At 68.1% G+C, this 56,852-nt stretch carries 51 protein-coding genes and 5 pseudogenes (2 of these 56 running past the window's edge); 25 read left to right on the top strand and 31 right to left on the bottom strand.

Annotation, left to right across the window (positions count from 1 at the left end; translation table 11 throughout):
- Both ABT254_RS34625 and ABT254_RS34620 read right to left on the bottom strand, forming a co-directional pair.
- Window positions 1-308 carry the 5' portion of a response regulator gene (locus ABT254_RS34625; protein ID WP_351479101.1) on the bottom strand. 28 nt of this gene lie to the left of the window's left edge, so the window shows 308 of its 336 coding nt (coding positions 1-308); it begins with the start codon at window positions 306-308; its stop codon lies beyond the left edge, outside the window.
- Between the two features lie 100 nt (window positions 309-408).
- Complete coding sequence (locus tag ABT254_RS34620) at window positions 409-1,809, bottom strand: TRAP transporter substrate-binding protein (protein WP_351479098.1); 1,401 nt, start codon at window positions 1,807-1,809, stop codon at window positions 409-411.
- Between the two features lie 215 nt (window positions 1,810-2,024).
- Between ABT254_RS34620 and ABT254_RS34615 the strand changes: the two genes are divergently transcribed.
- From ABT254_RS34615 to ABT254_RS34600, 4 genes are all read left to right on the top strand, one after another.
- Entirely contained in the window at window positions 2,025-3,752 is a 1,728-nt protein-coding gene (locus tag ABT254_RS34615) for a histidine kinase (RefSeq protein ID WP_351479095.1), read from the top strand.
- 861 nt (window positions 3,753-4,613) lie between these two features.
- The gene (locus ABT254_RS34610) at window positions 4,614-5,735 is read left to right on the top strand and encodes an ArsR/SmtB family transcription factor (RefSeq protein ID WP_351479092.1); all 1,122 of its coding nucleotides are present in this window, start codon (window positions 4,614-4,616) and stop codon (window positions 5,733-5,735) included.
- A gap of 56 nt (window positions 5,736-5,791) precedes the next feature.
- A complete protein-coding gene (locus ABT254_RS34605) occupies window positions 5,792-7,051 on the top strand; it encodes an MFS transporter (RefSeq protein ID WP_351479089.1) in 1,260 nt (419 codons plus the stop codon).
- A gap of 105 nt (window positions 7,052-7,156) precedes the next feature.
- On the top strand, window positions 7,157-7,888 hold the full coding sequence (locus ABT254_RS34600) for a dienelactone hydrolase family protein (protein ID WP_351479086.1): 732 nt from the start codon (window positions 7,157-7,159) through the stop codon (window positions 7,886-7,888).
- A gap of 146 nt (window positions 7,889-8,034) precedes the next feature.
- On the opposite strand, the gene ABT254_RS34595 is transcribed toward ABT254_RS34600, so the two are convergent.
- Window positions 8,035-8,715 carry a CPCC family cysteine-rich protein gene (locus tag ABT254_RS34595; protein ID WP_351479084.1) on the bottom strand — a complete coding sequence of 227 codons (681 nt, stop codon included), beginning with the start codon at window positions 8,713-8,715 and terminating at the stop codon, window positions 8,035-8,037.
- 120 nt (window positions 8,716-8,835) lie between these two features.
- Here ABT254_RS34595 and ABT254_RS34590 point away from each other — a divergent pair, with 120 nt between their 5' ends.
- The gene (locus ABT254_RS34590; RefSeq protein ID WP_351479081.1) at window positions 8,836-9,147 is read left to right on the top strand and encodes a hypothetical protein; all 312 of its coding nucleotides are present in this window, start codon (window positions 8,836-8,838) and stop codon (window positions 9,145-9,147) included.
- Window positions 9,148-9,262: 115 nt separating this feature from the next.
- A pseudogene (locus ABT254_RS34585) lies at window positions 9,263-9,409 on the top strand (response regulator transcription factor); the annotation flags it as partial.
- 189 nt (window positions 9,410-9,598) lie between these two features.
- On the opposite strand, the gene ABT254_RS34580 reads toward ABT254_RS34585, so the two are convergent.
- From ABT254_RS34580 to ABT254_RS34570, 3 genes are all read right to left on the bottom strand, one after another.
- Complete coding sequence (locus ABT254_RS34580; protein WP_351479078.1) at window positions 9,599-10,516, bottom strand: LAETG motif-containing sortase-dependent surface protein; 918 nt, start codon at window positions 10,514-10,516, stop codon at window positions 9,599-9,601.
- Between the two features lie 192 nt (window positions 10,517-10,708).
- Complete coding sequence (locus ABT254_RS34575) at window positions 10,709-11,173, bottom strand: RICIN domain-containing protein (RefSeq protein WP_351479076.1); 465 nt, start codon at window positions 11,171-11,173, stop codon at window positions 10,709-10,711.
- A complete protein-coding gene (locus ABT254_RS34570; RefSeq protein WP_351479073.1) occupies window positions 11,174-13,519 on the bottom strand; it encodes an alpha-L-fucosidase in 2,346 nt (781 codons plus the stop codon).
- Window positions 13,520-13,961: 442 nt separating this feature from the next.
- Between ABT254_RS34570 and ABT254_RS34565 the strand changes: the two genes are divergently transcribed.
- A complete protein-coding gene (locus ABT254_RS34565) occupies window positions 13,962-15,398 on the top strand; it encodes an RICIN domain-containing protein (RefSeq protein WP_351479070.1) in 1,437 nt (478 codons plus the stop codon).
- 87 nt (window positions 15,399-15,485) lie between these two features.
- Here ABT254_RS34565 and ABT254_RS34560 read toward each other — a convergent pair whose 3' ends face one another.
- Both ABT254_RS34560 and ABT254_RS34555 read right to left on the bottom strand, forming a co-directional pair.
- A complete protein-coding gene (locus tag ABT254_RS34560) occupies window positions 15,486-17,237 on the bottom strand; it encodes a glycoside hydrolase family 6 protein (RefSeq protein WP_351479067.1) in 1,752 nt (583 codons plus the stop codon).
- A 30-nt stretch (window positions 17,238-17,267) separates the two neighbouring features.
- A pseudogene (locus ABT254_RS34555) lies at window positions 17,268-18,142 on the bottom strand (cellulose binding domain-containing protein).
- Window positions 18,143-18,466: 324 nt separating this feature from the next.
- Here ABT254_RS34555 and ABT254_RS34550 point away from each other — a divergent pair.
- The 3 genes from ABT254_RS34550 to ABT254_RS34540 all read left to right on the top strand — a co-directional run bounded on the left by ABT254_RS34550 (window position 18,467) and on the right by ABT254_RS34540 (window position 24,005).
- The gene (locus ABT254_RS34550) at window positions 18,467-21,385 is read left to right on the top strand and encodes a glycoside hydrolase family 48 protein (RefSeq protein WP_351479064.1); all 2,919 of its coding nucleotides are present in this window, start codon (window positions 18,467-18,469) and stop codon (window positions 21,383-21,385) included.
- Window positions 21,386-21,591: 206 nt separating this feature from the next.
- On the top strand, window positions 21,592-22,725 hold the full coding sequence (locus ABT254_RS34545) for a glycoside hydrolase family 12 protein (protein ID WP_351479061.1): 1,134 nt from the start codon (window positions 21,592-21,594) through the stop codon (window positions 22,723-22,725).
- 257 nt (window positions 22,726-22,982) lie between these two features.
- A complete protein-coding gene (locus tag ABT254_RS34540) occupies window positions 22,983-24,005 on the top strand; it encodes a LacI family DNA-binding transcriptional regulator (RefSeq protein WP_351479059.1) in 1,023 nt (340 codons plus the stop codon).
- Window positions 24,006-25,386: 1,381 nt separating this feature from the next.
- Here ABT254_RS34540 and ABT254_RS34535 read toward each other — a convergent pair.
- The 3 genes from ABT254_RS34535 to ABT254_RS34525 all read right to left on the bottom strand — a co-directional run bounded on the left by ABT254_RS34535 (window position 25,387) and on the right by ABT254_RS34525 (window position 27,681).
- Window positions 25,387-25,593, bottom strand: coding sequence for a DUF397 domain-containing protein (locus ABT254_RS34535; RefSeq protein ID WP_351479056.1), 207 nt, complete (start codon window positions 25,591-25,593; stop codon window positions 25,387-25,389).
- A 536-nt stretch (window positions 25,594-26,129) separates the two neighbouring features.
- The gene (locus ABT254_RS34530) at window positions 26,130-26,513 is read right to left on the bottom strand and encodes a hypothetical protein (protein WP_351479054.1); all 384 of its coding nucleotides are present in this window, start codon (window positions 26,511-26,513) and stop codon (window positions 26,130-26,132) included.
- Between the two features lie 214 nt (window positions 26,514-26,727).
- A complete protein-coding gene (locus tag ABT254_RS34525; RefSeq protein ID WP_351479052.1) occupies window positions 26,728-27,681 on the bottom strand; it encodes a helix-turn-helix domain-containing protein in 954 nt (317 codons plus the stop codon).
- Window positions 27,682-28,056: 375 nt separating this feature from the next.
- Here ABT254_RS34525 and ABT254_RS34520 point away from each other — a divergent pair, with 375 nt between their 5' ends.
- Entirely contained in the window at window positions 28,057-28,227 is a 171-nt protein-coding gene (locus ABT254_RS34520; RefSeq protein WP_351479050.1) for a hypothetical protein, read from the top strand.
- Window positions 28,228-28,480: 253 nt separating this feature from the next.
- On the opposite strand, the gene ABT254_RS34515 is transcribed toward ABT254_RS34520, so the two are convergent.
- Window positions 28,481-28,936, bottom strand: a complete 456-nt coding sequence (locus ABT254_RS34515; RefSeq protein ID WP_351479154.1) for an Lrp/AsnC family transcriptional regulator — start codon at window positions 28,934-28,936, stop codon at window positions 28,481-28,483.
- Between the two features lie 123 nt (window positions 28,937-29,059).
- Here ABT254_RS34515 and ABT254_RS34510 point away from each other — a divergent pair, with 123 nt between their 5' ends.
- The 3 genes and pseudogenes from ABT254_RS34510 (at window position 29,060) to ABT254_RS34500 (ending at window position 30,244) form a co-directional block, all read left to right on the top strand.
- On the top strand, window positions 29,060-29,608 hold the full coding sequence (locus ABT254_RS34510) for an RBBP9/YdeN family alpha/beta hydrolase (RefSeq protein WP_351479047.1): 549 nt from the start codon (window positions 29,060-29,062) through the stop codon (window positions 29,606-29,608).
- A 72-nt stretch (window positions 29,609-29,680) separates the two neighbouring features.
- A pseudogene (locus ABT254_RS34505) lies at window positions 29,681-29,877 on the top strand (leucine zipper domain-containing protein); the annotation flags it as partial.
- 73 nt (window positions 29,878-29,950) lie between these two features.
- On the top strand, window positions 29,951-30,244 hold the full coding sequence (locus tag ABT254_RS34500) for a hypothetical protein (RefSeq protein ID WP_351479044.1): 294 nt from the start codon (window positions 29,951-29,953) through the stop codon (window positions 30,242-30,244).
- Between the two features lie 523 nt (window positions 30,245-30,767).
- Here ABT254_RS34500 and ABT254_RS34495 read toward each other — a convergent pair.
- From ABT254_RS34495 to ABT254_RS34485, 3 genes and pseudogenes are all read right to left on the bottom strand, one after another.
- Window positions 30,768-31,262, bottom strand: a complete 495-nt coding sequence (locus ABT254_RS34495; RefSeq protein WP_351479041.1) for a hypothetical protein — start codon at window positions 31,260-31,262, stop codon at window positions 30,768-30,770.
- Between the two features lie 215 nt (window positions 31,263-31,477).
- Window positions 31,478-31,810: a hypothetical protein gene (locus ABT254_RS46590; protein ID WP_450751966.1), complete on the bottom strand. Its 333-nt coding sequence runs from the start codon at window positions 31,808-31,810 to the stop codon at window positions 31,478-31,480.
- 123 nt (window positions 31,811-31,933) lie between these two features.
- Window positions 31,934-32,125, bottom strand: a pseudogene (locus ABT254_RS34485) (helix-turn-helix domain-containing protein); the annotation flags it as partial.
- 150 nt (window positions 32,126-32,275) lie between these two features.
- Here ABT254_RS34485 and ABT254_RS34480 point away from each other — a divergent pair.
- Window positions 32,276-32,911 carry a hypothetical protein gene (locus ABT254_RS34480; RefSeq protein WP_351479035.1) on the top strand — a complete coding sequence of 212 codons (636 nt, stop codon included), beginning with the start codon at window positions 32,276-32,278 and terminating at the stop codon, window positions 32,909-32,911.
- 206 nt (window positions 32,912-33,117) lie between these two features.
- Here ABT254_RS34480 and ABT254_RS34475 read toward each other — a convergent pair whose 3' ends face one another.
- The 3 genes from ABT254_RS34475 to ABT254_RS34465 all read right to left on the bottom strand — a co-directional run bounded on the left by ABT254_RS34475 (window position 33,118) and on the right by ABT254_RS34465 (window position 36,021).
- On the bottom strand, window positions 33,118-33,681 hold the full coding sequence (locus ABT254_RS34475; RefSeq protein ID WP_351479032.1) for a DinB family protein: 564 nt from the start codon (window positions 33,679-33,681) through the stop codon (window positions 33,118-33,120).
- Between the two features lie 880 nt (window positions 33,682-34,561).
- A complete protein-coding gene (locus ABT254_RS34470) occupies window positions 34,562-35,080 on the bottom strand; it encodes a DUF2716 domain-containing protein (RefSeq protein ID WP_351479029.1) in 519 nt (172 codons plus the stop codon).
- Between the two features lie 119 nt (window positions 35,081-35,199).
- Window positions 35,200-36,021, bottom strand: a complete 822-nt coding sequence (locus ABT254_RS34465) for a class I SAM-dependent methyltransferase (RefSeq protein WP_351479026.1) — start codon at window positions 36,019-36,021, stop codon at window positions 35,200-35,202.
- A gap of 361 nt (window positions 36,022-36,382) precedes the next feature.
- Between ABT254_RS34465 and ABT254_RS34460 the strand changes: the two genes are divergently transcribed.
- On the top strand, window positions 36,383-36,757 hold the full coding sequence (locus ABT254_RS34460; RefSeq protein WP_351479024.1) for a hypothetical protein: 375 nt from the start codon (window positions 36,383-36,385) through the stop codon (window positions 36,755-36,757).
- A gap of 63 nt (window positions 36,758-36,820) precedes the next feature.
- Here the strand turns inward: ABT254_RS34460 and ABT254_RS34455 are convergent, their stop codons facing one another.
- The 6 genes from ABT254_RS34455 to ABT254_RS34430 all read right to left on the bottom strand — a co-directional run bounded on the left by ABT254_RS34455 (window position 36,821) and on the right by ABT254_RS34430 (window position 41,170).
- A complete protein-coding gene (locus tag ABT254_RS34455; RefSeq protein ID WP_351479021.1) occupies window positions 36,821-37,354 on the bottom strand; it encodes a P-loop NTPase family protein in 534 nt (177 codons plus the stop codon).
- Window positions 37,355-37,495: 141 nt separating this feature from the next.
- Window positions 37,496-38,038, bottom strand: a complete 543-nt coding sequence (locus ABT254_RS34450) for a hypothetical protein (RefSeq protein ID WP_351479018.1) — start codon at window positions 38,036-38,038, stop codon at window positions 37,496-37,498.
- Between the two features lie 653 nt (window positions 38,039-38,691).
- Entirely contained in the window at window positions 38,692-39,588 is an 897-nt protein-coding gene (locus ABT254_RS34445) for an aminoglycoside phosphotransferase family protein (RefSeq protein ID WP_351479015.1), read from the bottom strand.
- 451 nt (window positions 39,589-40,039) lie between these two features.
- Window positions 40,040-40,336, bottom strand: a complete 297-nt coding sequence (locus ABT254_RS34440; protein WP_351479012.1) for a hypothetical protein — start codon at window positions 40,334-40,336, stop codon at window positions 40,040-40,042.
- Between the two features lie 217 nt (window positions 40,337-40,553).
- The gene (locus tag ABT254_RS34435) at window positions 40,554-40,931 is read right to left on the bottom strand and encodes a fic family toxin-antitoxin system, toxin component (protein ID WP_351479009.1); all 378 of its coding nucleotides are present in this window, start codon (window positions 40,929-40,931) and stop codon (window positions 40,554-40,556) included.
- On the bottom strand, window positions 40,931-41,170 hold the full coding sequence (locus ABT254_RS34430; protein ID WP_344401637.1) for a hypothetical protein: 240 nt from the start codon (window positions 41,168-41,170) through the stop codon (window positions 40,931-40,933). Before ABT254_RS34430 ends, ABT254_RS34435 begins: the two co-directional genes overlap by 1 nt.
- Window positions 41,171-41,314: 144 nt before the next feature.
- On the opposite strand from ABT254_RS34430, the gene ligA reads away from it, so the two are divergent.
- Window positions 41,315-43,402 (top strand): NAD-dependent DNA ligase LigA, encoded by a 2,088-nt coding sequence (ligA, locus tag ABT254_RS34425; protein WP_351479005.1) that lies wholly within the window; start codon window positions 41,315-41,317, stop codon window positions 43,400-43,402.
- A gap of 626 nt (window positions 43,403-44,028) precedes the next feature.
- Window positions 44,029-44,790 carry an MBL fold metallo-hydrolase gene (locus ABT254_RS34420; protein ID WP_351479002.1) on the top strand — a complete coding sequence of 254 codons (762 nt, stop codon included), beginning with the start codon at window positions 44,029-44,031 and terminating at the stop codon, window positions 44,788-44,790.
- A 115-nt stretch (window positions 44,791-44,905) separates the two neighbouring features.
- Here the strand turns inward: ABT254_RS34420 and ABT254_RS34415 are convergent, their stop codons facing one another.
- Window positions 44,906-45,484: a TetR/AcrR family transcriptional regulator gene (locus ABT254_RS34415; protein WP_351478999.1), complete on the bottom strand. Its 579-nt coding sequence runs from the start codon at window positions 45,482-45,484 to the stop codon at window positions 44,906-44,908.
- Window positions 45,485-45,553: 69 nt separating this feature from the next.
- Between ABT254_RS34415 and ABT254_RS34410 the strand changes: the two genes are divergently transcribed.
- Complete coding sequence (locus ABT254_RS34410; protein WP_351478996.1) at window positions 45,554-46,147, top strand: dihydrofolate reductase family protein; 594 nt, start codon at window positions 45,554-45,556, stop codon at window positions 46,145-46,147.
- Between the two features lie 29 nt (window positions 46,148-46,176).
- Here ABT254_RS34410 and ABT254_RS46585 read toward each other — a convergent pair.
- Window positions 46,177-46,730, bottom strand: a pseudogene (locus tag ABT254_RS46585) (transposase); the annotation flags it as partial.
- 343 nt (window positions 46,731-47,073) lie between these two features.
- On the opposite strand from ABT254_RS46585, the gene ABT254_RS34400 reads away from it, so the two are divergent.
- Both ABT254_RS34400 and ABT254_RS34395 read left to right on the top strand, forming a co-directional pair.
- Window positions 47,074-47,922, top strand: coding sequence for a hypothetical protein (locus tag ABT254_RS34400; protein WP_351478993.1), 849 nt, complete (start codon window positions 47,074-47,076; stop codon window positions 47,920-47,922).
- Between the two features lie 315 nt (window positions 47,923-48,237).
- Window positions 48,238-48,843, top strand: coding sequence for an SMI1/KNR4 family protein (locus ABT254_RS34395; RefSeq protein WP_351478990.1), 606 nt, complete (start codon window positions 48,238-48,240; stop codon window positions 48,841-48,843).
- A gap of 108 nt (window positions 48,844-48,951) precedes the next feature.
- Here the strand turns inward: ABT254_RS34395 and ABT254_RS34390 are convergent, their stop codons facing one another.
- Both ABT254_RS34390 and ABT254_RS34385 read right to left on the bottom strand, forming a co-directional pair.
- Window positions 48,952-49,449 (bottom strand): GNAT family N-acetyltransferase, encoded by a 498-nt coding sequence (locus ABT254_RS34390; RefSeq protein WP_351478987.1) that lies wholly within the window; start codon window positions 49,447-49,449, stop codon window positions 48,952-48,954.
- A gap of 255 nt (window positions 49,450-49,704) precedes the next feature.
- A complete protein-coding gene (locus tag ABT254_RS34385) occupies window positions 49,705-50,490 on the bottom strand; it encodes a helix-turn-helix domain-containing protein (RefSeq protein WP_351478985.1) in 786 nt (261 codons plus the stop codon).
- 63 nt (window positions 50,491-50,553) lie between these two features.
- Between ABT254_RS34385 and ABT254_RS34380 the strand changes: the two genes are divergently transcribed.
- Window positions 50,554-51,363 carry an SDR family NAD(P)-dependent oxidoreductase gene (locus ABT254_RS34380; RefSeq protein WP_351478982.1) on the top strand — a complete coding sequence of 270 codons (810 nt, stop codon included), beginning with the start codon at window positions 50,554-50,556 and terminating at the stop codon, window positions 51,361-51,363.
- 240 nt (window positions 51,364-51,603) lie between these two features.
- Here ABT254_RS34380 and ABT254_RS34375 read toward each other — a convergent pair whose 3' ends face one another.
- The 3 genes from ABT254_RS34375 to ABT254_RS34365 form a co-directional block, all read right to left on the bottom strand.
- A complete protein-coding gene (locus ABT254_RS34375; protein WP_351478979.1) occupies window positions 51,604-52,143 on the bottom strand; it encodes a hypothetical protein in 540 nt (179 codons plus the stop codon).
- 201 nt (window positions 52,144-52,344) lie between these two features.
- Window positions 52,345-52,809 (bottom strand): NUDIX hydrolase, encoded by a 465-nt coding sequence (locus tag ABT254_RS34370; RefSeq protein WP_351478976.1) that lies wholly within the window; start codon window positions 52,807-52,809, stop codon window positions 52,345-52,347.
- Window positions 52,810-54,561, bottom strand: coding sequence for a sialidase family protein (locus tag ABT254_RS34365; RefSeq protein ID WP_351478973.1), 1,752 nt, complete (start codon window positions 54,559-54,561; stop codon window positions 52,810-52,812).
- Between the two features lie 452 nt (window positions 54,562-55,013).
- On the opposite strand from ABT254_RS34365, the gene ABT254_RS34360 reads away from it, so the two are divergent.
- The 3 genes from ABT254_RS34360 to ABT254_RS34350 all read left to right on the top strand — a co-directional run.
- Window positions 55,014-55,802: a DeoR/GlpR family DNA-binding transcription regulator gene (locus ABT254_RS34360; protein WP_351478970.1), complete on the top strand. Its 789-nt coding sequence runs from the start codon at window positions 55,014-55,016 to the stop codon at window positions 55,800-55,802.
- Window positions 55,803-56,418: 616 nt separating this feature from the next.
- Window positions 56,419-56,565 (top strand): ADP-ribosylglycohydrolase family protein, encoded by a 147-nt coding sequence (locus ABT254_RS46580; RefSeq protein ID WP_450751979.1) that lies wholly within the window; start codon window positions 56,419-56,421, stop codon window positions 56,563-56,565.
- 204 nt (window positions 56,566-56,769) lie between these two features.
- Window positions 56,770-56,852: the 5' portion of a hypothetical protein gene (locus tag ABT254_RS34350; protein ID WP_351478968.1), read on the top strand. Its footprint extends 73 nt past the window's final position; the window shows 83 of its 156 coding nt (coding positions 1-83); the start codon lies at window positions 56,770-56,772; its stop codon lies off the right edge, out of view.

Below are 56,852 nucleotides of genomic sequence, written 5' to 3'. Positions count from 1 at the left end.
CCCGACAGCCTGTCCTTCGGGATGAATCCCCGCGCGGCACTGCGGTTGAGCCGGTCTCTATACGCCGTCGCATCGCGGCTTGAGGTGAGGACGACCGCGGGCCGCTGCCGCCCGCCTCCGGTCAGGCGCGCGCAGACCTCGAAGCCGTCAAGGTCCGGGAGCACGATGTCCAGCAGCACGATCTGGGGGTCCAGTCGTTCGGCCGCGTACAGGGCCGATGTGCCGTCCGCGGCCTCTGCGACCACGTCGAAGCCTTCCGCCTCCAGCAGTGCCCTGGCGAAAGCACGGAAGCCTGCGTGATCATCCACGATCAGAAGCGTCGGGGCCACGGTCCGATGGTGACAGCGTGGAGGGCGGCCGTACATCAGGGCTGGCCCCGATGCACGGCCGGGCCGGCGTGGGGCCCTCTCAATGGGCCACCGCCGTGCTCACCCAGGGCTGCTGGGAGCCGCCGAAGGTCACGACATAGCCTGCGCAGTCCGGGCAGTCGCTCATGTCGAAGTTGTCGAAGGTGAGCTGCCCTGCGTCGAGGTGGAAGGTGGCGTTGAAGGTGACCAGTCCGTCGAGATGGATCCGGTCGCGGAACGTCTGGTAGGGCCACCGCTCGGTCTCACCGTTGGGGTCGGTCTTGGTGAGGATGCCGTTGTTGAAGGCCAGGGTCCAAGTACCATTCGGCGGGCGCTCGGTCCACGTGTCATATCCCGGCCAATGGCGCCAGTCGCTCTCGGTCATGGTGCGGGTCCACTGCCCTTGAAGAGGGCCGGCAGCGGTGGACTTGGCGGGGCACGAGACGGTATCGGGTCCGACGCCGGTCGTCTCCTTGAGGAATTGGATCTGCGCGAGCCAGTTGCCCGTCCGTTTGTTGTTGCGCAGCCTGGCGTAGACCGGCTGCACGGCCGACCTCATGGCTTTGACGTCCGAGGCGGACGCCGACGGCAGCTTCATTCCCATCCGGCAGAGGGTGGGAGCGGATTCCCGGTCCTCGGCCCGGGAGGCATCCACCGCCTTCGTGATGGTCTGCTTGAGCGCGTCGGTGAGGATCTCGCGCTGCCGGGCGGACAACCTGTTGTGGGCCGCCTTGCCCATCACGACCACCAGGGCGCGCGGCCACAGGTCGATGTTTCCGGTCACGTACTTGGCATCGCTCTCGTGGTGGCGGCCGACGACCGCACCGAGCTGCATCTGTATGCCGCCGAACGGGCTCAGGTCGACGCCGGGGGGCGCCTGGACAGGAGTGGCGCCCCAGGCCCGCAGGCTTTCGTCCATCAGGGCCGAATCCTGACTGGCGATCTTCTCATCCTTGAGGGCATCCGGATTCACCATGGGCTTGCGGGTACCTACCAGGCGCGCCAAGGGGCCCGGCAGGACGCCGATGCCGACGAGACCGGCCTTGCGTACGCCGCCGAGCATCTTGGCCGGGATGCCGGCCTCGAACACCTTCGCCTCCAGTTCGTAGCTGTCCACCAACATGGGTGCCAGCAGCGCCTGGAAGTCCGTGACGCCGACCCGGTCGAAGGCGCGGGCCCCCACCCAGGCCATGTCGGCCTTGCCCTTGCGGATATCGTCGAGCGTTGGCACCTCGGGGCGGGCCTGCCCTTCGCGCCACTCGTCCCGGAACCTGATCCTGATGGTCCCCTTGGACATCTGCTCGACACGCTTGGCCCAGGCCACCAACTGCGGCGGCTCAACGGCTCCGCCGGGATTGGCGAGGGTGAGGACGGTGGGCTGGGCGTCGGCATGCCCTCCGGCCCGGTCGGATCCCGCGGCCGAGCATCCCGACGAGACCAGCAGCCCAGCCACAACTGCCACGGCGGCAGCCCACGTTCCCCGTTTCTGTCGTTTCACAGGGGCACCTCCCATCGATGCCCACGACGTTACGATCGTGCCCGGAGCGGGACATCGGGGCCAACCCCGCGGCTGCGCACGGCAAGAATCAGGGACAGCCCTCTCCCGTCACAAGGGCCATCCCGGGAGCATCGTGTCCCGACAGGGGAGCAAGTCGCCGCCACCCGGGGGACATGCCGATGCCGATACGCCTGCTGCTCCTCGGCGTGGGAGCCGCGCTCAGTCTGCTCACCGTGCTGATCGCCCGGGCGGAGCGGGGCTTCTCGATGGCGTTCACCACGCCGCACGGCCTGATCGCCCTGCTGGGCGCCGGCTGGACTCTCCTGATCGTCGCGTTCGCTCTCGGCTCGCGACCGTCCGGCAGACGGGCAGGAATCCTGCTGTTCATCGCGGCATACGCCTGGTTCCTGCCGGAGTGGGACAACCCGGGGACGACGTCGTCGGTCGCGTTCTCCCTCGGGCTCGCCTTCAACGCGGCCTGCCCGGCGGTCGTGGGACACCTCGCCCTGGCCTACCCCGGCGGCCGCCTCGGTTCCTGGCCCGCCCGGGTGCTTGTGGTGGGCGGCTACGCGATCACCGTGGGCGTCCAAGGAGTCGGCGCGGCCGCCTACTTCCGGCCTCAGGCGCACGGTTGCCCGCAGTGCCCGCGCAACTGGTGGGCGCTCGCCGACGCCCCGGCAAGCGCGCAGAGCATCGCATCACTGGGCGTACAGGCGGGCACGGTCTGGCTGTCGACGCTCATCGCCTTCCTCGCCTGGCGCCTGCTCACCTCGAGCCCGGCCGCCCGGCGCTCCACAGGCCTGCCCACGCTGTGCACCCTCGGCTACGTCACCGCTGCGGCCGTCTCCTACGTCCGCAGCCTGGACCGGGGCTTCCTCGGCTTCGACGCGCGGGACGGCCAACTGTGGCTGATGCAGGCGGGGGCGCTGTCCCTGCTGGCGGCGGCTGCGCTCGCGGACCTGTTCCGCATTCGGCTGAGACGACGCGAGCTTACCCGCGTGGTCATCGACATAGGCGCCGCGGCCACCCCGGGCAGGCTGCGTGATGCGATCGCCGAGCGTCTCGACGACCCGGACCTCCAGATCGCCTACCCGGTCGGCGTCGACCACCGCCACATCGACGCATCGGGCAGCCCGATCGCGTGGCCCCCGCAGCCCGGCAGAGCCACCACCACGCTCCGCCTCAGCGACGCACCCCTCGCCATCCTCATCCACCGTCCCGGACTGCTGGACGACCCGGTTGCGGTCGACGAGCTTGTGTCCGGCATCCACATGGCCCTGGAACACGAACGTCTCCACGCCGAAAGCCAGGCCCAGCTGGCCGACCTGCGCGCTTCCGGCGCCCGCATCATCACCGCCGGCGACGAGGAGCGCCGCCGCCTGGAGCGCGACCTGCACGACGGCGCCCAGCAACGCCTCGTAGGGCTGGCCCTGGGCCTGCGCCTGCTGCGGATCCGCACCACGACCCCGGCGCCCCACCTGGATCACGCGGAGGCCGAACTCGAGCAGGCCATCTCCGACCTCAGAGGGGTGGCGCGCGGGCTCTACCCGGTCCTGCTCAAGGAAGCCGGCCTTGCCGTCGCCCTCGAAGCCCTGGGCCACACCCGAGACCTCCGCATCCAAGACGCCCCCAGCGCGCGCTACCCCGACGTCCTGGAATCCACAGTGTACCTGATGGTGGCGCGGATGAGCGAGAACAGGACGACAACGGTCGGTATCGACGAACGCAACCGACAACTCATCACATCCGTCACGGTGATCGGCGAAATGCCCAGTCTCGCCGACCTGACCGACCGCATCACCACGCTCGAAGGCGCATTGACCACACACACCGAGCACGGCAGCACTCAAGCCACCCTCCAGCTTCCCCTGCCCTGCCCAGGCCACTCCGCCGTCGCCAATTCCTAGAAGACCGCCCGGCCAGGGAGGGGGTTGGGCGCCTCCGGCCCGCCGCTACCCCCTGGATGGCGTGTTCACCCGAGCTCTGCAGCAGATTCAAGTTCCGGCAGAGGCGCTGGAATTGGCTGGTGCGTCGGGGAGTCGGAGCGGGATGGTGCCTGGCGGGAAATGCCCGCCGAGTCGGACGAGGTCGGTTCCGGCAGCGGTGAGAACGACGTCCATGGTGGGCGGTGCAGCGAGCCGCTCGTTGATCGCCAGAAGAATCTTGCGCCGTTGTCCCGTCTCACGAGGGGGATGCGGAGCTCGACGTCGGGCCGGTTGTCGAGTCCGGGGTGACGTTGAATCGGAGCTGGTGGCCTCGGACGTCCTTGGTGGCAAGCAGGTTGACCTCGACGGTGTAGCCGACGGCATCCTCGAAGCGCGGGCGAAGGCCGTGAACCGGAGAGCCGGAAGTGGAGGGTGGTGCTGCTGCGCGGGTCCAGCGTGAGCGGAATCGCTGCGGAGACGGACGGGGAGTCCTCGGCTTCCTCCTGCGTCCGGGTGGCGATCTCGTACCATCGGTGGCGGTAGTGGATCTGGAGACCGCCGCTGAACGTGGGGATTTTCTCGGGGCCGCAGCGCTCCTCGTCCTTCATCCACTGTGGCAGGGGCTCTCACGATCCCTCGCAGGACCTTTGCAGCGGAAGCGTCCCGAATGCCTGGTTGCCACGCCTCCCGAAGAGACTTCTCGAGTCCACCGCCAGCGCCCGCCCTTCTGGCCGGGGGCGTCGGGGTTCGGAGCAGGGGCGGACTGTTCGTACCCGGGGAAAGGCGGTCCCGTGGCGCGCCGCGGCTCCTGTCGTGGCCGCCGTGCGGCCAGGATGACGGGTCATGACGATCGTGTTCCGGGTCCCTGCCGATGGTGCGGAGCGGGTGGCGTTCGCCTACTCGCCGACTATGGAAGCCGTCTTGAGTCTCCATGTGCTGGTGGAGCCCAAGCACCACCCCGTCCAGCACGGCTGGGTGCGGGCGATGCGCAAGCTGTCCCCGGCGCTGAAGCGGGAGATCGAGGCGTTCTCCTACGCGGTGCGCTCCTACTTCCCCGAGTTCCTCTTCCCCGAGCCGACCGGCCGACTGGCGGACTTCGAAGACGAACTGGCCGCCTTGCGCGGGGCGGACCCGGGACTGGTCCGCCTGGAGTTCGCCGTCCCCCTGCTCACTCCCTGGCCGGGCGGCGGCGAGGGCAGGGATCCGCGCGTGCTGGACGAACCGGAGGTACGCGCCCTGTTGCGGGAGCGAGCCGCACGGGAAAGTGACGAAGCGATGGCCGCGATGCTCCTCGACGACCCCCGCGCACTGCTCGAACGGTTTTTGAGCATGCTGGAGCGCTACTGGCGGGAGGCGTTCGAGGAGGAATGGGCACGGCTCGAACCCGAGCTCGCCGCCGGCGTCAGCGAGGCCGGACACCAGATCGAGCAGCGGGGCCTGTACGGGATGCTCCGCGGCCTGTGGCCGGAGGTGCGCAGCGATCGGCAGGCCGAACGCTTCTGGCTCGAGCGGCCGCACGACCACGAGGTCGCCATCGGCCCGGACGACACCCTCGTGCTCGCCCCCAGCGCCTATGTGTGGCCGCACGTACGCGTCAACTGCGACGGCCCGTGGCCCCTCGGGCTCGTCTTCCCCCTCTCCTCGATCGTCCGGGAGGCCCGGCCGAGGATTCCGCCCACCCAGCTCGTCGGGACGTTGCGCGCGCTCGCCGACGACACCCGGCTGCGCGCCCTCAGGCTGCTCGCCGAACGACCGCGCAGCACTCAGGAGTTGGCCCCGCTTGTCGGCGTCAGCGAGGCCGCCCTGTCCAAGCACCTGCGGGTGCTGGCGGACGCGGGCCTGCTGGAGCGCCGCCGCGAGGGCTATTACGTTTTGTACCGGCTGGCGCCCGGACAGGTGGCGGGCCTGACCCCCAGCCTGGAAAACTTCCTGCACGGCGACGGCGAGGCGGCTGAGCCCGACTGATTAGCCATCTGCCTAATAAGTGGATCAGGCGCCGGACGGGATCCGAAAGTGGCCGCATGTCACTGCTCAAGGACCGCAACTTCCTGCTTCTCTTCGCCGGCCAAGGCATCTCCCGCTTCGGCGACGGCCTGTACACCGCCGCGACCGCCTGGCTTTCCTGGTCGCTGACGAAGGACCCCACCGCCGTCGCCGTGGTCAGCGTCTCCGCGTTCGCGCCCGCGTTCGTGGCCACCTTCGTCGTCGCCTCGTACGCCGACCGCCACGACCGCCGGAAACTGATGATCGCCACCGACCTGGCCCGGGTCGCCGTGGTGGCCGTGGCTTCGGTCCTGCTCTCCCTCGACCTGCTGAACCTGCCCCTGCTCGTGGCGACCACGGCGCTGCTGGCACTGATCGGCGCCCCGTTCGCCCCGGCCCGCAACGCGATCGTCACGCAGATCGTGCCGGACGGCCGCCTCCAGCAGGCAGGCGGACTCCTGCAAGTCGCCTTCCGGGCCGCTTTCTTCATCGGCCCCCTCGCGCTCGCACCGTTGCTGGCCTTCGGCTCGCTGCAATCGGCACTGGTGGTCAACGGGCTGACCTTCCTGGGCTCGGCGGCCACGGTGGCCGCCATCCGCGTGAGCCGCCCCGCCCCGACCAGCAATCAGACCGGACTGTGGTCCGATCTCCGCGCCGGGCTCCAGGCCGTGCGCGCCGCTCCCGACGTCCTCGTAGTCATCGTGGCCTTCGTGCTCGCCCTCGCCCTGACCAACGGTTTCCTGACCGTCGCTTTGGTCACGGTCGCGGGACAGGGCGGCCAGTACGGCCTGCTGCTCGGCGTCGCAGGGGTCGCCGAAGTGGCGGGTGCCCTGCTCCTGACCGGCCTGCGCATCCGCAGACTCGCACTGGCCGCGGTGCTGGCCTGGGCCCTGCTCGGAATCTTCCGGGCGCCCCTCGGAATGGTCACCTCCCATGCTGTGGCGGCGGTCCTCCTCACCGCCACCGGGCTGGTCTCGGCGCTCACCGACATCCCCTTGATCGCACTGGTCCAGCAGCGCATACCAAGCCACCATCTGGCCAAGGCCCTCGGCCTGTGGGAGGCCGGAGTGGCAGGAGCCCTGGCGATCTCCCCCCTTGTGGCCTCAACTGCCGTCACCCACGCCGGAGTCGAGAACGCCTTCCTTCTCTCCGGAGCCGCCGTGGTCGCCCTGGCCATCATCGCCACGCTCGCCCTCGCATACGTCGGCGCACGGCAGCCCGGCCAGGAGCCCCCCATCACAGCCGACGCCACGGCCACCATCACGGCGCCGCAAGAGACCCCGACGCCGAACCAGTGAGGACCAACATCAAGGCTGGGTCAACGCTGTGACAGATTGGGGCGGGCTCCCTCCCTCGGCTGGTCCGACGAACGCCTACAAAAGGTTTCGAAAGGCCTGAACGCCATGCGCTTCATCTCCAAGGCATCGTTGGGCGGTGTGACCGAACATCTCTTCACCCTCGACGAGATCCCTGGCGTGCTGTGGACGCCGGAAGACGCCCGCGGCACTCGCCCCCTGATCCTGATGGGACACGGCGGCGGGCAACACAAGAAGGCCCCTGGCATCCTGGCCCGTGCGCATCGCTTCGCCGCCGAGGGCGGATTCGCGGTCGCCGCGATCGATGTCCCCAACCACGGCGAACGGCCGACGGACGAGGAGTTCGACCGCATCGCGAACGAGTACCGGGCGCGGATGGCCGCCGGAGAGGACACGGCCGCACAGGACATAGCCATGTACACGCTCATAGTCGGGCAGGCTGTCGCGGAATGGCAGGCGGTCTTGACCGCCCTCCATCAACTCGACCATATCGGCGGCGGACCGGTGGGCTACTGGGGCATGTCACTGGGCTGCGCGTTCGGTATCCCGTTCGTAGCCGCAGAACCTCGAGTCCGCGCCGCGGTGCTGGGCCTGCAAGGGGCGCCCGTGCTGGCCGGGACCGCCGCGCAGATCACCGTGCCAGTGCAATTTCTGCTCCAGTGGGACGATCAGCTGATGCCCCGCGCGCAGAGCCTGGCGCTGTTCGATGCCCTCGCTTCAGCCGAGAAGACACTGCACGCCAATCCCGGCCAGCACGGAGACCTGCCGCCGTCCGAGACGGACGACTCACTGCGGTTCTTCGCCCGACATCTGGGCTGATACGTCCGCAGCCCACGCCACCGACGAGCGCCTACGCTGGATCGCCACTACGGCGAACCTGTCCTGACCCAGCGATGGGAGGCCTGCGGGTGGAGTCCGTATGCGGCCAGCCACTCAGGCAGGTTGGCTACGGGCGGGGGACGGCATCATCCGTCGCCGAGACGCCAGAAACCCGTGTTCCGACAGCGCCACCAGTAAAGGACAGTGCGATCGCTGGGCCACGTTGCCAGCTCAATCCCTCTGGGCTCGAAGCGGTCACGCTCGGGATCGATGGGGCGCCAGCTCGGGTCCATCGGTTCGTCGTCCTCGGGCGGACGGACGTGCTCCACGGACCGCTCCTCGCAAGCTCCGAAAGCCTGGTAGTTCTCTTGTGCCTCGATCAGCGAAGGCCGATTCGCTCCGCCCGAGTAGTCCGGCCAGCGAAGCTGGACAGCGTCGTCCTCCCAGAAACACACTGGACAAATCTCATACGAGCCCGGCGGCTCGTCCATGGTCAGACAGCCGCAACACACGCAGGGGTACTTCAGGATCACGCCCGACATCCTGTCCGACCCCACCGCGAAGGCCAATTGGTTTGGGTGCGGCTCTTCTGCAGTGAGCTGGTGATGCCGTGCGCCGTTGCCGTTCGTGGTCGGACGGCGGATCGTCGTGTCCCAGGACGTGGTCTTGGAGGCGGCGATGGTGTCATGGCTGGAGGCACTCGATCGGCGGGAGGTTGCCGCGCGGGAGGAGATCGCCGAACTGCGGGACCAGATTGAGGAGTTGACCAGGCGTCTCGCTGAGCGGGAAGAGGTGTTGTCCCGGCTGCAGATCACCCAGGAGACCATGACCAAGATCTTGTCCGGCGAGGAGACGGTCTCGGTTGCCGGGCCTGAGGCGGACGCCGACGAGGCTGGGATGGAGGAGCACCGGTTGCCGGCGGGATCGCGGGTGCGGCTGGTGCCGCAGTGGACACCCGAGCTGGCCATGGGGGTACTGCCGGGTGGTACCGGGACATCGTCGAGGTCATCCAGGACGCGGTGCATCCGATGCAGGCGCATCACCTTTGTGCCGCGCTGGGTTTGTCGACGGACAAGAGCAAGGCGGAAGGCTTTCGGTCGAAGCTGAAACGGCTGGTCGAGCGGGGCTGGCTGGCGGAGGAGGAACCGGGGCCGTTCACGCCGCGTGAGGGTCTGGCGGCGGGCGGGGATGCGCCGGAGCAGGCGGGGTCTTCCGCCGTGCGCCGCCGCGCCGGTGAGGGGTCGGGCTCTCGTGCCTAGCGTCGAAGGCGCATCGCCCCCGGATACAACGGTCCACGGTGGACCGTGAAGGCGGACACCATCACCACGGGCTCCGCACACCACGTTGCCGACACAGTCGACGAACCATCCGGCCAACGCCGAGATCGCCGAGCGTCTCGTCCTGACCGAGTCCACCGTCAAGAAGCACGTGGGTCGCGTACTCGCCAAGATCGGCGCCCACGACCGCATCCAGGCCGTGCTCACGGCGTACGACACCGGGCTGGTCAGAGCCAAGTCGTAGCCGGCCGAGGCCTGCTGAGAGCCATCAGCCGGGTACCGAAGCGGCCATCCATGGCTGTCGGGGGGCAGAACCAGTGGGCTGGCTCTGCCCCCCGTCGGCCGACACGCAGGGTCTCAGGAGACGGTCCGCGGGTCTTCCGCTGCGGCGGCGGTCCCGTTCAGCAGCAGGGAGCGATCTGTGGCGCTCTCGTCATGAGCGACGGGTGCGGCGCGTCGCGAACACGGCGGCGGCTCCGACGGCGATCACCAGGGCCGCACCGCCCACGATGGGGCCGACCGGTGTGCTGGAGCCGGTCTCCGCCAGGGGCGGCGTGCTGTCACTGGGCGTCGGCTTCGGGGTGGTGGGCGGCGTCGACTCCAGCGGGGGAACGTCCGGGGTCGTGGGCGGCTTCGTCGGGGGCTTGTGGGTGGTCGGCGGGGTCGACTCCCCCGTGGGGGGCGGGTTGTCCGCGGGCGTCGTGGGGGTGGCGGGAGTGCTCGCCGTCGGCTCCGACGGGGTCGGGGTGGGCGACTCCGGCGTCTTCGGGGTGCACGGCTTCTCGCCGCCGTTCCACGCCGCTATCAGGTGGTACGGCGTGACGACGCCGTCGGGCTCGTACGGCGCGGGGCCGTGCCCCTCACCCGTGCCGCCGTCGTACGTGACGTCGTCGCCGTAAAGATCGATCTGGCCATAGCAGTCGGGGGTCTTCACGCTCAGCTTCTGCCAGGTCCGCCCGGAGTCGTCCTTGCCCGCGACATCGGCGGAGGTGAGGTAGACCGTGGCCTTGTCGGCCAGCGTCTGGCGGCCGGAGGAGTACCAGTCCGGCCCCTCGGTGGTGTATTCGGCGAGGGACACGGGGTACTTACAGCCGTCCCCGACCGTCTGGCCGGCAGCGAGTCGGACCTCGACCGTTCCGGGGGCGGTCTTCCAGAGGTAGAGCCCGCCCTGCGAGGTCCAGTCGGCGCCGACGACGTTCCCGTCGGCACCGACGATGCGGTACTGCACGGTGGCGGACTGGCATCCCTCTGATTCCGTGGCGCTTGCCACGCCGGCTCCGAGCACCGGCAGCGCCACGGTGGCGGTGAAAGCGGTTACGGCGAGTGCGGGCAGAGTTCTGAGACGGTGCAAGCGCGACAAGGTGAGCCCTTACTGACATGAGGGTGTGGGAGGTGGCACAGTGCGAACGGCAGGCGCATGCCGGGAATCCCTGGCCGTATGCGCGAACAGACCGGTCGCCTCACTTCGCCCGCGTCAGCCGCGACGAAGTGAGCGGAACGTACTCGATCTCCGGAACTCCCGTCAATCTTTCGTGGGTTCACCTCATTTCACTCTGGTCCTCAAGTACAACAAGAGGCCCTGTCTCTGCCACTCACACTGGGACGATCTGCCGCTCCTGATTGCTGCCGGTGTTTGGGTGGCGTTGACAGCGGTGGTAGCCGCTCGTGGCGGGGACCAGCCTCCGCCACTGGTGTGCTCCGGTGGTGTCCGTCGACTGGTCGAGTGCCTGGCCGGGGATCCGTCGCCGTTGGGCAGGAACCGCCAATGCTGGTTGGTGCCGGTGTTCCACAGCCAGATGATGGCGGGGGCGCCGTCGGCCGTCGAGCCGTCCTTGATGTCGAGCAGGATGCCCCGGTCGCGGCGGTCAGGAGCCGTCTTCGGTCGGGGGCAGGTCGTGAATCCCCATGGCGCTGATCCTTTGTGGGTCGAGGGAGGGATGGAAGCGATGGAGGTGGTGCGGGCGTGGTGCGGGGCCGCCCGTGTGGCCCGGCACCACGGCCCGTCCACTCAGAGGGCGACGAGCTGCCAGTCCTGGTTGGAGCCGTCGGTGGTTGGCCACTGGATCACGTAGGCGGCGTCGAGGGTCGAGGCGTCCTTGACGTCGGCGCACCAGCCGGTGCGGACGTTGACGAGCCGGTAGTAGCCGCTGGTCTTGGAGGGGACCAGGTTCCACCACTGGTTGTCGCCGCCGTCGTCGGTCGACTGGTCGAGGACCGCGCCCTGGGTGGAGCCGTCGGGACTTTCGAGGACCTTGCCGCTCTTGACGCTGACCAGCCGGTAGGAGCCGTCCGCGTTCGGCAGCAGTTTCCACTGCTGGTTGGTGCTGCTGGTGCCGCCCCAGGGGTACTGGATGATGTTGGCGCCGTCGCCGGTCGAGGCGTCCTTGACGTCCATCACCTTGCCGCTGTTGCGGTTGACCAGCTTGAAGATGCCCAGGTCCGCGGCGAAGGGACGGTCGTAGACCTCCAGGTTGCGGAGGGAGGCCCACACGCCGGTCGGCAGCCCGGTGACGGTGACGCGCACGTAGCGTGCCTGCGCCCGGAACTGGGCGACCTGGACCTGGCTGGTGCTGGTCGTGGTGGTGCGGTCGGCGAGGAGGGTCCAGGTGGTGTTGTCGGCCGAACCCTCGATCTTGTACTGGTAGTTGGTGTTGTCCAGCTCCCAGGCGATGCGGGTGCCGGTGAGGGAGCGGGTGGAGCCGAGGTCGACCTTCAGCCAGTGACCGGTGCTGCCGTTGTTCGCGCACCAGCGGGTGGAGGTGGACCCGTCGACGGCCTTGGCCGCTGTGTTGCCCTTGGAGGTCTCCTCGCTGTCGGCGGTGGCGGTCTTGCCGACGGCGATGTCGGCCGGCTGCACGGACCGGTCCAAGGTGACGCCTACGACACTGTCCTGGGGGTGGGTGGTGCGGTCGATGCCTGTGATGGTGACCCGGCCGTCGCCGGCGACCGAGTACGACAGGTTGGCGCCGGAACGTACGTCGAAGACGCGGGTGACCTGGGCGTCGCCGATCGGCGGAGTGGTGAAGGAGGTGCCGCTGTAGCCGGGCAGGAGGTGGATGTAGAAGGTGCTGTCCTTGTAGGTGAAGCCGTACTGGCCGTCGACCGGGTTCCACGGGCCACCGCGGGTTCCGTAGACGGACTGGCCGCAGGCGGTCATGAACGTGCCGATCTGGCGCAGCAGGTTCGCCTGGCCGGAGGAGACGGTGCCGTGCCGGTCAGGGCCGACGTTGACCATCGCGGTCATGTTGCGCACCCAGCAGTTGACCAGGATGTTCATCGCGGTGCCGTAACTCATCACCTTGTTGTCGGAGTTGTAGCCCCAGGAGCTGCCGACGGTGAAGACCTTCTCGACCAGGTTGCCGGTGCGTATCGCCCCGGTGGGTACCCCGGAGCCCTCGTCGTTGATGTAGTCGCCCATCCAGCCGGACCGCAGGTTCGCGACGATGTCGGGCTGGTGCTTGCGGACCATGCCCATCAGCCCCAGAGGCTTGCCACTGGTGTCGGTCTCGCCGTAGGCGGCGTCCACCGGCCACTGGTTGGCGGTGTCGCGGTACTGGCCGGGCTCCCAGAAGAACGCCGCGTCGGCGTCACTGCCCTTCTCCGCCAGCCAGCCGCCGTCCCACCACAGGTCGTCGATGACGCCGTACTGGGTGACCAGCTCCTTGACCGACTCGTACACCTCGGTCTTCATGATCCGCGCGTTCTCCTTGTGCGCGGGGTCGGTGGTGTAGTTCCAGGGGTTGGCCGCGCAGTTGGTGCCGGTGACGTCGTAGTAGCCGGGATAGCGCCAGTTGATCGGTGAGTAGTACAGGCCCACCTTCAGTCCGGCCGCCCGCACCGCCGCCACGTAGTCCTTGACGAAGTCACGGTTCAGCGGGGCCTGCCCGGAGCTCCAGGCGTTGGGGTGGTTCAGCGGCCACAGGGCGAAACCGTCGTGGTGACGGGTCGTCAGTGTCACGTACTTCGCGCCGAAGTCCTTGGCCAGCTGGGCCCACGCGGTGGGGTCGTAGGCGTCCGCGGTGAACTGCTCACTGGTGGCGTCGGTGACATATTTGCGGTAGTCGGAAGGGGTGATGGGGGCGTTGTGCATCCACCACTCACCCTTGGCCGGGCCCGAGTACACACCCCAGTGGATGAACATGCCCAGCTTGGCGTCCTGCAGCCACTGGATCTTGGAGTCGGGCTGCTGCTCGAGGCCCATGTCGGTCTTGGGGATGCGCAGGGGCGGGAGCGGCAGGGGATCGGCCGTGGCGGCGTACGCGGGCGTCGCCACCGCGACGGACCCGACCGCGGCGGCCGCCGTCATGGCCGCCATGCCGGCGAGCACCGATCTGCGTGAGATGGATTCCGGCACCGTGATTCCTCCTGTTTGGTTGTCAAAACGAGTGCGGGTTGGACGACCTTGACCAGGCAGCAGCGTGGGTCGGCAGGTGGGGTCCGCGAGCCCTTGAGCGTCCCGGTATCCGTCCCGATCCGCCCACATACATTGGATGGATTAACGACCAGACGCACCACTACTGTCTAGTGGCGTGACGCAGTTTCCCGCAAAAACCTTGGCGCCCAGCTCGACCGCCCTACTAGACATGGGATGTATTCCAACAGGCTGCCCATGTGGAGGTTCGAGCCGGATCGGCCCGAAACGTTGACGAGGCCCCCGCCGAGCCCTACCGTGCTTCAGCAGAAACGCACAGCTTCTGACATTTATCCAAGTCTCCGGGTGGACGAGCCGCCACCTCCGAGGAGCCGAACCCGGCGCCGGCCCCGCCTTCTCGCCGGCATTCGACGAAGGAATCCCCATGCTCCGTCGTGCTTGCTTGCTGCTGTCCGCCGTACTCGTGTGCGCGTCCGGGCTGCTGGCCACCGGCGCGGCCGCGCAGGCCGCTTCCATCACCGTGACCAACGCGACCCAGTTCACCGACACCGCCGGAGCCGTGGTCCACGCCCACGGCGGTGGCGTCATCAAGGTCGGCTCGTACTACTACTGGTTCGGCGAGAACCGCAACTCGGACAACTCCTTCAAGTACGTGTCGGTCTACCGGTCGACGGACCTGAAGACCTGGGAGTTCCGCAACAACGTCCTCACGCGGAGCAGCGCCGCCGAGCTGGCCTCCGCGAACATCGAGCGGCCCAAGGTCATCTACAACAGCGCCACCGGCAAGTACGTCATGTGGATGCACAAGGAATTGGCCACCGACTACACCCAGGCCCGCGTCGCCGTCGCGGTCTCGGACACGATCGACGGCAACTACACCTACCTGGGCAGCTTCCGTCCACTCGGCATCACCTCACGGGACATGACCCTGTACAAGGACGACGACGGCACGGCCTACCTGGTCTCCTCCGCCAACGAGAACGCCGACCTCGACATCTTCAGGCTCACCGACGACTACACCGGGGTCACCAGCGTGGTCGCCAACCCGTGGCCCGGCACCTACCGCGAGGCACCGGCACTGTTCAAGCGGGGCGGCGTCTACTTCATACTCACCTCCGCCAACAGCGGCTGGAAGCCCAACCAGCAGAGGTACGCCACCGCCACCAGCCTCGCCGGCCCCTGGACCGCCATGACGGACGTAGGCAACGACACCGCCTACGGCTCCCAGACCGCCTACGTCCTCCCCATCCAGGGCACCTCAGGCACCTCCTACCTGTTCATGGGCGACCGCTGGGGCAACTCGACGGGCGGCACGGTCAACGACTCGCAGTACGTCTGGCTGCCGCTGGCCTTCCCCACCAGGACGACCATGGACCTGCCGTGGTACCCGCAGATCGCCATCGACACGGCGGCCGGAACGGTCACCGGCGTTGGCGGCGGCCCCTACTACAACCTCGTCGCCCGGCAGAGCGGCAGGTGCGTCGACGTCGCGGACAACTCCGCCGCTGACAGCGCCATCGTCGTGCAGTACGACTGCAACGGCGGCCTCAACCAGCAGTGGCGGCTCAGCGACGCAGGCGGCGGCTACGTCCAGGTCATCGCCGAACACAGCGGCAAGTGCCTGGACGTCGCCAACGCCTCCACCGCGGACGGCGCCTACGTCAACCAGTACCACTGCACCACCGGCACCAACCAGCAGTGGCTCTTCCAGGATCAGGGCAACGGCTACTACCACCTCGTCGCCCGGCACAGCGGCAAATGCCTGGACGTGAAGGACGCCTCCACCGCCAACGGCGCCCGCCTCATCCAATGGCCCTGCGGCACCGGCACCAACCAGCACTTCCAGAAGCGCGGCGCCTGACCACCAGTGCTTACTCCGGAACGCGCGAATCGCCGGGGCCACGGCCTGAAGTGGCCGGGACCCCGGCGGGGTCACCGCGTCAGCGGATCACGACAGCGGCGGGTAGGCGTTCTGCATCAGCTGCTGGAACTGGGCCGAGAACCAGTGTCCGGCGAGCGGTGCGTTGGGCAGGGCGCCCGTGGGGTTGTTGCCGTTGCGGGCGTTGCCACCGTACGTCGGGTCGCACATCCGGTCGAAGCCCTTGCCCTCGTCGTTGGGGACGGCGGAGCTGGCCCCGTCCGACTCACCCGGCGGCTTGACCCAGACGTAGGCGTCGATCCCGGCGGCGGGAGCCGCGGTGGGCCGCTGGCCGAGGCCTGCGCCGCTCTGGTTGCACCAGTTGCCGGCGTGGATGCGCCGGTCGATGCGGCCGCCGTTGACGTAGTCGTCGACGGAGGTCTGCGGGCCGGGGCCGGTGGGACGGGCGGAGCCGCCCCAGCCGTTGCGGGAGGTGTCGATCAGCATGCCGATGCCGGAGTTGAAACCGGCCGCGACGAGCTTGTCGCGCATCGCCTGGGCGAAGGACTGCTCGTCCACGTACTGGTTCCAGTCCACCCACTTCGACTGCCGCACCGTCTGACCGTTCACCGTGTCGGTGACCTTGAAGTTCGGCTCCTTGACCGGGCTGTAGTTGGCGGTGTTGACGATGAATCCGGCGACGTCGTTGACGCTCGCGCCGTTGCTGGTGGCGACCTTGGCGAACTCCTGGACGGCGGGGCCGAGGTTGGAGTCCCAGCCGAGCCAGCCGTGGTGACCGGCGTCGATGTAGTTGTAGACGTTGGGGATGGCGCCGAGCTTGTCCAGAGCGTAGGAGACGCCCTTCTCGTAGTTGCCGGTGCTCTTCATGGTCACGCAGGCGTCGGTGGTGGTGTTGGTACCGCCGGCGTTGGTGACCAGGTTGGGCAGCGAGTCGGGCTCGATGACCGCGGCGATCCGCAGCCCCGCGTACTTCGAGTCGGAGAGGATCGACGCGATGGGGTCGATGTACTGGGACTTGTACTTGTCGAGGTCGTTCGGGCCGAGTTCGCCGTTGGAGGCGAGGGCGGCGCAGTCACGGCCGGGCAGATCGTAGATGACCAGCTGGACGACCAGGTCGCCGGAGCCCTTCTGCTTCAGCGCCTCGTCGAGGTGGGCGCGCAGGCTCATGCCGCCGCCCACGCCGTTGATGGCGGCGATCCTGTCGAGCCAGACGGCGGTGGGCTGGTCGGCGACCCGGCTGCCGCCCGGTTCGGCGGCGGCCTTCGCGGACCACTCGGGGTTCACGTAGACCTTGGCGCCGGTGTAGGGGTTGTCGACGCGGTTACCGGTGTCTCCACCACCACCGCCGCCTCCAGTGCCTCCGCCGGTGCCGCCTCCGCTACCTCCGTCCGTGCCGCCCCCGCTGTCGGCGTTGCAGGTGACGCCGTCGAGCGTGAACGTGGCGGGCACGCTGTTGGTGCCGCTGTAGGACCCGTTGAAGCCGAAGCTGACCGAGCCGCCACTCGCAAGGGTGCCGTTGTAGCTCTCGTTGGCGGCGGTGACGTCGGCACCGTTCTGGCTGATCTTCGCGTTCCAGCCGTTGGTGACCTTCTGGTTTCCGGCGTACGACCACTTCAGCGACCAACCCGACTTGGCGGCGGCATTGTTGGTGATGGTCACGGCGGCGGTGAAACCGGTGTCCCACTGGCTCTGGATCTTGTAGTCGACGGTGCAGGGGATGGCCGAGGTGGCAGCGCCGGCCTGGCCGACGACGAGGCCCGTCCCCGACAATCCGGCGACCAGCGCCAGGGCTGCGAGCAGCGATGTCCTGGTGTGACTCATGAGTGCGGGTTTCCTTCTTCCTGTGGGGAGTTACGGATGGAGGGCGCGCAGGTGATCACGCAACCCGACGCCGTACGCGGTGGGTGTGCCGTCGTAGGCGGAGATCAGTGAGGGCCCGGAGGAGCAGTCCCAGGTGTTCCAGGTCCAGCCGAGGTAGGACAGGTTGTGGTCGTCGAACCACTTCATGAGGCGAAGGACGGCATGGGCTTCTGACAGCCCGCGTGCATGTCCGAGCAGCCGGCCGAGTTACCGGTGTGACCGGACGTCCAGTGCAGGTCGAGGATCGGAGTCAGGCCGTGCGCCTCTGCGCGAGCAACCACGTCCTTGACGGCGTTGATGTAGTTGGCGCCGCCGTCCTCGGGCTTGATGGTGGAAAGTCCCAGCCAGCATTCCTCGTTGAGCGGGATGCGGATCGCGTCCGCCTTCCAGTCGGCGATCGCATTGATCGCCGCGTCACCCATTGGCCCGTCCCACATGCCGCGGCCCTGTATGCACATGAACTCGCCGCCGGAGCGGTTCACGCCGAGCAGCCGACGCGTTGTGCCGTCGGCGCCCACGAGCTTGCTGCCCAACACGTGCAGCGCGGGCGCGGTGCCGGCGGCATTGCTGCCCGACCAGGAGCCGACGAAGCCTGCACTGACACTCACCCCGGAGTCGAGGGAGCCGTTCCAGCTCTCGTTGCCGGCGGTCACGGTCGTGCCGGACTTGGACCACTTGGCGTTCCAGCCCTGGGTGACCTTCTGACCGCCTGCGAAGTTGAAGGTGAGCACCCAACTGCTCAGCGCAGCCGGGCCATTGGTGCTCTTCACGGCGCACTGGAAGCCGTTGTCCCACTGGCTGGCGACCGAGTACTCCACCAAGCAGGCGGGCTGTGCTCCCTGCGCCGTCACCACCGGAAGCGTCATGGCCCCGACAAGGGCGAACGCGCCGGCGACGGCTAAAAGTAATGAACGCGGGGGGTGTCGCATGAGCGACTCCTTGCAGCTTGGCGCGCTGTTACGGACGCGTCGACTGAATGGAACCGCTCCCACTGGTGCGGACGAAGGTAACGCCAACAGCCCGGGTTTCATAGGGTCCTGCGAAATATTTCGGTCCGACGTGCCGCTTTGAACTTTCAACTCCTCAACGGCTTGACCGAGCCCCCATCCGTCTCCACCATGGGAGCGCTCCCACTGGTTTCAAGTCTTGACCTCTCCCCACGAGCCGCGTGATCAAGGAGGAACCAGCACATGGATCCCGGACGTAAACGCAGAGCCGTACGGCGCATGTGGACCGCCGTGGCGGCGGCGTTCGCCCTGCCCCTGTCGATGCTTGCCACCAGCGCAACTCCCGCGCAGGCAGCGGCCGTTCAGTGCAGCGTCGACTACAAGACCAACGACTGGGGCTCCGGCTTCACCGCCGACCTGACCATCACCAACCGCGGTACCGCCGCGATCGACGGCTGGACCCTGACGTACAGCTACTCGGGCAACCAGAAGCTGAGCAACGGCTGGAACGGCACCTGGTCGCAGTCCGGCCAGTCGATCACCGTGAAGGACGCCGGCTACAACGGCACGATCGCCGCGGGCGCCGCCGTTTCCACGGGAGCGCAGTTCAGCTACAGCGGCACCAACACCGCTCCCACCGGTTTCGCGATCAACGGCACCACCTGCGCGGGTGCCCACCAACCGCCGGTCACCGTGCTGACCAGCCCCGCCGCGGGCGCGGTCTACACCCAGGGTGACCCGGTCCCGCTCGCGGCGACCGCGGCGGCGGCCGACAACGCGACGATCAGCAAGGTCGAGTTCTACGACGACACCAAGCTGCTGGGCACGGACACCACGGCGCCGTACTCACTCTCAGCCTCCAGCTTGACCGTGGGCAGTCATTCCCTGGTGGCGAAGGCGTACGACAGCCTGGGCGCGTCCGCGGAGTCCACGCCGGTCGGCATCACGGTCGCCTCGGGTCCCGCCGTGGTGGCCTCGACGACCCAGCTGGCCGTGCAACAGGGCAAGACGGGTACGTACGAGGTGAAGCTGTCGACCCAGCCGTCCTCGAACGTCACCGTCAACACGGCACGGGTGAGCGGTAATTCGGGGCTGTCGGTTACCGGCGGCGCCTCGCTCACCATCACCCCTTCGAACTGGAACACTCCGCAGAAGGTGACCATCACCGCCGACAGCTCCGGCACCGGCGCGGCGACCTTCGAGTCGACGGCCGCCGGGTTGTCCAAGGCGACGGTCACCGTGACGCAGATCGGCGGTACGAAGGCGTACGACGCCCGCTTCCTGGACCTGTACGGCAAGATCACCAACCCGGCGAACGGCTACTTCTCCCCCGAGGGCGTTCCCTACCACTCGGTCGAGACGCTGATCGTCGAGGCGCCGGACCACGGCCACGAGACCACCTCGGAGGCCTACAGCTACCTGCTGTGGCTGCAGGCGATGTACGGCAAGGTCACCGGTGACTGGTCCAAGTTCAACGGCGCGTGGGCACTCATGGAGAAGTACATGATCCCCACCCACGCCGACCAGCCGACCAACTCGTTCTACAACGCCTCCAAGCCCGCCACCTACGCGCCGGAGGCGGACACGCCGAACGAGTATCCGACGAAGCTGGACCAGTCCGTGCCGGTGGGTTCGGACCCGCTTGCCGGTGAACTGAAGTCGACGTACAACACCGACGACGTCTACGGCATGCACTGGCTGGAGGACGTCGACAACGTCTACGGCTACGGCAACACGCCGGGCGGGACCTGCGAGGGCGGTCCGACGGCGAAGGGCCCGTCGTACATCAACACCTTCCAGCGCGGGCCGCAGGAGTCGGTGTGGGAGACGGTGCCGCAGCCGACCTGCGACGCCTTCAAGTACGGCGGCACGAACGGGTATCTGGACCTGTTCACCGGCGACTCGTCCTATGCCAAGCAGTGGAAGTTCACCGACGCCCCGGACGCCGACGCGCGCGCGGTGCAGGCCGCGTACTGGGCCGACGTGTGGGCCAAGCAGCAGGGCAAGGGCGCGGACGTCTCCGCGACCGTCGGCAAGGCCGCGAAGATGGGCGACTACCTGCGCTACGCCATGTACGACAAGTACTTCAAGAAGATCGGCAACTGCGTCGGTCCGTCCACCTGCCCGGCCGGCACCGGCAGGGACGCCTCGCACTACTTGCTGTCCTGGTACTACGCCTGGGGCGGCTCGAACGACACGAGCGGCGGCTGGGCCTGGCGCATCGGCTCCAGCTACGCTCACAGCGGCTACCAGAACCCACTGGCCGCCTATGCGCTCGGCTCCTACACCGACCTGAAGCCGAAGTCGGCGACCGGGGCCGCGGACTGGAACAAGTCGCTGGACCGGCAACTGGAGTTCTACCGGTGGCTCCAGTCGTCCGAGGGCGCCATCGCGGGCGGCGCAACCAACAGCTGGGCGGGCCGCTACGCCACCCCGCCGGCCGGGACGTCGACCTTCTACGGCATGTACTACGACGAGCAGCCCGTCTACCACGACCCGCCGTCCAACCAGTGGTTCGGCTTCCAGGCGTGGTCGATGGAGCGGGTCGCCGAGCTCTACCAGCAGACGGGGAACGCACAGGCCAAGGCGGTCCTCGACAAGTGGGTGAAGTGGGCGCTGTCCAAGACCACGATCAACCCGGACGGCACGTACCAGATCCCGTCGACCCTCCACTGGTCCGGTCAGCCGGACACGTGGAACGCCGCGAACCCCGGCTCCAACAGCGGGCTGCACGTCACCGTCGCCGATTACACGAACGACGTCGGTGTGGCCGCCGCGTACGCCAAGGTCCTGACGTACTACGGCGCCAAGTCCGGTGACACGACAGCCAAGTCGACGGCGAAGGCGCTGCTGGACGGCATGTGGAACAACTACCAGGACAGCCTGGGCATCGCCGTCCCCGAGACCCGCACCGACTACAGCCGGTTCAACGACAGCGTGTACGTGCCGAGCGGCTGGAGCGGCAAGATGCCGAACGGCGACGCGATCAACTCCTCGTCCACGTTCGCATCGCTGCGGTCCTTCTACAAGAACGACCCCGCCTGGTCGAAGATCCAGGCCTACCTCGCGGGCGGAGCCGCGCCCGTGTTCACCTACCACCGGTTCTGGGCCCAGGCGGACATCGCCCTGGCCATGGGCTCGTACGCGGAGCTCCTTGAATGACCCCCCGCTGAAGCCCGCGTGCGCGACCCCGTCCCAGGATGACGAGGTCACCTGGCCGGGCGGTCCTCGGCCCCCCCAGGACCGCCCGGCCCCTTGTCAGAAACATGATCATCTATCCGCTCCTGCGAGCGCATCGATTGGGAGCGCTCCCAAATTCGTTTGGGGCGCTCCGGTTACTCCCCTCACACCCGCGCGGAGGAATCCCCATGCAACTCTCGAAACACCACGGCAGGGCGGGAGCCCTTCTGGGGGCACTGCTCGCATCACTGCTGGCGCTGACGGCGCTCCTCTCCGCCGCTCCGCCGTCGCACGCCGACACGACCATCTGTGAGCAGTTCGGTTCGACCACGATTCAGGGCCGCTACGTCGTCCAGAACAACCGCTGGGGCACCAACGCCACCCAGTGCATCACCGTCACGGATTCCGGCTTCAGGATCGCCCAGGCCGACGGCTCGGTGCCGACCAACGGTGCTCCGAAGTCGTACCCGTCCGTGTTCAACGGCTGTCATTACACCAACTGCTCGCCGGGCACCAACCTCCCGGCCAGGCTCAGCTCCATCTCGAGCGCGCCCACGAGCATCTCCTACAGCTATGTGAGCGGTGCGGCCTATGACGCCTCCTACGACATCTGGCTGGATCCGACTCCGCGCACCGATGGTGTGAACCGCACCGAGATCATGGTCTGGTTCAACCGTGTGGGTGGCGTGCAGCCGGTCGGCTCGCCGATCGGCACCACCAGTGTGGCCGGACGTTCGTGGGAGGTGTGGTCCGGCAACAACGGCACGAACGACGTCCTGTCGTTCGTCGCCCCCTCGGCGATCGGCAGCGGCAGCTTCGATGTCATGGACTTCGCCCGGCAGGCCATCTCCCGCGGACTGGCGCAGGACAACTGGTACCTGACGAGCGTTCAGGCCGGCTTCGAGCCATGGCAGAACGGCGCTGGACTGGCGGTGACGTCTTTCTCCTCGACCGTGAACCTCGGTGGCGGCTCCGGCGGTTCGGGCGGGGGCACGGGTGGTTCTTCCGCCTGCAAGGTGGCCTACGGCACGAACGTGTGGCAGGGCGGCTTCACCGCCGACGTCACCGTGGCCAACTCGGGTTCGTCCGCGGTCGACAACTGGAAGCTCGCGTTCACGCTCCCCACGGGACAGCGGATCACGAGCTCGTGGAGCGCCAACGTCTCTCCCTCGTCGGGAGCGGTGACGGCGAGCGGCATGTCGTACAACGCGTCGATCGCGGCGGGCGGCCAGGTCTCCTTCGGGTTCCAGGGCACCTACGACGGCAGCTTCGCCAAACCGGCCGCCTTCAGCCTCAACGGCACGCCCTGCACGACCGGATGAGGACTCCTGCCACGTTGCTACCAACTTCACGCGGCTGACGCGAGCCCCTGCCGTCGCGCGCCGCACGGAGCTCCACCCGGCAGCCCCCGGCCCGCCCGCCTGACATTCCGGTGTCCAGGCGGACGGGCCCTCCGTGCTGCCGCAGAACACCCGCATGGACGCTGATGAGCGTGGGCCAAATCCACGCGATCATGTGCCGTAGTCGTATGCCCCGCCTCCCGGGCCGTAAGATCGGTGATCTCGTCGGGGAGGTGGTCATGGGCAAGCGACGCCCTGGGGCGCCGACGCTGGAAGAGGTGGCCGCCCACGCCGGGGTGGGGCGGGGCACAGTCTCCCGGGTCATCAACAACGCGGCCGGTGTCAGGGATTCGACGCGCCGGGCCGTGCAGCGAGCCATCGACGAACTCGGGTACGTGCCCAATCTCGCGGCCCGGACCCTGGCCGGGCGGCGAGCCGATGCCGTCACTCTCGTTCTGGCAGAGCCCGACTGGAAAATGTTCGCGGAGCCGTTCTTCTCGGAGATCGTCCGCTCCCTCGGGGACGCACTGGCGGACACCGGGATGCAGTTGATGCTGACCCTGGTCCGCTCGGACGACGAGCGGCAGCGCTTCCTGGAGTACGCGCGCGGCGGCCGGGTCGACGGAGTGCTGCTGATGTCCGTGCATGCGGGCGATCGGCTGCCGGACATGCTCGCCGAGGCCCGGGTGCCGACCGTGATGCTGGGGCGCCGATCGGGCGACGAGAACGTCAGTTATGTGGACGCGGACAACGTCGGCGGCGCCCGTAGCGCCGTCTCCCACCTCCTGGCACGGGGCCGCACGTCGATCGCCACCATCACGGGGCCAGGTGACATGTACGTCACGCAGTGCCGCCTGCGCGGCTACGAGGACGCCCTGGCGTCGGCCGGCCTGAAGAGCGCGCCGTCCTGGATCGCTGAAAGCGACTTCACGGAGGAGAGCGGACGCCGCGCGATGGCCGAACTCCTCGCGCGTCACCCGGAGATCGACGGCGTCCTCGCCGCGTCGGACACCACGGCGGCCGGCGCCCTCCAAGCGCTGCGTGCGGCAGGGCGGCGGGTGCCGCACGACGTCGCCGTGATCGGCTTCGACGACTATCCCCTGGCTCAGCGCACCGAGCCGCCGCTGACCACTGTTCGTCAGCCCTTGGAGGAGATGGGACGGGCCATGATCCGACTGCTCATGGAAGACATGGAGGAGCCGTCGGTGGCGTACCACCACGTCATCCTCCGTACGGAGTTGGTGGTCCGCGACTCGGCTTGACTCTCATCGAGGCTTGCGGGTGATCGGAGCCGGGGACAGCCGTAGCCACGTCGGCACGCGAAAGGATGGGCCGCCCTGCCTCGTCATCGTAGGGGGACTCGATGCGGTCGTGGGAGGGGGCATGTCCTTCGACTTCCGCATCTGCAACCGGTCCAGAACCAGGTCCAGCAGACGCCGCGGTGCCCGGTCGGCGACCAGACGGTCCCGGAACTCGCTCAGTACGGAATGATCGAACCCGGGTTGGATGACCGTGTTCGACGATCTCACCCTGACCTGGAGCGACTGCTCAGGCTCCGGGTGCGCCACGCCATATGACTGCAGCGGATCGACCACAAGATCGACACCGTCGGCAGAGGAAAGCCGTATAGGAACTGGGCCGGCGGCGACACCCGCCCGCCCCGGACTGGCTCGTCGAACTGGCCATCGGCGCCGGTCACCCTGCCGCTGCCCAGCTTCTACGCAGCGCCTTTCAGGAACTCGCCGGAGACGCTCTGTCCCCGTGGGATCCGCCGCCCGATGGGTCCTCACAGCCTGCTGGTGGTGAGGGAAGGCAGCCCGATGATTCGGGCATCCGGTGATCGGCAACGAATTCGTCAGATCGGCGTCTACTCACAAGCCGCGTAGTGGTCGCTCGGCGCGCCGGCGCCGAAGCAGTGGAGATCGATCAGGGGCTCACCGTTCGAGAGGAACAGGGCCTGCTGAGGGGCGTTGACGGTGACCGTGGATGACGAAAAGCCGTCTCCACCGCTGATGACTGTGTTCGTGTCGGCGGAGGCAACTCCTGCACTACCGCAAAGAGCGCTGAGGACGACTGCCGTGATAACCGCGAACTTTCTGGACAACTCGGTTCCCTCCTGAATTCACGCACATGCACACTTGGGCCCAGGCGTGGCCGTACAGATACAGGTACACATCCCGGGTCCGGACTCCTCCACCATCGCTGGCCTGCGGTGGGCGCGCACGAGGAACACCGCCAACGAGTGAACCCGGCAAACATCGTGCCGTTCGGGGAGCAGTCCTTCGACGTCGAGGCGGCTTCCGAGCGCTACCTCAACATGGGCGCCAAGGACCTGACGCTCGCGCAGGCCGCCCTGCCGCCAGCGGCCGCCGCGACACTTCCCGCAGCGTACGGCCGAGCTACACGACATCACCCAGGCACAGGCCGACGCCGTAAAGAAAACAGTGCCAGTACGTCGGCGAGGTCTTCCTCCAGAGCCCCGTCTTCGGCAAGACCGCACAGGAGGAGCGGGCCAAGCGCTGGAACACCCGCGGCCTGACCGTCACGACCCCCCTGGACCCCAAGGCCCAGGCGGGCCGTCCAGACGTCCATCACTCAGCACGTCTACACGTCCTCGGCGCGGCGTAGCGCACGCCGTGCGGTTCAGGGGCGGGGAGCGGGGGTCTCGGTGGCCGGCGGGCGGATGAGGTGGGTGATGAAGTGCTGCCAGGGGGCCGGGGTGAAGGTGAGGATCGCGCCGGGGGTGCGGAAGGAGTCCCGGATCATCACCTGTGTGTCGGTGAGCGCCATTTCCAGGCAGTTGATGTTTTCGCTGAAGCTGCTTTTGTGCCATGCCCGCGGCTTGAGCACCAGCGTGCCTCCTGTCGCATCACCCGCCGGGGGGCGGGCACGGGCAACTTGCTTGCAGCGCGCGCCTTTCACGGGCCCGGTAGGCCCTTCCCGCCGTCCCCCGCTTGCCTGAGAGCCATCACGTGCGGCACTGGCCACAGCACGTTACGCCAGGATAACAACGGCCGCAGGGAATGCGAATACGGTGGTTTCTGCCATGATCACGCGTGCTGGCGGGTGGGGGAAGGCGGGTTGTGGACCTGGCCGGTGGCGGGATGGATGAGGTTCCTGCGGCGGGTGAAGTTGACGAGTTATGGCGTGTGCCGGCTGCGGCGGGGCGGACGGGGACATCCAGCGCGGCTAGACTGGGCGGCCTGAGCCGGGGCTTATAAGGGGACGGTCCATGACGCGTTCGACGCTCACTCAACGGCCGCGTGCGCCGCGTGTGGTGTGGTCCCTGTATGCACTGGCGGCAGGGATCCTGGCGTACGGCGCCGGCTACGCCGCCACCCGCCTGTCCGGCACCGCAGCCTGGGGTGTGGCTGTGGCCGTGGTGGTCACGGTAGCAGCGGGCTGGTGGGGGGCTGCTGTGGTGCAGCGTCTGGGGCCGTCTCCTCGTCGGGTGCGGGCGGGCTCAGTGCGGCGGGACGAGAGCGGGTCGTTGGAGCGGGCGCGGCACTGAGCGAACGGCCGCGCAGCCAGGCCCGCAGCCGGGCGGTGACCATGGCGCCCACGCCGCAGCCGGCCACGCCGAGCCATCCGGCTGGGTGTGGGATGAGCACCTCGACGAAGACCAGACACACACCACCCAGCACGGCCGGCGGGATGGTGATCACCCACAGCAGATGCACGGTGCGCGTCCGGTCATTGAGGACGTGGTGAACGATCTCGTTGCACAGGCGGACCCAGGTGTCCACGCCGGCGGGTTCACGCCGTGCCATGGTCTCACCCCCTACTCGGCCCCGGCAGCGGCCGGTGAGCGCCCCGTTGTGTCCATCCCACACCCCAGACGTGGTCAGTCGTTAAGACCGCAGCCGTGCGGTGGCTGCGGGCGGCGCCGTTCCTCGAAGACGAGCATCCTGACGACGGGATGCCGGCCCCTAAACCCGGCATGCGGCGGGCGGGGGGTGCCGCATGCGGGCCGTGAGGCAGGGGTCATGACGGGGCATCACCCGGCCCGCCGTCGGCGCCCGTGCCAGGGTTGGTGTCGGTGCCCGTGTCGGCTTCAGGGATGTGAAGGTCGGCGCTGACGTCGCCGACGTGCTCGGCGACCTGGCGCAGCCGCAGGCTCATGTGGTCGGCCAGGGCCACGTCCTCCAGCTCCCAGAAGGCCTGCAGGAACCGGCCGGTCTCTTCGGGGTCGTTGCTGGCGTAGGTCTCCGCGCGCGGATTCTCCAGATACAGCGAGTCCGGCATGCCCTCCTCGGCGAACTCGAAATGCGTGAAGGGGCCCAGCAGGCCGCGGTGGGCGCCGATGCTGAAGGGCAGAATCTGCAGCTTGATACGCGGGTGGTCGGCCAGCTCCGCCAGTCGCAGCATCTGCGCTTTCATCACTCTCGGCCCGCCCACCCGGCGGCGGATGACGGACTCGTCCAGGATCATGAACAGCTGCGGGCCCTCGTCGCCCTCGAGAATGTCCTGCCGGGCCAGCCGGGCCTCGACCTTGCGGTCCAACTCCGCCGAGGTGCCCGCCTCCCACTGCGTGTCCGTGAGCATCGCCCGCATGTACTCCTCGGTCTGGAACAGACCCGGCACCACGTAGTAATGGAACCCGCGGATGACCGACGCGGACGACTCCAGCGCCAGAAACGACAAGAACTCCTTGCCGTAGATGTCGCGGTACTCGCTGAACGGCAGCTTCCTGCTGCCCCGGGCCAGCTGCAGCAGCTGATCCGACCTGCGGCGGTCCGACACCCCGTACTCGGCCAGCAACGCCTTCAGATCGTTGACGGTGACCGCGACCTCGCCGGCCTCGATCCTGATCAGCTTCGAGGGATGCCAGTCCATCTTCGCAGCCACTTCACGCTGCGTCAGATTCGCCCGCGTGCGGGCATTGCGCAATTCTGTCCGCAACCGAAGACGCTGAATGGCAGGACTTGGCGTGCTCACGATGCGCACCTCCCATCCCACACGATGCTATATGCAAGGTAGCAGATCGTCATATCGTCCCACCAGTCCTAGCGAATCGGCGGATCCCACCACGCAGCACCAGCCCACCTGCACCGTTCCGGGCGGGCAACCGCAACCAGCAAGGGTCCACCATGCAATCTCGCACAACACGCTGACACAGAAACCGTGCGAACACAGTGCGTGACACCGTATCGGATCACACACCCGAAAATCTCCCACACCGCATCCTCGCGGCCGCCGAAGCGCTCTTCCTCGGCCTGCTGTACCTCGCCGACGCCGAACTCGCCCGCGGGGACCGGCCCGGCGCCCGTACCGCCGTACGCTCCAGTGCCCTCGCCGAGGAACTGACCGACCGTGAGTTGTCGATACCTGCGTGCGCTGCAGGGGCCGGCGACCCGGCGGGAGATCGGGGCGGTGATGTTCCTGTCGATCAACACGGTCCAGGCGTACAACAAGAGCCTGTACCGCAGGCACGCCTCCCGGCACGACGCCTCGCCGACCGGGCGTCGGTACGCGCCCTGCTGACCCCGCTCTGGGACGCCGGCCACGACGTACTGGCCTTCGAGACGACGGAGAATCCCCCGAACGGTGATTGCGCTACGGGTAGTTGAGCTCGGCGAGTTCGGTGGCGAGATTCCGGGGCGTGGCGCGCCGGGCAGCCGGGACCGGGCAGCGCAAGCGGCCGAGCCTACACACAGGAGACGATCACCCCATCCGCAGCCGTCGACGAGGGCCGGAGCCCGGCCGGCGATATGTGGCACCCCCTAGGCGTGGCGGGTCATGAGGTTGTTGACGTGCCGTCAGTCAGCGGCTTGTGGGGGTAGGCGCGGAGCACGAGGGATGTGGTGACGGGGCCGTAGCGGGCAAGTGCGTCGACAACCTCTTCGAGTCGTTCTGCCTGCGGGCAGTAGACGTCGAAGATGAGGCAGTCTTCCCCGGTGACTCTGAGGGTGGAGGCGATCTCGGAGGTCCGTGAGGCGAAGTCCAGGGCGCGTGAGAGCTGGGCGTGCGTGGTGCGCAGCCGGATGACCGCGTGAATATTCAGCCCCAGGGTTGACGGGTCGACCACGGCACGGTAGCCGGTGATGACGCCGTTCTTCTCCAGACGTTGGATACGTGCGCTGGCCGCGGGCTGCGAGAGTCCGACGCGGCGCCCTACTTCCGCGCCGGTCAGCCGGCCGTCGGTCTGGAGCAGGGTGAGGATGTCCCGGTCTATCCGATCAAGTGATTCCATTGTTGTCCGCACCATTTTCTTTGAGATCACTTGCGTCACTGCCGCTGCCCTGATGCATCCAACAGAATCTGTGCCAGGCGCTCCCGTGATCGTAGAGAGCGACGAGTGAAACGGTGGTGGGCAGTGGTCGCGTACGTCATCATCCCAGGTATCGACGGCTCGGACGGGGAGCACTGGCAGACCTTGTGGGAGCGGCAGTGGGGCACCTCAGCGGTGCGGATTTCCCCTGCCTCGTGGTCCGCCCCCGATCTGGATGACTGGGTCGATGCTGTCCAGGAGGCGTACGACGACGCTTCCCAGCACGCCAGCCCCGTTGTGTTGGTGGCACACAGCCTGGGCTGCTGGGCTGCGTCCGCCTGGCTGAACAAGAACCCCTCGAGTCCGACAGGCGGCGCATTCCTCGTCGCGCCGCCCGACCCGCACGGGCCGGCGTTCCCACGCCAGGCGGCCGCCACGTTCGCCGAGGTTTCGGCGCAGCCGTTGCCGTGCCCGGCCCTGGTGATAGGCAGCACCAACGACCCGTACTGCACCCCCGAGGCAGCCGCCGGGTTCGCGGCGCGGTGGGAGGCGCGATGGCACCTGGCGGGCGCGCACGGACACATCAACTCCGCCAGCGGCCTGGGTTCGTGGGAGCACGGTCGTGAACTCCTGAACTCGCTGTCCCAGCAGTGATCAACCACAGCATGGGACGTCAGCCACCAGGTACCGCCCTGCGGTTGCTCTTCGAGCAAGGACGTCTGCCCGTTGACGCACAAGAATGCGCCGCTGTCCGTCGAAGGTCGCCGTCGGCTCGTCGAACGGCGCCGGACGCGGCCCGTCACACATGTGGCAGCCGAGATGGGCGTCTCTCGAGGGTGCGCGTCCACGTGGTCAATCGCTGCCGACACCACGGTGACCTCGGCCTGCTCGATCGTTCTTCGACACCACATTGTCAGCCGACGACCAGGGCGGGCCTAGCGCGAGGCCACCCGTCCCGCGCGGACGGTCATCGGGTGTACCGGCTACCGTTCCCCCGTGGCCGAGGAACCGATAACCATCAAGTTCACGCGAGATCAGGCTCTTGTGCTGTCGGACTGGCTTCATAAAACGATGCACCAGTCCGACGTACTGGATGTCCTGTTGAAGACGGACCGTGCGGTCTGGTCTCCGATCTACGCGATCTCCGGGGCTCTGGGAACGACCCTCGCTGAGGTCTTCATGCCGGACTACGACGAGCGCGTGAAGACAGCGCGTCAGCGCCTGCTGGTCGAGATGTACGGCTCGGATGACGAAACAGAGACAACAGAGACAGGGGACGCCGCGTCCTGACACGGGTTTGAGGCACCGATCAAGCCCGTGGAAGGTCTTGAAGTGGCTCGTGGGACTCGACATTCGAACAGTGGGAGCGGTGCTGGAGCCGCTTCTGCCGCCGATACCGAAGAGGGGACAGCCACCGAAAGACCGTCGGCGGTCTTCTACAGGATCTGACGGCGGGCCAGGACCGGCTCGGTCTGGCGGGACGTCCCCGGGCGGTGCGGGCCGTGGGAGACCGCGTACTCATTTTTCCGGCGCTGACAGATCTACGGCCTTTGGGCCCGCGTCTTGGAAGAACTCCAGGTCTGGGCCGATGCGGACGAAGTGATCGAGCGGGAGGTATCCGTCGACTCAACGGCTTGCTGGGCTCGGCTGGCCGTTCGCTACGAGGCGGCCGTCCAACCCATGTTGATACGGCAGTCACTGTGACCACATCTCAAACACTTCGCAGCAGAAGACCCTCGCTCCTCCGTGAACTGGGCTGGCGGGGCGTCCTCACCATCACGTCGGTCTCCCGTGACTGACGACTCGCCGCGGCTCAGCACTGGTCACCTACCAGGTCGTCCCAGTCACCCCGGCTCATCGGCTGGTCCCCCGCCCAGACCTCGCCGGGCTTGAGAGCGGTCAGATCGGCGCCGGAGAAGACAAGCTCCGAGGCGTACTTCATGGAGTCATCGTCATGCACCGTGAAGGACAGGTTGTAGGACCGGCTCCGCACCATCCTCTGAGGCCCGCTCCACGACACCCGCCACGAGCTCGGCGGGGCGAACAGGGGGAACGTCGTATCGCCGAACCCCTCGGGGATCCGAGACCGCCAGCCGTTGCCCGGGTAGTCGGCCAAGCCAGTATCGTCGGTCACCCACGAGCGCAACTCCACGCCGCTCGCCCGATCGTCGCCGCACGGGCGCACCCGCGCAACCGGCTGCCCGTTCCCGTCCAGCCAGACCGCAATCAACTGCTTCTGCGGCGGCGTGCACCCGGTGAGCAGCGCACTCCCCACCGCCACACACACCGCCGCCACCACCCGTCGCATGCCCGCCCCCTGTCCGGCACAGCCTGCGCCGCCCACCGCAGCAGCCACTCCGTGGTTGGCGGCCCCCGTACGCGACCAGATCCGCGCCCAGGCCCCATTCGCCCACGAACTGCCGGTAAAGTCCAGACACTTGATGGCCATGGCCACCCTGCCGCACAGGGCGCACTTGTGTATCCCCGGGCAGACGTTCATCCACTGGATCTGTTGAACTGCTGTCAGTCTCTCCACGCACTCGCCCACTGGCTGGTTCGCAGGCTATTGCGGGTGAGGGGTCGGGTCATCATGGTGACGAGTCCCCAGTTCAGGTGGGCTTCGGAGTGCTGTGGGAGACGTTTGTAGTCACGTGCGTTTCGGCGGGCGTTCATGCACCAGCCGATCGTGCGCTCGACTTCCCGGCGGCGGGGCAGGACGACGAAACCTTTGGTGCCTTTGGGCCGCAAAGCGAACAGCGCCCTCGTGATCTGCGCAATCAGCTCCTCCGTTCGACTGACGAGCTGTTCGTAACACTGCCGGCTGACGTTCCCTATCCGGTCGGCCACTTCGGTCATGATGACCACCGCCCTTGCCCGGCTCCGTCCCGGCCGCCACGACGCGACCGGTCAAAGGTGCGCCAGGCCCGGTCACCATCCACCGTGATGCGCTCGCGACACACCGGGGCAAGGTGTGAGCCAGGGGCGCTCGAAGGCACTCGAAGAATGCAGGGCGTCCGTGCCGCCCTCCCGCCAGGCGGCACACCAGGCATACGCGGACTTCTGCGATACCCGTAACGCATGCGCGACCTGCGGCGGCCGCATCCCGGCCGCGAACATCTCGGCGGCCTGGAACCGGACCCGCTCCCGCCGGACCCGCTCCACCGCGGTCAGACCACCCCCATCCGGGACACCTCATGACACCGGACTCACCCACTGCCCTCCGAAGCCGCGACACCCGAAGGGATACCTACGTACCATCCGGTGAAGGTCCGGGTCGGAACCGCCGGTTGCCGGGTGGGAAGAACGAGGAACGGTGCCCGTATGCATCCCCTTGACGCACTGATCCGGCGTTACGTCGTGCCTCTCGCCAAGGAGGCCGGCTGCTCCCGATCGGGCCGGACGTTTCGTCTGATCGCGAACAGCGGTGATCAAGCCATGTTCGATTTCTCCCCGCACGCCGTGGACCCTGACATGGTCGTCTTCGAGGCCAATTGGCACATCGCGCCGCTCCCGTACTGGGAATGGATCACTCGTCAGCACGTGGGTGCCAAGCTGACAAACAGCTCAGGAGCCATGGTGACGGGCCGCGTCCTGCCGCCGGACGAGGCTGCACACCACCCCCGCGACGGGTTCCCGTTCTTCCGAGAGCGGTGGGCGTTTCCGTACGAGGGCAGTGACGAGGTCTGCGGCCTGGCCCTGCAGAGAACCCTGCGGGAGGAGACGCTTCCGCGTATGCGGCACCTTCTCGACCGGTCCAACTTGCTGGAGGTGGTGCGCAGCACGGACGTGTCGCCGATGAAGCGGATGGATCCGTTGAGAGGTGAGATCGTCCTGCGGGTGGATGGCGATCCGGTCGAGGAGGTTGGCGCACTGATCGACCAGGAGGAGAAGACGGGCTGCTTTCCTCCCTTCGTGCAGTGGGCGCGTCGACGCCTGGCAGAACGCATCCCGAACTGAGAGAACGACCTGAGCACCTCGCTGCCTGCACCGTTGGCGCCCTCGCCCCGGGCCAGGCTGAGGCGGATGCGGAACCGACTCAACGGTTCATGGCCGGGACCAGGCTCACCCTGACCGCGCCGTAAGTCACCCCGAAGCGAAACCCTCGGAAGCTCACCACCACCGGAAAGGAAGCGAACCGCTGTGTTCGTCCTCTGGTTACCAATTCATATGCGGCGCGGCTCGGCTCCGTCCTGCCAGCGGTAGAGGTCGCGCAGCAGGGAAATTTCAGCGCCGTGATGGATCAGCTCCCTGTTGACGTGCAGGACCCTGTTCTCCATGGGAAACCGCTCGGGACCCACCGGCGGCGGATTGTCCAGGTCAGCGTCCGAGAGTTCGCGGACCCCCGCGTTCCATCTCCCGTACATCTCATCGAGCTGTTTCAACGCCTCGTCAGCGGTCCCGGCATAGGCGAATGTCTCGGAGTCGATGTTCTGGCCGCCGAAGTACCATCCGACTCGATACCCCAGGCACGAGACGATGATGTGCGCAAGCCGCCAGGCAATCGTGGTCACCGGGGCCGGCACCGGGTCCGGGGACGCGAAGTCCATCGTCCACTCCCCCGAACCCACCGACATTGGTGCGGCCGACGTGCCTCGCGGGCGGATGCTCCAGCAGCCGGACACCGGCTCCCAGAAGTACTCCTCGTCGGTAAGACCCTCCAGCCGTGGCCGCAGGTTCTTGTGCCAGTACCAGTCCAACTGCTCCGCGAGTGGCTCGCTTCTTGTCATGTCCGCACACTACATTCCGTACTGGGGCGCGGTGCCTGACCTGTCGCCCGGCTGCCTCACTGATCTACAGCCCGCTCTCAGATGTTGGCCGCCCGCCCGCAGTCGGAACGTCCAGTCCTCGTCCCCATCGGTCATGCACGGCCCCACGACCCGCGGGAATCAAGACGAAGTGGTCCCGCACAACCGGGCCCTGGCGCCCGGAGTGTGACACCCGTTCAGCCACGCTCGGCGCGACAGTGGCCACAAGGGTATGCATCGTAGGTCGCATGAACAGCACACAGAGGGTTGGTCTCATGAGGGTCGTTTCACGAGTCGCGGTCGGTGCTGCCCTGGGTCTTGCCCTTGCGGCAGGTTCGGCGACGGCCGCATCCGCCGTGACCATGGCGTCCGCGGCGAACCTGACTACAAATGCCATGGGTGCACAACCGAGCCCTGAGGGCGACCTGGCCAACTGCACTGCCCTCTGGATCCAAATCTGCCTTACCTGAGGCTCCGGAGGCGAAGCGCGCGCTTGCTGCCTGCCGCTGTCGCAGCGCCGCTCCACCCGCAGTCCGCAGTCCCCGGCCCTGCTGAGGCTTGCCACCACAAGGCGATCGAGGCGGTCCCCGCACCATCAGCGGGTGGATCATGCCCTCACTCGACACACTGTCGCCTCGTCACACCGCCGGGCTGGGGCGAGCCCGGCCTCGCCTGCGCGGACACCGCTCAGGCGTGCAACCTCGCTCACGCATCCACGGACCTGGTCCGACACCGCCGCGGCCACCAGTTCGGCGAGTGGATCCGCCAGGCCGAGCGGTGTGAGCTGCCTCGATCCGCTCCTTCGCCCGCTTCCTCCGGCAGGACTTCGACGCCGTCACCTCTGCCTCACTCTCGCTGGACATCACGTTGCAGGCAAACTGCGGCCAGCACGTCGCAGTGGCGGTCCCAGGACATCTTCGATATCGGCGGCCACCTCATTTAGCAGCTCCTGGCCGAACAGACACACCGACGACTCCCAGGGGTGCCCGAAGCTGCCAAGCCGGAAGTCCCCCGAGAGATAGATGTAGTAATCGCCGTCGGGGTAAGGACTCAGTGGCCATGGTTCCTGTCCATGTCCGCCGACGCGATGCGGAGCAAAGGAGTAGGAGATGTGCTGCCAGTCGAGCGCGAACAGCCTGGCCTCCGGCTCGACGCACGCAGTCAGCCCCTGCTCGACAAGCACGACAAAACGGTCTAGACGCACATAGCTCGGATCCTCGTCCAATGACGCCAGACTCCATGTGACGGAGTCAGCCGGCTCCTTGATCGCAGGCCACTTGGCCGGGTTCATGCTCGGCCTGAAGGCGAACTCCACGTAGAAGCGGTCCCAGACACTTCGATACTCGGCCTCCGGCAGCTCGGTGACAGGCTCGCTCGTCATCCGCACAGCCTATCGAGCCTGGCCAGCGTGCTCCCTTCGGCGCGTACCCATCACAAGATCGCTGACAGAACCTTGAAGATCCCCGCCCGTACTCGAATCGTTCCAAGGGCTCTTGACGGTCACCCTGGCCCGGGCCTGCGGGCCAATTCGTAGGCGAAGCTGACCGGGTCGGTGAGATGGCCGTCGGCTGTATAGGGGCCGAGTTCGGCGGAAAGCTCGGCATCGAACGCGGTGGCATGTCCTGCGAGCACCGAGGGTGGCAGGAACGATGTCGACCGGATATGGCCCGCGAGTTCACGGATCGTCCAGTGGTGCTCGACAGAAAACTCGTAGCGTCCCACGGGCTCGAACCCGGTGCGGGACAACACCTCGTGATCAGGGTCCTCCTGCCGTGCCTGTTCCCAGCCGGGCGGGACGCGGCTCGCCTCGCCGAGAGCGTCCTGCCACCGGCAGAGCAGGCTGGCCAGCGCATGCTGCCACTCCTTGGGACCTGCCCATGGGGATGTTGACCAGCAGAGCGCGAGGCAGCCGCCGGGCTTGAGCCAGGCGTGGGCCAGCTCGGCGACAACCGTGCGGCGCAGCCGGTGGAACGCGTTACCGATGACGATCAGCTCGAAACTGCCTGGCTCGGCGTCAAGGTCCTCAGCGCCGGCGGTGACCGTCAGGATGTGGTCCGCATGGGCGGCGATCGCCTTGGCACGGACCACCTGGGTCATATCGGGTTCGGCGTCCAAGGCCCATACGTCCGCGAACCAGTCTCGGAGCGGGAAGGCGAGTTGGCCGGTGCCGCAGGCAAGGTCGAGCAGGCGTCCGCGCCCGGAAGGGGCTGCCTGCCGTACGAGATCGTTGATCATCGAGTCGGGGTAGGGCAGCCGGAACCGGTCGTAGTAGCCGGCGGTGCCCCGATACAGGTAGGGCTCGAACCTCACCGCGTCGGTCATACGATCACCATCGCACGAAGCGGAGTCGGATCCGGCCACACTTGGTGGCCGGCAACTCCCAGTTTCCGCCCACTCACGTTCGGCACCCTCCCACGTGGTTGATGCCCAGGCGCAACGCCAGCGCTTCGAACTCGATCGAATTCATAGACGGGGCGGCGCAGCCGTCGGAGGGTTGGTACGACGACGACAGGCCCCCGACCCGTCACATGTGAAGGGTACGGAATCTGCTGAAGTGCAGGCCTTGCCGGCACGTTGGTGCGGGACACGGCCCGGCGCGCGTCGAAGAAGGACCGGTCCGGCATGCGTCGAGTACCGGTGGTGACGACCGGCGGAGGCCGGCCGTAAACGGAGGGACACCACGATGCGCAGGATCACACGCGGCGCAGCCGCGCTCGCACTCGCCACGGCCGCGATAGCAGCGGCCGGAACCGGCTCGGCGCACGCGAACGACAGGACCGTGTACGGCTGTCCGGGCGGGGCGGTGTGCATCTATCCCGAAGGGGCGGACATCCACACGAGCTCGCCTACGAACATCTTCTACAGCTACGGCGCCCACAATCTCAGCAACCAGTTCGGCAACCACTACGTGCTCAACAACCAGTACGGCAGCGCCAACGCCACCGCCCAGTTGTGCAACGGCTACAACGGCGCCGACTGCACAATCACCATTGGGCTGAACGAGTTCGCTGTCTACAACCTGACTCCGATCAACTCGGTTGTCCTGAACCGACCGTGATGCTCTGTCAGCAGATGACGCCGAAGGCGTAACACCGGTACGCCTGTCGCAACGGTGTCCTCGTCAGCGGTCCAGTGCGGGCAGATGGACCAGGCCGGTGTAGAGCATGATGCGGTCGATGGTCTCGTGCAGGGCGCTGTCGACGCCGACGATGGTCTCGATGCCCCCGGGCAGCAGATCGCGCGGACGGTACCAGTCGCGCAGTTGCATCACGTTGACATCGTCGGCGATCGGCTTGGTGGCGTGCCGGGCGAGGGTCTCGTCGAACGGCACGTCCAGGTAGAAGCCGTGGCTCGGGCCGCGGTGGTCGGCACGCAACTGCGCGAGCATGTCGCCGTAGTGGTCGGCGTAGAGAATCCCTTCGACCACCACTTGATACCCGGCGTCCAGGGCGTAGCGGGCGGTCAGGTCGATCAAGCCGATGTTCGCGGCGCCGGGCCGGTCGCGCTCGCGCAGCACGATGCGGCGGAGGTTGTCCTGGGCGACGAGGGCCAGGCCACGGCCGAACCTGTCGCGGAGGCCGGCCGCTACGGACGACTTCCCTGAGGCGCTGTTACCGCGCAGCACGACCAGCCGGGTGTTTTCAGTTCCCACCATCACGGCGGTCACGCTATCGACCACCGGTGACACCGCCTTGGGCCGTTGACTCACGCGATCATCGGCATCTCTCCACTAGCGAGTCGGTCCCTCGGGGCCGCGGTGACGTGCTCGATCACGGACGTGAATTTCAGCCCCGCGTCAAACGAGCGCGGTGACCGTGCGGTGGGCCAGTTCGCCGCGTGCGCGCTCGTCGGGGAGGGCCGGCAGGGCGAGGGACAGCCATACCTTCATGTCGTTCCCGGCGGAGACGAGGACGGCCTCCCCGGGCCCGTGGGCAATGCCGGCCGTACTGAGTGCGTTGAGTACGGCGGCGCGTCGTTCGGCCGTAGCCCTCCGGTCGACCTCACGGGCTGCCGCGTAGATCGCGTTGAACAGTTCGCCGACAGCCCGGACCGCTGTGGTGGCGTTGATGCTGTAGGGCCCCATGGTCACCGTGTCGGTTGCCGGCTCGTAGCCGAAGCCCCAGAAGTGGCGGGCCACGTCTCGGGGGATCTCCCCTGCCTTGACGCGTTCCTTCTGTGGGCCTCGGCCCCTGCCACGGGACCAGTCCTCGAAATGGGTCAGACCGTCACGCATGTCCTTCACACCGGGCAGCTGCTTCTGGAACCGCCGGCACGCCTCCACCAGGTGCTGCACAACAGCCGGGTCGATGCCCAGCTCTTCCAGCGCATCGAGCTCCAACGTCGCTGCCGTCAGCAGCTGACGCAGGGCGCTACAGAGGTGCCGAGCGTCGATCTGACGCGAGTCGCACCAACGAAACCCCTCAGCGCCGGCATGCATGCGCTGGACGGACAGAACGACGTCTTCGCGTGCCCAACGAGTTTCCGACACAGCGACTGCGTACGGGTTGTCCGCCGGTGACCAGTGGTTTGCCGGAGGCTCGGTGTTGGTGGTGTCCATTGCGACATCGTCTCCCCCGGGCTGTGGGTCATGCCGGCATTTTCGGCGCCGCCGCCGCTCTGAAGCCGACCGTTGAGAGGCGTAAGGGGGCTGGGCCATGCAGCTGGTTTCGTCCTCCCGATTCCGTGGCTGGGCGGGATGTCCGTCCACGCCTCATGCGAGCGATGTTGGCGGCGCCCAGATCCTCTTCCGGAGCCGGCCTGCCTGCCCCGCCGGCCCGAGCAGCGGTGAGGTCAGACGCTGCTCAGCTTGCGGCCGGTGGTCGTTCTCGCGTCCTTCCTGGCAGTGGTCGCCTTCTCGGCGCTCTTCGAGGCCGTCTTCTCGGCTGGCGCTTTCGCGGTGTTTTTCGCCGTGCTCTTCTTCGCCCGACACAGGTCGCGAACGTCGGTGTCGGAGGCCTCGCCGCGCGACGTTCACGACTGGTCGAAAGCACATCAAACACCCTTCAGAACACGATCAAGTGCCGCCCGACCTGCAGGTCCCCAGTGCGGCTTGCCGCCGGGAAGACCCCGGTCCCCGTTCTGCCCCATGAGCATGAGGAACAGGCACTTCATAGCTGCCAACCCCCGGGCGCGCCGGATCGCCGCCTCGTCTGCATGCGCGTACGTGTCAAAGAACCGTGAGGCCGTGCCCGCGGGTAGCAGCACCCATGCGGCGGCGAGGTCCCACGCCGGGTCGCCGGCGAACATGTCACCGAAGTCGACGATGCCCGAGAGCGTTCCGTCCGAGACGACGACGTTTGCGGGATGGAGGTCACCGTGCACCCACACCGGCGGGTCCTCCCACGCGCCGGCCGCAACAGCGTCGTCCCAGACAGCCCGGACATCGGCGGCGATGTCACCGAGGGCAACTGCCTGGAAGAAATTCTCGAAGCCGTCAGTGCAGTTCCTGGGATGGGCGCCGCGGTCCGTAGCGATCGGCGCCTCGGCGGGCGCCTCCACATGGAGCGCCCGGAGGAAGCCCGCCAGCGTGTCGGCCGCGTGGGCGCCGCGGCTGATCGAGCCGTGGTCCAGCGGTTCGCCGCGAACCCACGTCATCACGGTCCAGTGCTTGGGGAAGCGCTCGGACGGTTCGCCGAACCGCACCGGGGTCGGCACGGGGAGCGGCAGGCGCGGGGCCAGCACAGGTAGCCACCGCCGCTCCTTGAGCTGGAGCTCCGGGGTCGGGTCCATACGCTGCATGCGCACGGCGAACTCGTCCCCGAGGCGCCACATTTGGTTGCCCCAACCGCCCGCCACCTCGCGAATGGCCAGCCCTGCGAGGTCTGGATGCTGCTCCTGCAGCAGGTCCCGGACCATGTCTGCGGTGATCTCGATCTCGGAGTGGTTCATGCGAAGTCACAGTATCGAGGTGGCAGGGGAGCGACTCTCACCCTCCGGAACATCCCGTGTGGTTCCTCTGTCATCACAAATTCCATTTCAGAGAGCTGCAGATCAGAGGCTCGGGGATGGGCCGGCCCAGAAGCTCAGAGCAGTCCCAACGCGTCCAGGCCTTCCACGAGGCCTCACTCACTGTCGATCACCTCCCGACTGTCGCACACGCCACTGACAGTGGGTTGAGTGAAAGCCCGCCCGCCCCTGACAGTTCGCCGGCACGGCGAACTGCCGTGGTCGCCCCGACGGCTCGGTAGCCGACACGGGCGCAACGCCTACGCCCAGTTATGCAACGTCTACAACGGCGCCACAGCACGGTCACGACCGGGCTCAACGAGTTCTGCGTGTACAACCTGACTCCGATCAACTCCGTCACCCTGAACCAACGTTGAGAGTTTGGAGAACAAACTCAGGGCGTGTCACCGGAGTAGTAGAAGCGGCACGTCACGCCCGGGCCGGGCGTGCGCGGTTCGCCGGAGAGCGGGTCGTACAGGGCGCGACCACCCGGCCACCGCGACAGCTCGGTGGACAGGGCGGCGCCGTCGTCGACTTCCTCCGGGCGCCAGCCCGTGATGTCCAGCAGCAGTCCGTCCAGCGGCCCGCCTACGAGCGCGGCGTAGGTCCGACACGGGCGCGGGCCGGGGTCGGGGTCGTCGTGGTCGAAGCCGTAGACCCGGCCGCGCAGCAGTTGCTCATCGCCGTTCATCACTCCAGCCTGTCAGCCGCCACCGACAACGCGGGCTTGCGGACAGGGTTTGCTGCTGAGTACGGACGCGGGTGCCGCGTTGATGGGTCTTGAGCTCGGTAAAGACGGCTTCCGCCTCCCAGCGCTCCTGGTAGACCGCCTCCAGCGGAAGAGCATGCGGAATCAGGGCTGAGGCGGAAGACGACGCCGCCTGCATCCCCGTGCCTTGTGGTGCGGCTCAGGTGGATCGCGGCCAGGCCTGCAGTAGTGCGGCGATGCGTTCGGTGGTGCAGGCAGGTTCGCGCAGCGTGTCGCGGAGGGCGATGGCGTCCTCCCGGGTGGGCTTGACCGGGATCCCGGAGGCCTCCAGGTACATCACGCCTGTCGCGGCGGCTACGGCCATGTTGGAGCGCTCCAGCCAGCGGCAGCGCCCGAGGATGTGCACCAGTGCGGCAGCGCGCGCGTAGGGGCCGTCGTAGACGGGAGTTTCCAGCAGTTCGGCTCTGTGGCAGGCTACGGCGGCCACGGGTATCCCGTAATCCTCGGGGGCGGGATCTGCCGCACCCGCCACCTCCGCGACCTGCAGGATCCAGGGAACGTCGATGTACAGATCCATTACGCGGCGTGTGCCCCCGAGGAGCGGCGGTCGGCGTCCTCGGCCTCGTCGAAGACCGCCTGGTGCTCGTCGAGGAAGCGCCTCGCCGCGTCCAGGCCCCGCTGCCGCATCCCGCCGACGTCCTCCCGCACGAGAGCAGCGATGTAATCGCCCACGCTCATGCCGCGGTCCTTGGCTCGGGCTGTGGCCAGCTCCGCGATCTCGTCGTCGACCCGCCAGCCCTTCTGTGTCTTCGCCATCCCATGATGGTAACAGGTGGTACCAGGGCGGGTACGGCCTTCCGGGCGTCGGGGCGAGGACGGCGTGCAGCCGCGATCGGACGTGCGTCGGGGCCCGTCCCGCTGGAGCGGGCGATGTCAGTGGTGGCAGGCAGGATGACAGGCATGACAACACCTGCAGCTCTGATCACGGATGTAGCCGCCTACGCGCAGGCGGTCGAGGACGCGGTGAAGGCGTCGGCCGCCTACTACGAGGGCGGCTCCTCTCCCCTGGATGACGACGCCTACGACCGGCTGGTGCGGGGCATCGCCGCGTGGGAGGCCGAACATCCCGATCAGGTGCTGCCGGATTCGCCGACGGGGAAGGTCGCCGGCGGCGCCGTCGAGGGCGATGTCCCGCACACGGTGGCGATGCTGAGCCTGGACAACGTGTTCTCGCCGGAAGAGTTCACCTCCTGGGCCGCCTCCCTGGCCCGGAGGATCGGCCACGAGGTCGAGCGGTTCAGTGTCGAGCCGAAGCTGGACGGGCTCGCGGTCGCCGCCCGCTACACCGGCGGCCGCCTGAGACAGCTGATCACCCGGGGGGACGGGACGGCCGGGGAGGACGTCTCGCACGCGATCGGCACCATCGTGGGCCTGCCGACCGAACTCGCCGAGCCGGTCACCGTGGAGGTCCGGGGCGAGGTCCTGATGACGACCGCCCAGTTCGAGCACGCCAATGAGGTGCGCACCGCGCATGGCGGGCAGCCGTTCGCCAACCCGCGCGGCGCCTCCGCGGGCACCCTGCGCGCCAAGGAGCGCGCCTACACCGTGCCGATGACCTTCTTCGGCTACGGCCTGCTGCCCCTGGCCGACACCGAGACCGAGCTCGTCGCGCGGCTGGGTGCGAGCGCGCACAGTGACCTGATGGCGCAGGCCGCCGCGTTCGGGGTGAACACCACCGCTGCCACCGCGGTGCCCGGTGTCACCGCCGACACCGTGGAGCAGGTACTGGCCCGGGTGCAGGAGATAGCCGCGCTGCGGGCCGAGTTGCCGTTCGGGATCGACGGGATCGTCATCAAGGCCGATCTCGCGGCCGACCAGCAGGCGGCAGGTTCAGGAACGCGGGCCCCACGGTGGGCGATCGCCTACAAGCTGCCGGCCGTCGAGAAGATCACGCGGCTGCTCGAGGTGGAGTGGAACGTCGGCCGCACCGGCATCATCGCCCCACGCGCCGTACTGGAGCCGGTGGAGATCGACGGCGCCACCATCACGTACGCCACTCTCCACAACCCGGCTGACATCACCCGCCGTGACCTGCGTCTGGGCGACCATGTCATGGTTCACCGGGCCGGCGACGTCATTCCCCGCATCGAGGCTCCGGTCGCCCACCTGCGCACCGGCGACGAGCAGACCATCGCCTTCCCCGAGGTGTGCCCGCGCTGCGGGTCTGCCATCGACACCAGCCAGGAACGCTGGCGGTGCGAACAGGGCCGCAACTGCCATCTCGTCGCGTCTCTCTCGTATGCGGCAGGCCGCGACCAGCTCGACATCGAAGGCCTGGGCGCCACCCGCGTCGTGCAGCTCGTCGATGCGGGCCTGGTCACCGATCTCGCCGACCTGTTCACCCTCACCCGCGAGCAGCTCCTCGCGCTGGAACGGATGGGCGAGACCAGCACCGACAATCTCCTGACCGCGATCAACACCGCCAAGGGGCAGCCGTTGTCGCGGGTGCTGTGCGCGCTCGGGGTGCGCGGCACCGGCCGCTCCATGTCCCGCCGCATCGCCCGGTACTTCGCGACCATGGACAATATCCGCGCCGCTGACGCGGAAACGATGCAGCAGGTCGAGGGCATCGGCACCGAGAAGGCCCCCTCGATCGTCGCCGAACTCGCCGAACTCGCCCCGCTCATCGACAAGCTCGCCGCCGCCGGGGTGAACATGACTGAGCCCGGCGCCACCCCGCCCGCGCCGACCACCGGAGAACTCGGCGCCGATGACGGGAGCGTGGATGCGGCAGGTGGGCCCCTGGCCGGCATGACGGTCGTGGTCACCGGCGCGATGACCGGCGTGCTGGAGAAGCTCAGCCGCAACCAGATGAACGAGCTCATCGAACGCGCAGGCGGCCGCTCCTCCTCGAGCGTCTCCAAGAAGACCACCCTGGTCGTTGCCGGCGACGGCGCCGGATCCAAGCGGGCCAAGGCTGAAACCCTCGGCATTCGTCTGGTGACGCCGGATGAATTCGCCGTCCTGGTCGCCGACTTCGTCGCCTGAGCTCTCCGGCAAAGTGTGCCCCAGGTCACCGTCCCTGAGGCGACGGGCCGGGAACACTTCAGAATGGTTGACCGTTCATCTAGACGTGGCTGCGGAGGGGACAGTGTCCCCGGGCCTCACCTATAGCCCATGGGGACGATCGTTCGGCTGAAGCCCCATGGAGCCTTTCGCCGAGAGGCGACCGCCCTCCGCACGTCACCGCTTACGGCCCCGGCTGGCCTCCCCCGTCCAGCCGGGGCTGTTCCGTCCCTGCTATTGGCACGGGCCAGGTCACGAACGCCCAGCCGTTGACGAGGCACCCCCCTTCGCCTCTCCGGTCAGCCGAGGTGCGGGGTGGTCAGCGCGGCGGTCCAGTCGGTGACGAGCGCGTTCTGCGCTGCCACGAGGGTGATCTGGCCGCGGTGACCCGTAGCCCGACGCGGATACGAACCAGGCCCTCGCCCGCCACCGCTGAAAACAACCACACACGGCGGGCCAGGAGATACCGAAGCCGACGGGCACGTCCCTCCGCTGAACATCTTTGTCGCCGACGTACCCACTGAATTTGCGCAGCATCACGCGCGGAAAGCGATGAGTTTGGCCGCGGGGCGCAGTCTCAGTACTGCAACCAGCAGATAGGAGCGGAGATGGGCACGCTGCATCAGGTGGCCGACGGCGTCTGGGTTCGGCAGAGCGAGTGGGTGTGGGCCAATTCCGTCGTCGTGCACGGACAGGACGGACTGATCCTGATCGATCCCGGCATCCACGGCTCGGAGCTGGACCAGCTCGCCGACGACGTGGAACGACTCGGCATCCCGGTGGCCGCCGGGTTTTGCACCCACCCCCACTGGGACCACCTGCTGTGGCACCCGCGCTTCGGCGACGTGCCCCGCTACGCCACCCCTGCCGCCGCCGTAGCCGCCCAAGCCCGTGAGCGGGCCCAGGCCATGGCGGCGCAGAGCGCCTCAGGCATCCCCCTCGATCTGGTCGCGCTCGTCACCCCGCTCCCCACCGACGGCACCCCCGTCCCGGGCGAGATCATCGAGCATCAGGCACACGCGATCGGCCACGCCGCCATCCTCCTCGCAGACAGGGGCGTTCTCCTCGCCGGCGACATGCTCTCCGACGTCCTCATCCCGCTCTTCGACGTCCGCCAGGACGATCAGGTTGCCGCCTACGAGAGAGCGCTCGACCGGCTGGACGAGGCCGCCGCCCACGCCGATGTCTTGATCCCCGGCCACGGCACGGTAGCCGAAGGACCCGAGGTGGCGGCCCGCCTCGCCGCCGACCACGCCTACATCGACGCGCTCCGGCAAGGAAAAGAGCCCCTCGACGCGCGCCTGGGACCACACACGGACTGGCTCTCCGGCCCCCACCGAGCGAACCTCGAACAGGCCCGAAAGCGCTAGCCAGGCCGTTTCTTTCGGATCGGCGGAGGGAGGCAAGGGCGGGCACATGCCGAGGCCGGTCCGGTCCGCTTCCCCTCCAGCATCGGGGCGGGCGTCATTTCTGGCGCCGAGCCCTCTACTCCGCCCCCACGATGCGCTCCACTGCGGCCGTCACCAGTTGTTCACGCTCTGCCTCCGTGAAGACGTCCGGCAAGGTGAGCTGCTCAACGATCAGCCAGTTCAGCGTCAGCATGAGCAGCTTGACGGCCGTGGCGTCGCCCGGGAGGCCGGAAGCCTCGTGATAGGCGACGTTCGCGTCGACGTCTGCTCGGACTCGCTCCGTGAGGACCTTGCGCAGTTCGGGGCGGCGGGTGGCCTCCAGGCGGAGTTCCAGCAGCGCGAGGTAACCGGTGCGGAAGGAGGTGATGCGGCCGACGAGTTCGCGCATCAGTTCAGCGTAGGTTTCCCGGTCGCGGTCGGCTGCCTGCTGGCGGGCGATCGTGGCCTCGTCGGGCTGGAGTCGCTCATAGACCCGGGCGCCGGCCTGGGTGAGCAGATCGTCGCGGCTGGCGAAGTAGTTGGACGCCGTGCCGGCGGGAACGGCCGCCTCGGCGTCCACGGCCCGGAAAGTCAGCCCGCGGGCGCCTTCCCGGGCCAGCACCTCGATCGCCGCGTCGACAAGGGCCGCGCGTCGCTGGTCATTCCGTCTCACCATTGACACCACTCCAGATGTAGTACTACGTTCTAACCACTTCAATCAGAGTACTACGCGTGGGGGGTCATTTTGCGAAAGCTCGTGTACTACGTCGGCACCTCGCTCGACGGCCGCATCGCCGGTCCCGGCGGCGAGTTCGACTTCTTTCCGCAGGGCGACGAGCAGCAGGCCGCCGCCTACTCGACCTGGATGAACGCCCTGTACCCGGAGACCATCCCAACCGCTTATCGCGCGGCCCTCAACGTCGCCGACGCACCCAAACGGCGTTTCGACACCGTCGTCATGGGTCTCGGTACCTACCGCCCAGCCCTCGACAACGGGATCACCAGCCCGTACGCGCATCTGCGTCAGTACGTGGTGTCCAGCACTCTCAAGCCGGACACCGACCCAGCCGTCACCGTCGTGCCGAGCGATCCGCTGGCCCTCGTCCGCGACCTCAAGGGCGAGGCGGGCGCCGCCCTGGACATCTGGCTCTGCGGGGGCGGCCGGCTCGCGGGCACCCTGCTGCCCGAGATTGACGAGCTGCTGATCAAGACGTATCCGGTCGTTGCCGGTACCGGGGTCCCGGTAGTCGACGGTGCCTTCGACCCCACCGTCTTCGACGTCGCCGAGCGCACTGCCTTCTCCAACGGGGTCACTTTCACCCACCTTACCCGCCGCTAGGCGGTTTCGGTTCTGCGGGCGGTCCCATGGCGAACCGTCATGAACTGCCGTACTTCATAGGCGAGATGGCTGTAGAGCTTGTCCCAGACGAGCACGATCGGCCCGCCGAGCTGGTGATGCGCGGTGATGAGCAAGCCGCGGTAGTCGGTCCAGAGGAAGCTCTTGCGCCCGTCACGTCGGCCGTCATCGCGGCGCGGCCGGTAGACCAGGGGGAGCGTTCACCCGGCTTGTAGCAGATCAGGGCAGCAATGGAGATGCGGCGGCGGGAGGGCCGCGAACCCGGATGACGGGGGTGTGGCCCGCGCGGGGCCCAGGTGCGAGCGGTCGGCGGCGTCGTCGAGAAGCAGGACGACTCCTCGGCCAACTCCGCCTCGAACTGCACGAACTGCGCCTCACTCAGCCGCGGTGGCGGGGCCGAACCCGCCGACCGGAGCGCCCCTGGACCGTTCTTGTCCCAGGCCGACCGCCACCGCTGCACCGACCGGACACTGACCCGTAACTCCTTCGCTCCGCGAGCTGTTCGTGCAGCGCCTGCTCGAAGGTGCTGAATGGTCTCGTTTTTCCTCGGGCTGGTATTGGCCATGAGCACTTTGGTGCCGACCAAGAAGCACTGGGTGCAGCCCCTTGCATAGCCGCGGCCCTCAGGTCCTCCAGTGCTTCCATCCCTGGTTCGAGGTGCTTGAACTTCGAGCTGCGGAGAAGGCCTTGGCCTCACTCGAGGCAGGATTCGTCTGGACGCCTCGGTCTGACATGCAGACCACGGCGGCTGGATGCGGGCACGTGATCGGGCGAACACCACTGGCCCGCTACGCACTTATTGCACAGAAGATCTTCACCATTCCCGACGTCAGTTCATATGATGCGAGATCAACAGGGCTGGCCGGAGGGCGACTTCGGCGGGCCTCTCACGTTCCCGTGGGGGATTCATGCGTATACCCATCGCGGCCGCCGTGGTTTCCGGTGCCGTCGTTCTGTCCGCGCTCGCTCTTCCGGCTGCCGCTCAGGCGGCGGAGCGAACGAGTGTGTCGGCGAAGCTGAGCTCCTTTGCCTCGAAGGCCGTCCGGCCGCACGATTCGCTGGGCAACACCAAGTTCTCGAACGCGGTCATCAACGGCGGCAAGGACATCGTTCTCGGCACCACCGGCACGAAGTCCGTCACCGTCACGTACACCGCCACCGACCAGAACGGCGTCGCGCTCACCGAGGCCTTCCTGTGGCAGGGCACTGACAGTTCGACCACGGACGGCATCACCGGCGGCCTGGGCACGGATGACGACCCCGCCTGCACGGAGACAACGAACCAGGGCGTCTACCACTGCAAGGCCGTCTTCAACATCCACCCGGCCACCGACATGAAGGACAACGGCGTGGCCGGGACCTGGAAGCTGTTCCTCGGCGCGTGGGACCTGTACGCGAACGCCAGCTACAACGACGACGTCGCCACCGTCTCGATCAAGAAGCTCTCCACGCTGACCGCCGACGCCACGCCCGAGCCGGTCAAGAAGGGCAAGCCCATCACGGTCACGGGCAAGCTCGCCCGCGCGAACTGGTCGACGGCCAAGTACGCGGGCTACGCGAACCAGCCCGCGAAGCTGCAGTTCCGCAAGAAGGGCAGCAGCACCTACAGCACCCTCAAGACCGTCAAGACCAACACCACCGGCGTCCTGAAGACCACCACCACGGCCACGGCCGACGGGTACTACCGCTACGTCTTCGCCGGCACCGCCACCACCGCCGCCTCGACAGCGCCCGGCGACTTCGTCGACGTCAGGTAAGCACCGCGACGCCGAGCCACCGGGGAGCGACCACGGCGGCGCCGAACTCAACGAATCGGCGCCGCAAGGTTGCCTCGGTGGGGGCTCATGTCGCCACCGGGAACATACGAACGGGCCGTCGCCGTCACGAACAAGCAGGGAATGAATCCCGGTAACCGTGATCTGGCGCTGCGGACGAACAAAATCGCCATCGCTTACCAGGCCGCACTCCACCTCGCAGCCATCCTCATGTGGGCAGGACTCCGACGACTACCGACCGTACTTGCCGGCGTTCGGCCGGATATCGTGCACCAGCACGAGTAGCCAGGAGGACAGGTGGCCGGCCGAACCGACATTGAGGCGCTGCAGCGGATCCTGCACCACGAATGGGGTGCGGACGAGCGGGTGGACTGGACGGCAGTCGAAGCTCACCTGAGCACTCCTCTACCTGCCGACTATCGCGACTTCATGGCTGTCTACGGTGGTGGCTGCATCGATGACCTGATCGTCCTCCCGCCTCTGCCGACCGGGAACGGCTGGCAGGCATCGATCACCGGTCACACAGCCGGCTTCCGCGACCTGTGGACCACGGAGGGCGGAGTACCCGGAGTTGACCTGGGCGCTGACCGAGTGCTGCCCTGGGGCAGCGGCTGCAATGCAAACGAACTCGGTTGGCTGATGACCCGACCGAACCCCGACCAATGGCCTGTGGTCGTCTGGAGAAGGCACGGCAATCCACACTGGGCCCTGTTCGACTGCGGTATGGCCGAGTTCCTGCGGCGACTCATGACCGCTGAATTCGACGCCTGTCCCCTGAGCGACCTGTCTCTGTGGGGACGAGTGGGTACCTTCGTCCATCACGAGGAGCAGGAACGCCGGTTCCACGCGGGCCTGGACCCGATGACTGGCGAACCAGACCCCTACGCGGGCATGTTCGACTGACAGACAGCCAGCACACGCATCAAGGCAACGTCCCCGGACAGCACACTTCGTCCATCGGACCTGGGCCCAGCAGAACCGTCCGCACAGGCGCCAATCCGCCCTACGCCGTCACTCCGAGACGGGCATGACCAGCGTCTCCACGAAGTCGACGGCCCCTTCACGCCGATAGAAGCGCAGGGCACCGTCGTTGCCTGCCATGACGGAGATCTTCATGACCTGGACACCCGAGTCGGCAAGACGCCGGCGCGCGGCCCTGATCAGGGCCTGTCCGACCCCGGCGCCGCGGACCTCGTCATCGACCACGAGGGTTTCCAGGACGCCGACTTGGTCTCCCCACTGCCAGGATCCCGGGGCGTGGAGGATGCGCACTACCGCATAGCCGAGTAGGTGATCTCCATCCCGAGCGACCATTACCGCGGTGAGCGGCTCCTGCATCCATTCGAGGTACTGCCCCCGTCGCAGACGCCATGAGTCCTCAGGCGAGCGAACCGCGCCCAGAGCCGCCAGATGTGGGGCTTCCCGGTTGTGGTGGACCAAGAGCTGCTCCCAGAGGCGCTCCAAACAGTCCACTTCGGAGGAAGCCAAGACGTCGATCACCGGATTCACGCCGGAAAGCGTAGACAGCGAAGCCTCTTGGCCCCAACGGATTACCGGGTGAACCACCATCCGCGCAGAGCCACTGGAGAACCCTCATGCCGGCCCACGGGCCGTCGCAGGGAGGCCGGGCCGCATCAACACCCAGGGCAGTGAAGGACACCAGGTCGCACCACGACACATCGCCCGAGAATCTCGACGAGGAATCACCCCTGGCGACGAACGGGACACTGCCGCCGGCGGTCTGACCTCCTTCTCCGCGGGGCGTCAGAGAAGCCTGGCAAGGGCGGCCGCGGAGGGGCTTCCCGGTACCGCCTGGTAGACGATGATCACCTGCTGCTCGGCGCCTCCGACGGTGAGCGCCTGGCGCCGCAGCGCGAGCTCCCCGACGACCGGATGCACGAACCGTTTGAGTTCGTCGCGGGCGGGCCGCGCGTCGTGCCGCGCCCACAGGCTGCGGAAGTCCTCGTCCGCCTCCAGCTCGGCGACGAGCCGCGCGGTCCTCGGGTCGCGCGGGTCGGCCTCGGCGCGCAGGGCCGCGGCGGTCTGCGCGGCGATCTCCGTCCAGTCCGGGAACAGCCGACGCGAACGGGGGTCGAGGAACACGTCCCGGGCCAGGTTGTGCCCGGGCTCGTACATCGGGGCGAGCGCACGGGCCCACTTGTTCGCGGCCAGCACGTCGAACCGCCGGTTGCGCACATACGCCGGAGTGCCCGCCCACCCGTCGAGCAACTGATGTACGTCCGCGCTGACTTCGGCCTCGGCAGGTCGTACGGGATCTGGAGCGGCCAGCGCGAACAGGTGCGCCGAGGTGTCGGCGTCCAGCTCCAGCGCCTGCGCGAGCGCCCGCAGCACCTGCGGTGACGGATGCCGGTCGATGCCCTGTTCCAACCGGATCAGATACGGCTCGCTGATCCCGGCCAGCCGGGCCAGCTCGTCCCGGCGGAGCCCCGCGACCCGGCGCCGGCCGTGGGCGGGCAGGTCCGCCTGTGCGGGTGTAACCCGTCCCCGCCGGGCCTTCAGGAACTCTCCGAGCGCGTTGTCTGCGGCCATGGCCGCAGGGTAACCCTCGGGGGGTGCTGGCTCCGGTCCAGCACAGGCCGCAGGGTCGAGGGTATGAAGAAGTCCTGGTTCATCACCGGCGCGTCCCGTGGCTTCGGCCGGATCTGGGCCGAAGCCGCCCTCGCCCGCGGCGACCGCGTCGCGGTCACGGCACGCCGTCCCGAGTCCCTGCAGCCCCTCGCCGACGCCTACGGAGACAGCGTGCTCCCGCTCGTGCTCGACGTCACCGGCCGGGCCGCCGTCACCGCCGCCGTACGGCAGGCCGCCGAAGCCTTCGGTCACCTTGATGTGGTCGTCAACAACGCGGGCTACGGCCTGTTCGGCATGGTCGAGGAGGCCACCGAGGAGCAGGCCCGCGCCCAGCTCGACACCAACCTGCTCGGCCCCCTGTGGGTGACGCAGGCGGCTCTTCCCTTCCTACGGGCACGGGGCAGCGGGCACATCCTGCAGGTGTCCAGCCTCGGCGGGCTCGCCGCCTTTCCCACCCTCGGGCTGTACAACGCCTCCAAGTGGGCGCTCGAGGGGATGAGCGAAGCCCTCGCCCAGGAGGTCGGCCCGCTCGGCATCCACGTCACGCTCGTCGAACCCGGCCCCTACGGCACCGACTGGTCCGGCTCCTCCGCGGTGCACACCGAACCCATCGCCGCGTACGAACCCGTCCGCGAGGCACGCCGGGCCGGCGCCACCGCTCGCGCACCCCAGGATCCGCAGGCCACCGCCGACGTCATCCTCGAACTGGTCGACACCGACGAACCACCCCTGCGGCTCTTCCTCGGCACGTACCCCTATCCCGTCGTCGAAGCCGTCTACCAGCAGCGACTCGACACCTGGAACGCGTGGCGGTCACTCGCCGCCAAGGCGTGACGGCCGAAGGCGGTGGATGACGGACGAGCGCGAAGGAAGAGCGGGCCTCCACAGTGAACGACCCGGTCCAGCACAAGTCGTCGGCGCGGAGCCCCGGTTCGGCGCCTGAACGGCGCGGTGCTTCGCGCACTCAGGCCAGCGCTCGACCTCGTCGCCCGCGCCCAACGGTTCGACGCTCACCGGCGCTTGGGCTGGGTGAGCAGGCCGCGTCCACGTCAGGCCGGGATGATCCAAGGATCGTCATTGGTCTGCCGTGGACCGGCAGTCGTTCCACAGGGCGGCGAGACGGGCCGGGATCTGGGCGATGTCGGCGCACCCCCGAGCATTGGCGGGGAGGCTGTCGCCGGCCACGTAGTGCCAATCGGCGCCCGGGCGATCGGTGAAGTACTTCATCGCGGCTCCGTCATCCTGCAGGGCGACCTGCTCGGCCTCCGTGCTGCCGGGCGTGAGCTGGAAGCGGGTTCCGGCGTAGAAGGTCCCGTTGCAACTGCCGTAGTAGAACGTGCCCTTGACCGGGGCGATGTGGGTGAGAGGCGGTTGAGCCTGTCCGCGGTAGGCCGTTGTGACGCTCAGCTTGACGGCGGGCGACGCGAGCAGCGAACGGCAGCCGCGTGCCTGGGCCAGAGAGCCCGCGGCCGTGTGCCCGGCCGAACTGCTCACCGATGGCGACGCCACGGGTGACGAAGGGGACGACGTCTGCGTCGCGCTCGGAGGGCTGCTGGTCGCGGTGCTGCCCTGCTGCGTGCAGCTCGTGAGCAGGGCCACCGCGACAGCGGCCATCCCCAGAGTGGCACCGCGATACAGAGAACGGTTCCGGCGTGTCATTCGAACCCACCCCTCTTGGTACGTTCACACAGGTCCGGGATGACGTAACTCGGATACGTTCCTCCGGTCTTGAGTCCGAAGACGCTGCGCCATGCACCGCGGTTTCATAACGGCCGCGTCGGTTGACGCGGCCGTTACAGCACCGTCCGTCGCAGCTCAGGTGGCCGGAGCCGTCAGGTACGTCAGGTACACCCCTCCCCCGCAGTCGGACGTCTTGCGCAGGGTCCAGCGGCCGTCGAAGGTCGCGGAGGAGAAATTCGACTCGGCGTCGTCCTCCTCCACTTCGCCCTCCCTCAGGGTGTATCCGGCCTCGGGGAGCTGCTTCTGCAGGAAGGCCAGCGTGCGATCGAAACCGCTCCTGACGACCATGGCGACGACGAGCCGCTCGCCGGAACGGCGCTCCACCGAGGTCACGAGCGCGCCATCCGGCATCGGAAGGCTCGCCGGGAAGTCCTTGGGCAGCCGCAGTGAGGCGGCAGTGGGACAGCCGGCGGGCGCAGTAGCGGACGGCGTCGCTGCCAAGGACCCGGCATTTGTTGTCGGCGCCGAGCACCCGGTGACGGCCGCCAGACCGAGGACGGCGCCGGCCAGTACAGCAGCAGCCAGAGGACTGGACTTCATCTACTGACCTCCTGTGGGCTTCTTGCGCCTGCCGGCGACCATGGCGTCGTAGGCGCCGTACAGCGTGTTGCCCGAGGTCTGGCGGGCGATGGAGGCCAGTGCGTCGTAGTTCTGCGCGGCGCCGGCGGCGCAGGCACCGGTGCAGCCGTCGGCGTAGGCGGCGAGCACGCGGCCCCGGGCGTCGATGGTGATGTCGTTGAAGTCCAGGAGATTGCGGTCCTTGCCGCAGGTGGTGCCACCCGTGCAGATCGATCCCTTCTGGACCGGGTCGGTGGGGGTGGCATCCACTGTGACCCAGGACTGTCCGCCGTCGTAGGTGGTGGCCACGTACAGGTGCCAGACGCCCTTGAAGTTGTCCGCATCCTGGTAGTTGCCGCCCGTGGTGGTGCCCAGGAAGGCGAACGCGGCGCGGTTGTCGTCGCCCGCGGTCACGGCCGGGAAGACGATGTTCTTGATGCCGAGGGACGCCCCGACGTTCTGGTCGTACAGCCACGTCCTGCCTTTGTCGTGGCTGACGGCGATACGTGCGGTGCCGTCGCTGTTCTGGTAGCCCATGTAGACGGTTCCGCCGGCCCCGATCCCCACGCTCGGGTCGGAGTCACCGGGAGTGCTGGAGGGGTTCTTGCGGACGCTCCAGGTGAGCCCGTTGTCCTGGGAGACGGCCACGGCCTGGTTGCCGCCGCAGCCCTTGTTCGGCACGTACACCGTGCCGTCCGGTGCGACCTTCACGTGCCCGTGCAGACCGCCGCAGTCCAGCAGGGAGTACACCGGAACGGCCGGCCCATACGTCAGACCCCCGTCCCGGCTGACCGCGCAGGAGGCGTCGGCGATGTCCTGGGAGCAGTAGTAGACGGCGTTCGGATACGACGTGACAGGGCCAGGACCGCCTGGGGCGAAGGAGCCGCCGCCGATGCTCTGGTGGTCGACACCGGAGTTGATGCCGGAGCCGCCCGTCGGGGTCCACGTTTCGCCGTCGTCGTCGGTGTAGCAGGTCAGGGCGGTCTTTCCGGCCAGCTGCGACTCGAAGGTGCGGTGGGTGGCCGGGTCGGTGAACAAGATCGGGTCGAGGCTGGTGGTGCTGCCCTGGGGGCATCCATTGGCCGCACTCGCGCTCTTGTCCTGCCAGGTGGCGCCGCCGGCGCTGTCATAGGTGACCTTGAGCGTCGAGGTGTACGCCTGGAACATCGCGGCGCCGGTGGCGCGGTCGACGCCGATCGAGGGTTCACCGGCGTCGTGTGCGTGCGTGAGGCTGTCGGGTGCCGAGGAGTTCGCATAGGTGGGGGGAACCGCCGTACTCGGTGGCGGATCGACCGGGTTGGCGACCAGGCTCGCGGTGCCGGTGAAGCTGTCACCGAGTGGCGCGTACGGCACCACGCGGACCGTGTACGACGCCGCCACCGCGGGCAGCAGCAGGCGCTCGGGATCACTGGCGGAAGCCGCCGCGGCCACCGCGTGGCCGTCCGCGTCGAGGACGTACAGGTCGAAGTCGGCGGCAGTGTTGGGCCACTTGACATCGATGCGCAGGCTGTGACCGGTGTCGTAGCCCGGGGGCACCGACACCTTCAGGGCGTAGTCGTCGCAGAGTTGCGGGGTCCCGCAGCTCACCGTCCCGGTGGTGCCGGAGACGTTGGGGACGGCGAAGGGACCGGCGCTCCACGTAATCGTGGGTGCTGTGTCGCTGACCGTTCCAGAGGGCGGGGTGGCGGCGTCGGCCGACACGCTCGGCAGAGTGCCGACGACGAGCGCCAGCACCCCGAGGACGACACGCCCCCGCGACCGCGGGTGACGCTGACGAGAGAGTGCGGAGAGGAGAGCCACAAGCACCTCAAGGGTTCCGAGTCGGACGAAGAGCGATCGTGTGCGGCGGTACGGGCGGGGCCTTCGTCTGCTCTACGGGGAGGCGTGCGAGGTCCGTCGCGAGAAATCGCACCGTTTCCGTAGAGACCCACCGTGCACGCGGGAAGACCTCCCCGAACCCGGCACCCGCCGGTCACGCGGCCAAGTTGCGGGGTGGATGCCCGGGCGACGGCGTCCGTGGTGCGGGCCGAGCCGCAGCCCGCGGCTTCCGCCCCGGTGAGGTCAGGACTCTTACTGAAGGGTGCAGTCTTTTGCTCGTTTGGCGACCAAAAACACCTATTCACGCACTGTGGTTTCATGGAAGTGCGCACACTGTGGCGTACACCACCGATAGAGAGTTGTGAGACATGGCGGCACCGCAGGCCCGGTGGAGCGCGCTGCTCGAGATGCTGACGCGCGACGGGCGGATCGAAGTCGAGGCGGCTGCCGAGGAGTTGCGGGTCTCCGCCGCGACCATCAGGCGCGACCTCGACGAGTTGGCCCGCCAGCAGATGGTCACCCGCACACACGGCGGAGCGGTGATCAACGCCATCGCCTATGACCTGCCGCTGCGCTACAAAGCCGCGCGCAACGCTCCGGAGAAGGAGCGGATCGCGCACGCGGCTGCCGCCCTGGTGAAGGCCGGCGCCGTGGTGGGGCTGAACGGCGGCACCACGACCACCGAGGTGGCGCGGGCGCTGGCCACCCGCGCCGACCTGAGTTCCGGCGGCACGGAGACGGCGGTCACCGTGGTGACCAACGCCCTGAACATCGCGAACGAGTTGGTCGTACGGCGCCATGTGAAGCTCGTGGTGACCGGCGGGGTGGCCCGGCCGGCGTCCTACGAGCTCATCGGCCCGCTGGCCACCGAACTGCTCGCGGAGATCGCCCTGGACCAGGTCTTCATCGGGGTGGATGCCATCGACGTGGCCCACGGGGCGACCGCCCACCACGAGGGCGAGGCCAGCATCAACCGGGCGCTGGCCCGCCGGGCGCAGCAGGTCGTCGCGGTCGCCGACGCCTCCAAGCTGGACCGGCGAGCCTTCGCACGCATCTGCCCGGTGGAGGACATCGACGTCCTGGTGACCGACAAGACCGCCTCGGACGAGGTGACCGAGTCGTTCACGGCGGCCGGGGTCGAGGTCATCCGCGCCTGACAGCGCACGCTGCTCCCGACAGCTCCGGCTGGATAGCGGGGTCGGTTTTGTCAGAGGCGGCCAGGATCTCGTAGCGGCCGGGGGGAGCAAACCGGGCGCGGGATGCCGTCCGGCGGCGGCCGGTTCCCGAGGGTCTCCAGGTGGGTGGAGCCGCGGGCGGCGGCGGTCCTCGGCACGTCGACGGGGAGCAGGGAATCGAGCGTGGCAGAACTTTGGGCGCGCGGCGGAATGCATCCGGACCCCGGAGGGCCGCTCGGCGGCCGTCGACGGAACCGCCGCTCGTCGGCGTCGAGTTCATAATGCAGCCTGGGCGGCTGCCGCCGACCGACGGCATGTGACCGAGGCAGCGGTGGCGGTCGCTCTTTGCCGCGGCGCTGGCCGCCCGCAGCCGGGGCGGGCCCACGCCGGCGAGGTCGGACTTCCTTGAGGCAGTCGCCGAGCTGCTCCCCGACAGCGATGTCCGGTCGGGAGTGCGGGTCGCGGCCCGGATGCCGGGGCGCACCTCGGTGCGGCATGCCGCGGAGATCCTGGGCTCCGGCTACCGGATGTCGGGGCCCGACACCGTCCCGACACCCTGTGGTGCGCGGCGAGCCACCTCGACGACCTGCACGAGGGCTTGTGGTTCACGGTCGCCGGGCGTGGTGACATCGACACCACCTGCGCCATCGCGGGCGGGGTGATCGCCGCGCGCACGGGCATCGCTGCGCTCCCCCCTGCCTGGCACGCAGCCTGTGAGCCGCTGCCCCCGGTCGGGACGCACTGAGCGGAGCGGGGGCCACCAACTATCGGTGAACTCGAACACCACCCCGTGCCGCTCGGCGTCGTGGTGGAAGGGTTCGCGGACACCGCGAGGGCCGCCACTGTACTGTGATCGCACTTGTGAAGTGTGTGAGCTGCGGCATTGTCAGCCGGAGCGGCCAGCGCTCACGATGAGGCGGACGGCAGGCCTCAAGGAAAGCAGCTCCTCATGGGTGATCATGTGCATGTGCGACTCAGCCAGGGGTTGAGCGTGTCGGAAGAGGGAGAACTGGTCGAGTCCTCCCGCTGCCG

Origin of the sequence: Streptomyces sp. NPDC001137, from assembly GCF_040298885.1 — a bacterium.
Lineage (GTDB): Bacteria > Actinomycetota > Actinomycetes > Streptomycetales > Streptomycetaceae > Streptomyces.
This window is presented reverse-complemented; position numbering and strand designations above follow the sequence as displayed.

Excerpts from the sequence above, each read along its gene's own strand:
- ABT254_RS34515 (WP_351479154.1), bottom strand. The coding sequence starts at position 28,936 with ATGGAATCACTTGATCGGATAGACCGGGACATCCTCACCCTGCTCCAG.
- ABT254_RS34565 (WP_351479070.1), top strand. The coding sequence starts at position 13,962 with ATGCTCCGTCGTGCTTGCTTGCTGCTGTCCGCCGTACTCGTGTGCGCG.
- ABT254_RS34600 (WP_351479086.1), top strand. The coding sequence starts at position 7,157 with ATGCGCTTCATCTCCAAGGCATCGTTGGGCGGTGTGACCGAACATCTC.
- ABT254_RS34435 (WP_351479009.1), bottom strand. The coding sequence starts at position 40,931 with ATGGATCTGTACATCGACGTTCCCTGGATCCTGCAGGTCGCGGAGGTG.
- ABT254_RS34440 (WP_351479012.1), bottom strand. The coding sequence starts at position 40,336 with ATGAACGGCGATGAGCAACTGCTGCGCGGCCGGGTCTACGGCTTCGAC.
- ABT254_RS34495 (WP_351479041.1), bottom strand. The coding sequence starts at position 31,262 with ATGCGACGGGTGGTGGCGGCGGTGTGTGTGGCGGTGGGGAGTGCGCTG.
- ligA (WP_351479005.1), top strand. The coding sequence starts at position 41,315 with ATGACAACACCTGCAGCTCTGATCACGGATGTAGCCGCCTACGCGCAG.
- ABT254_RS34420 (WP_351479002.1), top strand. The coding sequence starts at position 44,029 with ATGGGCACGCTGCATCAGGTGGCCGACGGCGTCTGGGTTCGGCAGAGC.
- ABT254_RS34615 (WP_351479095.1), top strand. The coding sequence starts at position 2,025 with ATGCCGATACGCCTGCTGCTCCTCGGCGTGGGAGCCGCGCTCAGTCTG.
- ABT254_RS34430 (WP_344401637.1), bottom strand. The coding sequence starts at position 41,170 with ATGGCGAAGACACAGAAGGGCTGGCGGGTCGACGACGAGATCGCGGAG.
- ABT254_RS34540 (WP_351479059.1), top strand. The coding sequence starts at position 22,983 with ATGGGCAAGCGACGCCCTGGGGCGCCGACGCTGGAAGAGGTGGCCGCC.
- ABT254_RS46590 (WP_450751966.1), bottom strand. The coding sequence starts at position 31,810 with ATGACCGAAGTGGCCGACCGGATAGGGAACGTCAGCCGGCAGTGTTAC.
- ABT254_RS34400 (WP_351478993.1), top strand. The coding sequence starts at position 47,074 with ATGCGTATACCCATCGCGGCCGCCGTGGTTTCCGGTGCCGTCGTTCTG.
- ABT254_RS34550 (WP_351479064.1), top strand. The coding sequence starts at position 18,467 with ATGGATCCCGGACGTAAACGCAGAGCCGTACGGCGCATGTGGACCGCC.
- ABT254_RS34370 (WP_351478976.1), bottom strand. The coding sequence starts at position 52,809 with ATGAAGTCCAGTCCTCTGGCTGCTGCTGTACTGGCCGGCGCCGTCCTC.
- ABT254_RS34465 (WP_351479026.1), bottom strand. The coding sequence starts at position 36,021 with ATGACCGACGCGGTGAGGTTCGAGCCCTACCTGTATCGGGGCACCGCC.
- ABT254_RS34560 (WP_351479067.1), bottom strand. The coding sequence starts at position 17,237 with ATGAGTCACACCAGGACATCGCTGCTCGCAGCCCTGGCGCTGGTCGCC.
- ABT254_RS34470 (WP_351479029.1), bottom strand. The coding sequence starts at position 35,080 with ATGACGAGCGAGCCTGTCACCGAGCTGCCGGAGGCCGAGTATCGAAGT.
- ABT254_RS34360 (WP_351478970.1), top strand. The coding sequence starts at position 55,014 with ATGGCGGCACCGCAGGCCCGGTGGAGCGCGCTGCTCGAGATGCTGACG.
- ABT254_RS34455 (WP_351479021.1), bottom strand. The coding sequence starts at position 37,354 with ATGGTGGGAACTGAAAACACCCGGCTGGTCGTGCTGCGCGGTAACAGC.
- ABT254_RS34605 (WP_351479089.1), top strand. The coding sequence starts at position 5,792 with ATGTCACTGCTCAAGGACCGCAACTTCCTGCTTCTCTTCGCCGGCCAA.
- ABT254_RS34545 (WP_351479061.1), top strand. The coding sequence starts at position 21,592 with ATGCAACTCTCGAAACACCACGGCAGGGCGGGAGCCCTTCTGGGGGCA.
- ABT254_RS34375 (WP_351478979.1), bottom strand. The coding sequence starts at position 52,143 with ATGGCCGCTGTCGCGGTGGCCCTGCTCACGAGCTGCACGCAGCAGGGC.
- ABT254_RS34480 (WP_351479035.1), top strand. The coding sequence starts at position 32,276 with ATGCATCCCCTTGACGCACTGATCCGGCGTTACGTCGTGCCTCTCGCC.
- ABT254_RS34595 (WP_351479084.1), bottom strand. The coding sequence starts at position 8,715 with ATGGTCTCCTGGGTGATCTGCAGCCGGGACAACACCTCTTCCCGCTCA.
- ABT254_RS34385 (WP_351478985.1), bottom strand. The coding sequence starts at position 50,490 with ATGGCCGCAGACAACGCGCTCGGAGAGTTCCTGAAGGCCCGGCGGGGA.
- ABT254_RS34475 (WP_351479032.1), bottom strand. The coding sequence starts at position 33,681 with ATGACAAGAAGCGAGCCACTCGCGGAGCAGTTGGACTGGTACTGGCAC.
- ABT254_RS34460 (WP_351479024.1), top strand. The coding sequence starts at position 36,383 with ATGCGCAGGATCACACGCGGCGCAGCCGCGCTCGCACTCGCCACGGCC.
- ABT254_RS34610 (WP_351479092.1), top strand. The coding sequence starts at position 4,614 with ATGACGATCGTGTTCCGGGTCCCTGCCGATGGTGCGGAGCGGGTGGCG.
- ABT254_RS34445 (WP_351479015.1), bottom strand. The coding sequence starts at position 39,588 with ATGAACCACTCCGAGATCGAGATCACCGCAGACATGGTCCGGGACCTG.
- ABT254_RS34530 (WP_351479054.1), bottom strand. The coding sequence starts at position 26,513 with ATGGCACGGCGTGAACCCGCCGGCGTGGACACCTGGGTCCGCCTGTGC.
- ABT254_RS34415 (WP_351478999.1), bottom strand. The coding sequence starts at position 45,484 with ATGGTGAGACGGAATGACCAGCGACGCGCGGCCCTTGTCGACGCGGCG.
- ABT254_RS34380 (WP_351478982.1), top strand. The coding sequence starts at position 50,554 with ATGAAGAAGTCCTGGTTCATCACCGGCGCGTCCCGTGGCTTCGGCCGG.